Raw genomic sequence first — 55,969 nt, 5'->3', positions numbered from 1 at the left:
TCGTCTTCAACACCCTGACCAGGTACGACGACCAGCTCCGGCCGCAGCCCGAACTCGCCACCTCCTGGCAGGTCGCGCCGGACGGGCAGAGCGTCACGCTCAAGCTCCGCGAGGACGTGCTGTTCCACAGCGGCCGCCGGTTCACCGCCGACGACGTGGTCTTCGCGGTCAAGAACCTCCAGAACCCGGCCCGTTCGGCCCAGTTGCGCTCGACCGCCGCCACTGTCACCGACTTCCGCAAGAACGGCGACTTCGAGCTGACCCTGGTGCTCGCCCACCCGGTGAGCAACCTCTTCGACCTCTTCGAGTTCATGATCATCCCGGACTCCGGAACCGTCGAGGACGCCGTCGCCGGCACCAGGCTGATCGGCACCGGCCCGTTCACCCTCACCGACCGCAAGCCCGGCTCCTCGCTCACCCTCGCCCGCAACGAGACGTACTGGAACCCCGGCCGCCCCTACCTCGACGGCGTGGAGATCCGGATCGTCCCGCAGGCCGAGTCCCTGCTCTCCTCCCTCAAGACCTGCCAGACCCACCTGTCGTACAACGTCCGCGGCAAGGACGTGGCCGCCCTGCGCACCGACCCGCAGTTCCGGATCACGCAGTACGACACCGGCGCCGGCGCCCACTACATCGGCGTCAACGTCACCGCCGAGCACGTCGGCGACAAGCGCGTCCGCCAGGCCATCGCCTGGGCGGTCGACCGCGACCGCTTCGTCCAGCAGGCCCTCGGCGGCTACGGCAGCGTCTCCTCAATACCCTGGCCCAAGTCCTCCCCCGCCTACACCGAGGCCGGCGCGACCCACTACCGCCACGACCCGGACAAGGCCCGCGCCCTGCTCAAGGAGGCCGGACTGGAGAAGCTCACCCTGCCCTTCGCCCACTCCAGCGAGCCGGGCTCGACCGCGATCGCCCAGATCCTGCAGTACGACCTCCAGCAGGTCGGCATCGAGACGGTGCTCCAGCCCACCGACTCGCCGACCATGCAGAAGCAGCTCATCTCCCAGTCCATGCCCGCCCTGTGGACGCTCAGCCACGGCTTCGCGCAACTCCACCCGGCCACCCTCGCCGTGAGCGCCTACCCCTTCAACGAGGCCAAGAACAGCTCGCACTTCGCCTCCCCCGCCTACACCGACGTGGTGCAGCGGGCCTGGAACCGCAGCGACAGCGACAGCCCCGAGGCCAAGGCCCTCTACCAGCAGATCACCGACGTGCTGCTGGACGAGGAGTTCGTGATCGACCTCGCCATCGCCGGACTGGTCGAGGTCGCCGGCCGCAGGGCCCAGGGCGCCACGCTCAACAAGTTCGGCTACCTCAACCTCGACGACGCCCATCTGACGGCCTGAGCAGGACGGCCCGGAACCCGACCCATGCGCACCTTCCTCCTCAAACGCCTCCCCAGCGGACTGCTGGTCCTGGCCCTCGCCTCCTTCCTGGTCTTCCTCATCCTCCGCCTCATCCCCGGCGATCCGGCCACCTCCCTGGCCGGCCCGGACGCCTCCCCCGCCACCGTCGAGGCCATCCGCACCCAACTCGGCCTGGATCGGCCGCTGTTCGGTCAGTACCTCAGCTGGCTCGGCCACCTGCTCGGCGGCGACCTCGGCCCGAGCTACGCGATCGGCGGCCAGGTCGCCGACCTGATCGGCAACGGCCTCGGCGCCACCACCCAACTCGCCCTGGGAGCGCTGCTCCTGGTGGTACTGATCGCCCTGCCGCTGGCAGTGGCCGGAGCGACCGCCCAACGCCGACCGGCCGCCGCCGCGATCCAGGCATTCACCACCGCCGTCCTCGCGATCCCGCCCTTCGTCACCGGCGTCGTCCTGGTCCTGGTCTTCGCCGTCTCACTCCACCTGCTCCCGGCCGGCGGACAGCAGTCCCTGCTGGACGCCCCGGACCTCGCCGTCCAGTACCTGGCGATGCCCGCGCTCTGCCTGGCCCTGCCCAGCGCCGCCGTGCTCGCCCGCTACCTCAAGGACGGCATCGAACGCGCCCTCGCCGAGGACTACGTCCGCACCGCGACCGCGCTCGGCGTCTCCCGGCGGCGGATCGTCTGGCGGCACGCACTGCCCAACGCGCTGCCCTCCGCCGTCACCGTCCTCGGCCTGCAGATCGGCCAACTCATCGCCGGGGCCGTCCTGGTGGAGCGGATCTTCGCCTGGCCGGGCCTCGGCCAGCTGATCGAGCAGGGCGTCGCCCGCCGGGACTACCCGGTGGTGCAGGACCTGCTGCTGCTCGTGGTGGCAGTCTACGTCGCCGTCCAGCTGCTCACCGACCTCGCCTACGCCTGGCTCGACCCCCGGATCCGCTGGGAGTGACCCGATGACCACCGCCACCTTTCCCCTCAAGTCCCCCGCACGGCAGAGCCGTTACCTCTCCGGGCTGCGCACCTGGCGCGGTCTGACCGGCCTCGCCCTGGTCGGCCTCGTCGCCCTCGCCGGGCTGCTCGCCCCGCTGCTCACCTCCACCGACCCGAACGCCCAGAGCGCCCTCGCCCTGGCCGGTCCCGGCGCCGGACACCCCTTCGGCACCGACGACCTCGGCCGCGACCTCTACAGCCGGGTCCTGCACGGCATCGGCACCGACCTGGCCCTGATCGTCACCGCCGTCCCGATCGGCGCCCTGCTCGGCTGCTCGGCCGCACTGCTCGCGGCCACCTCCCGCTGGGCCGACCTCGCCGTCCAGCGGGCCTTCGACCTGCTGCTCGCCTTCCCCGGGCTGATCCTCGGCCTCGCCGTGACGGCCGTCCTCGGCCCGGGCCGCTGGCCGGTGGTGGTCGTCATCGCGCTGGCCGAAATCCCGGGCTTCGGGCGGCAGTTGCGGGCCGGGATCCTGGTCCAGCGGGAGCGCGAGTACGCCCTGGCGGCCCGCGTCGGCGGCGCCTCCCGGGCCCGGGTGCTGCTGCGGCACGTCGTGCCCAACGCCGTCGACCCGCTGATCGTGCAGACCGCCGTGGCGCTCTCGCTCGGCGTGTTCATCGAGGGCGCGTTGAGCTTCCTGGGCCTCGGGGTCCGCCCGCCGGAGCCCACCCTGGGCAGCATCCTCAGCCAGTCCGTCGCCTACCTCGCCACCGACCCGACCTTCGCGGCCGCCCCGCTGGCCGCCACCACCGCGCTGGTGCTCGGCTTCACGCTGATCGCCGAGGCCCTGAACCGGGGGATCCGCCGATGACCACCGCGCTCGACGTCACGGACCTCACCGTCCGGTTCGGAGGTACGACCTCCGCCGCCGCCACCACCGGCACCACCGCCGTCGACGGCGTCGGATTCACGCTGGGAGCCGGTGACACCCTGGGCATCGTCGGCGAGTCCGGGTCCGGCAAGTCCACCACCGCGCTCGCCCTGCTGCGGATGCTGCCGCCCGGCGGCCGGATCACCGCCGGCTCGGTCGAACTCGCCGGGCAGGACCTCGCCGCCCTCCCCGAGAAGGCGCTGCGCGCCCTGCGCGGCCGGCGGATCGCGATGGTCTTCCAGGACCCGATGTCCTCGCTCAACCCGGTCCTCACCATCGGCCGACAGCTCGACGAGGCGCTGCGCGCCCACGGAAGCCACCCGAAGAAGGCCGAACGCCTGGCCCGTGCCACCAAGTTGCTCGACCTGGTCGGCATCCCGGACGCTGCCGGCCGGCTGCGCGACCATCCGCACCAGTTCTCCGGCGGCCAGCGCCAACGCATCATGATCGCCCTCGCGCTGGCCCACGACGCCGAGGTGCTGGTCGCCGACGAGCCCACCACCGCCCTCGACCCGACCGTCCAGCAGCAGATCCTGCGGCTGCTCACCCGGATCAACCGGGAACAGGGCACCGCGCTGGTGGTGATCAGCCACGACCTCGGGGTGATCGCCCAGACCTGCCGCCGCCTGCTGGTGATGCGCCACGGCCGGGTGGTCGAGCAGGGCGTCACCGCCGAAGTCCTCGCCGACCCGCAACACCCGTACACCCGCGAGCTGTTGGCCGCCGTTCCCCGGCTGGACGAGCCCTCCCGGGCCGCCGCCAACAGCACCCCGGACCCCCGCCCCCTGCTCACCGTCCGCGGCCTGGCCAAGACCTACGGCTCCCGGCGGCGCTCCGTCACCGCGCTGCAGGGCGTCGACCTCGACCTGCACCCCGGCGAAACCCTCGGCCTGGTCGGTGAGTCCGGCTCCGGCAAGTCCACCCTCGCCCGGGCGCTCGTCCGGGCACACACGCCCTCGGCCGGTTCCATCCGCTTCCGCGGCGAGGAGCTGGGGCCTGCCCGGGGCCGCGGCAGCCGTCGCGGCGGGCCGCACCGCGAGGTCCAACTGGTCTTCCAGGACCCGTACTCCTCGCTCAACCCCCGGATGACCGCCGGGCAGATCATCGCCGAGCCGCTGATCGCCCACGGTCTCGGCGGCCGGGAACAGCGCGCCGCCCGGGTCGCCGAACTGCTGGAGCAGGTCGGCCTGGACCCGGCCACGGCCGACCGCCACCCGCGCGCCTTCTCCGGCGGTCAGCGCCAACGCATCGGCATCGCGCGGGCGTTGGCGCCCGAGCCGAGCGTGCTGATCTGCGACGAGCCGGTCTCCGCCCTGGACGTCTCGGTCCAGGCCCAGGTGATCGACCTGCTCGCCCGGCTGCAGCGCGAGCTCGGCCTGGCGATCCTGTTCATCGCCCACGACCTGGCCGTGGTCCGGCAGGTCAGCCACCGGATCGCGGTGATGCACCAGGGCCGGATCGTCGAGACCGGCCCGGCCGACCGCGTCGTCACCGCGCCCGAACACCCTTACACCGCCGAACTCCTGGCCGCCGTCCCGCGCCTGGAGACCGCACGAGCCACCACCCGGAGCAGCACATGACCACCACCCCCGGAGCGAACCCGCGCCGGCGCGACCCGTACGCCGGTTTCCCCGGCACCGTCGGCCGCACCTTCCGCGAGTCCACCCCCGCCTGGCCGCAGCCGGTCCGCCCGCGCGAGGGCGCCCCCAACATCGTGGTCGTCCTGATCGACGACATGGGCTACAGCGACATCGGCCCGTTCGGCGCCGAGATCCCCACCCCGACCCTGGACCGCCTCGCCGCCGGCGGCGTCAAGCTCGCCAACTACCACACCATGCCGCTCTGTTCGCCCGCCCGGGCGGCCCTGCTGACCGGCCTCAACCCGCACCGCGTCGGCTACTCCTTCGTCGCCAACGCCGACCCCGGCTTCCCCGGCTACGGCATGGAGGTCGCCGGGGACATCCCCACCCTCGCCGAGCTGCTGCACGACGCCGGGTACGCCACCTACGCCGTCGGCAAGTGGCACCTCACCCGCGACTCCGCCTCCAACGCCGCCGACGACCGCGCCAACTGGCCGCTGCAGAAGGGCTTCGACCAGTACTACGGCGTCCTGGAGGGCCTGACCAGCCTCTTCCACCCGCACCAACTCGTCCGCGACAACAGCCCCTTGGACATCGACGAGTTCCCCGACGACTACTACTACACGGACGACATCACCGACCAGGCCATCAAGATGGTCAAGTCGCTGCGCGCCCACGACGACGACAAGCCCTTCTTCCTCTACCTCGCCCACAACGCCGTGCACGGCCCGCTGCAGGCCAAGCCCGCCGACCTGGCCCGCCACCGGGGCCGCTACGACGGCGGCTGGGACGAGCTGCGCCGCACCCGCTTCGCCCGCCAGCTCGCCGCCGGCCACTTCCCGCCCGGCACCGAACTGCCCGAGCGCAACTCCGAGGCCGGGTACGAGGTCGGCCCCTGGGACGAACTCACCGACGTCCAGCAGAAGTTGTACGCCCGCTACATGGAGGTTTACGCGGCGATGGTCGACAACGTCGACCAGAACCTCGGCCGGCTCACCGACACCCTGGCCGCCCTCGGCGAACTCGACAACACCATCATCGTGTTCACCAGCGACAACGGCGGTACCGGCGAGGGCGGCGCCGAGGGCACCCGCAGCTACTTCAGCCGCTTCGTCCACCACCCCGGACTCCCGGACGACTGGAACCCGGACGTCCAACGCGAGATCGACCTCATCGGCGGCCCGCAGAGCCTGGTCCACTACCCGCGCGGCTGGGGCATGGCCTCCAACACCCCGTTCCGGCTGTACAAGGGCCAGACCTACGCGGGCGGCGTCCGCGTCCCCTTCGTGCTCTCCTGGCCGGCCGGCCTGCCGCGCGCCGAGGGCGACGACGGCGTCCGCGCCCAGTACCAGTACGTCACCGACGTCCTCCCCACCCTGCTCGAACTCGCGGGTGTGGCAAGGCCGTCGGAGCGCCGGGACCGACCCGTCCAGGAGCTCGACGGCACCAGCTTCGCCGCCGTCCTGCGCGACGGCGCCACCCCGAGCACCCACCACGAGCAGTACTGCGAGATGACAGGCAACCGCAGCTACTACCGCGACGGCTGGAAGCTGGTCACCCTGCACCGCCCCGGCACCCCCTACGACGACGGCGAGTGGGCGCTGTACGACCTGCGCACCGACCCCACCGAGATCCACGACGTCGCCGCCGACCACCCCGCCTTGGTCAAGGAGCTGTCCGCCGCCTGGGAGGCGGCCGCCTGGCGCAACGGCGTCTTCCCGCTGGCCGACGGCAGCGGCGCCCTCGCCCTGCGCGGCCCCGGGACGGACCGGCTGCGCCGCCCGCTCACCCTGCTGCCCGGCACCCCCGAGCTGGAGCGCTACCGCTCCTCCCGGCTGATCTCCTTCCGCTCCTTCACCGTCGAGGTCGCGCTGGACGGCTACCGCGACGGCGACCAGGGCGTCCTCGTCTCACACGGCGACCAGGGCGGCGGCTACAGCCTCTACGTCGAGGACGGCCGGCTGCGTCTCGCCTACAACCAGTACGGCGAGCTGCTGGAGGCCGACGGCGGCCCACTGGCGGCGGGCACCCGACGGGTCACCCTGGAGGCCACCGCCGTAGCCGACCTCAAGTGGGAGTTCCGGCTGCTCGTGGACGGCGCCGAGCCCCGGGGCGGGGTCGGCCGGCTCGGCCCGGTCCACCAGCTGATCGGCATGGCGCCGTTCCAGGGCATCAGCGTCGGCATCGACCGCAAGTCCCCGGTCTCCTGGCCGGTGCACGAGCGCCACCGCGCCTTCCGCTACACCGGCGCGCTGCACTCCGTCACCTACCTGCCCGGCGCACCGGCACCGTACGACCCGGAGACGGTCGCCCGGGCGCTGCGCGAGGCGGCAGCCGCCTTCGAGTAGCACCAGCCCTCGCCTAGGGCCTCACGCAGGCGACGGACCTCCGGGAACGGCCCCCCGGGATCCCCCCGCCCGGGTTACCCTCGTCCCGCGCGGCGACCGTCCCGCGCGGGAGAACGAGGGGGGAACGGGTGATCGGGGACCTGCTGCCGGAGGCCGTGGTGACCGTGGTGGCGTACGACGACCCGCCGGAGGCCCGGCTGGAACCCGAGGAGGAGGCCGTCCTGGCCCGGGCGGTCGACAAGCGGCGCCGCGAGTTCACCACCGTCCGCCACTGCGCCCGGGCCGCCCTGGCCCGGCTCGGCGTGCCCTACCGCCCGCTCGTCCCGGGTCTGCGCGGCGCGCCGAGCTGGCCGGACACCGTGGTCGGCAGCCTCACCCACTGCGACGGCTTCCGCGCGGCCGCCGTGGCCCGGGCCGGCACCCTGGCCTCCGTCGGCATCGACGCCGAGCCTGCGGCACCGCTGCCGGAGGGCGTGCTGGACGTCGTCGCCCTGCCGGTCGAGCAGAAGCGCCTCGCCGAGCTGGCCGGCGCGCACCCGGGCACCCCGTGGGACCGCATCCTGTTCAGCGCCAAGGAGTCGGTGTACAAGGCGTGGTTCCCGCTGACCGAGCTGTTCCTGGAGTTCAGCGAGGCCGAGCTGGACCTCTCCCCCGACGGCACCTTCACCGCCCGCCTGTTGGTCCCCGGCCCGGTGGTCGGCGGGCGCCGCGTCGACGGCTTCGACGGACGCTGGGCCGTCCGGGAAGGGCTGCTGGCCACCGCCATCGCCGTCGAGCCGTAGGGCCTGTCCGGCGGAGCCCCGCCGTGAAGCCCCGTTCCCGGCCCGGGCATATCCTCGACCCCGTGACGGTGACCTATGTGATCGACGGCAGGAAGATCGGCACCCTGGAGGACTTCTGGGACGTCGTCGGGCAGGAGATCGGCGACGACGGCTACTTCGGCCGCAACCTCGACGCCTTCGCCGACTGCCTGCGCGGCGGCTACGGCACGCCCGACGACGAGGACTGGGTCATCGAGTGGCGCGACCACGAGGTCTCCCGCCGCAACCTCGGATACCCGGAGACCGCGCGCCAACTGCAGCTGCGGCTGGCCCGCTGCCACCCCGCCAACCGCGAGTACGTCGCCGCCGAGCTGGCCGCCGCCCGGGCGGGGAAGGGGGCGACGGTCTTCGACTGGCTGGTCCGGATCATCGAGGAGGAGCACCCCGGGGGGCTGCGCCTCGCGTAGTCGCTCCCCGAGGACCGCCCCCGCCCGGGCCTACATCACGTCCGAGAGCCGGACGAAGCGCCGCCCGGCCGCGAGCATCCCCGGTACCGCCGCCGCCACCCCGGGGGCGGTGCCGCCGCCCGGGTGGTTCAGGTGGCCGATCACGATCGCGCCCGGCCCGGCCGACGCGACCTCCTGCCGCACCTGGGAGGCGCTGAGTGTCGCCCCGCCGTCCCCGTTCACGGTGAAGCCGGCGACGCGTTCGCCCAGGTCGGCGACGATCCGGGTGGCGACGTCGTCGTAGTGCGCGGTGCCGGAGCGGAAGAAGCGGGGCGGTTGCCCGAGCAGTGCGGCGAGTTTGCGCGCGTTTCCCGCCACCTCGTCGTACACCTCGCCGACGTCGCTGGTCCCGGCGATGCCGTAGGCGGAGCGGCCGGTGACGGAGAGCGGACGGTGGACGGTGCCGTGGTTGCCGATCTCGAACAGCGGGTCGGCGGCGAGCTGCTCGAACTCGTCCGGGTTGGCGTCGATCCAGCGGGCGTTCAGGAAGAGCGTGGCGGGGACGGCGTGCGCGCGCAGGAAGTCGATCAGGTCGGCGTCGTAGCCGTTGCCGCCGGGGCCGCCGCAGGCGTCGAAGGTGAGCGCCGTCGCGCTCTCGCCGTCGGGCAGCTCGGTGATCACCCCGGGGACGTCCAGTCCCCAGTCGGCCGGGCTCGCCTCGCCGTACCGCTCGACCACCTCGGCCCGGGTCGGCTCCTTCTTGGGGGCGGCGGTGGCCGGGGCGGCGGTGGCCGGGGCGGCGGTGGCCGGGGCCGGGGCGGTCGGGTCCGCGGGCGCCGGGGTGGCCGCAGCCGTCGGCGCAGCAGCGGTCTCCGCCGGTATGCCTGATTCCGTGCCGGACGCCGTCACCGGGGCGGAGACCGACGGTACGGGCGCCCCCGTCCCCGCCCCCGACACCGCCGTCCTGGCTCCGCACCCCGCCAGCGCGCCCCCGGCCACCACCATGAGCAGCGTCCGCCGACTCACCGCCACGTCCGCCTCCCGGCCCATAAATCGTCATATAAACCGCTTACACGACTATGAACCGACCATTCGTCACTCCCCGCAACTCGCCCCCACCCCCGGCCGGCCCCCTCTTCACCGACCCGCCCGGCCCCCGTGAGCCCCGACTCACCCCCGGTTCACCCACCGGGGTAAGCCCGCGAGCGACCCGCCCGCCGCGCCCCGGAGACCACGATGCCGACCGACCCCACCGATCCCACCGACCCCACACAGCCCTGCGACCCCACCGATCCCGCCGCCCCCACACAGCCCCCGAACCCCGCCCGCCGCGACCTGCTCCGCACCGGCCTCGCCACCGGCGCCGCCACCGCCCTGGGCCTGGCCGCCACCACCGCCACCCCTGCCGAAGCCGCCGCCGCACCGCGCCAGAACCCGAACCCCGGCGACCGCGTCCTCACCCTCACCGGCCATCTCCCCACCGGCGCACCCGACTTCGTCCACCTCCCGGTCGAAGTCCCGGAGGGCGTCCGCGAGATCGCCGTCTCCTACGGCTACGACAAGCCCCCGGTCCCGGCCGGCACCCCCGGCAACTCCTGCGACATCGGCATCTTCGACGAGCGCGGCACCGACCTCGGCGGCCCCGGCTTCCGCGGCTGGTCGGGCGGCTTCCGCACCGAGTTCAGCCTCGCCCGCGACGCCGCGACCCCCGGCTACCTCCCCGGCCCGATCAACCCCGGCACCTGGCACGTCGTGCTCGGCCCGTACCAGGTCGCCCCGCAGGGCCTGGACTACCGCGTCCAGGTCACCCTCCGGTTCGGCGCGCCCGGGCCGCACTTCACCCCGCACTACCCGGCGGAACGGGCCCGCGGCCGCGGCCGGGCCTGGTACCGGGGCGACTGCCACCTGCACACCGTGCACTCCGACGGACGGCGCCTGCCCGAGGAGGTCGCGGCCGGGGCCCGCGCCGCCGGACTGGACTTCATCGTCTCCACCGACCACAACACCAGCTCCTCGCACGCCGTCTGGGGCCCGCTGGCCGGCCCGGACCTGCTGATCCTCCCGGGCGAGGAGATCACCACCCGCAACGGCCACTGGCTGGCCCTCGGCCTGGAGGCCGGCCGGTTCGTCGACTGGCGCTACCGCTCGCGCGACGAGGAGTTCCCGCGCTTCGCCCGCCAGGTCCACCGCTCCGGCGGCCTGGTGGTGCCCGCGCATCCGTACTGCCCGTACGTCGCCTGCCAGTGGAAGTTCGGCTACGACCAGGCCGACGCGGTCGAGGTGTGGAACGGCCCCTGGACGTACGACGACGAGTCCGCGGTGGACACCTGGGACGGCCGGCTCGCCGTCGCCCTGCGCGAGGGCCGTTCTTGGCTCCCGGCCATGGGCAACAGCGACGCGCACAGCGAGCCGCAGGTCATCGGCTCCCCGCACAACGTGGTGCTGGCCGAGGACCTCACCCGGGACGCGATCCTGGACGGGCTGCGCGACGGGCGCAGCTGGCTCGCCGAATCCTCCGCCGTCCGACTGGAGTTCACCGTCACCGGGCACGGCCGCCAGGCCGGCATCGGCGAGGAGCTGACCGTCCCGGGAGACGCGCCGCTGGACGTCCGGCTCACCGTGGCGGGCGTGCCCGGCGGCACCGTCCGGCTGATCACCGACGAGGGGCAGATGCACCAGGAGCCGCTGCCCGCCGACGGCTCCGGCACGGTGGTGTGGCGCACGACGGCCTCGCTCGCCGCGTACGTCCGGGCCGAGGTGCGCCACCCCAAGGCGGACGGCACGCCGGGCAAGGGCAACGCGATGGGCCCGGACCTCCCCTGGGGCCCGATGGCGGCCCTCACCAACCCGATCGTCCTGCGCACCCAGGACCACTGACCGGCCACCGCCCCGGGCCGATCCCACGCCGAATCCCCCTGCCGCCCCACCCGCCGCCCCGGCCGTTCACCAGGCGGGGGACGACTCCGGCACCCGTTTGGACTAGGTTGATCCCCGAAACGCATCAGTCGTAGGGACGAGGCGGTCGGCTGTCCGGATCCGTGCCGACCAGCTCCTCCGCACTCCGACCGCCTCGCCCCGGCTACCCGCCCGTCCCCGGCCCGCGAAGGGATCAGCAGCTGTGAACCGTACGACCGAAGGTGGGCCGGAGCTCGGGGGCGGCCGGGGCGCCGGTGGCGTCGTCGTCCTTGTCGACCCGTCCGGGGCGGGGGACGGCCCGGTCGCGGCGCAGCTCGCACGGGAGCTGAACCCGGGCGTCCACCTGCGGACGGCCGACTTCCTGCGGGCCATCCGCGGCGACCAGCCGCCGCCCCACCTGCCGGAGGCCGGACGCCGGCACGCCGCCGCCCTGGCCGCCGCCGCCCAGGCCGCCTTCGCGTACGCCACCCGCGGCTACCAGGTCGTGGTCGAGTGCCGGACCGCCCCCGCCGCCCTCGACACCTTCCGCCGCGAGAGCCGCGCCACCGGCACCACCCTCCACTACGTCGTTCTCCACCCCGGCCCGGCCCCCGACGGCACCACCCACACCCTCGACACCACCGACCTCACCACCGAGACCACCACCAAGTCCGTCCTCGCCGCCCTCACCCACCGCACCCACCTCCTCGGCTGGTAGCGCGGGCCGGGCGCCGACGGCGCGCCCTACGCCCCCACGACGCCGTCGATGGCCTCGCGCAGGAAGTCGGCGTGCCCGTTGTGGCGGGCGTACTCGTGGATCAGGTGCAGCATCACCAGGCGCAGCGACACCTCGGCGTCCCATCGGGCCTGGTAGCCGGTGACGTCGAGGGAGTCGGCGGCGCGTTCGATGCGGCGGGCGTGTTCGACCTCGGTCTGCCAGGCGGCGAAGGCCTCGGCGCGGGTGGATCCGGTGGGGTCGTAGGCGGCCTGGTAGTCGCCGTCCGCGGACCAGACCAGCGGGAGGTCCTGGCCGTCGATCACCCGGCGGAACCAGGTGCGTTCCACCTCGGCCATGTGCCGGACCAGGCCGAGCAGGGTCAGTGTGGAGGGCGGGCTGGAGCGCTGCCGCAGCTGTTCGTCGGTCAGGCCCTCGCACTTCATGGCGAGGGTCGCCCGGTGGAAGTCCAGGAAGCCGCGCAGCATCTCGCGCTCACCGCCGGTCAGCGGCGGGGCGGGGCGTTCGTCGGGGACGTTCACGGGGACGTTCTCCTCAGGGTGTGGTCACGATCTCGGGAATCCCGCGGACTGTAGCGAACCGGCCGCCCGCCCGTCGGGGATTTTTCTCCCCCCGGTCCGATCCGCCGGTCCGATTCGGCGGCCCCATCCGCCTGTCACATCCGCCCGTCCTCCGGTGTCTTCATGCCGAACGACCCGAACGCACCACCACACGAGGAGGATTCCATGGCACTCCGTCTGCCGAAGGCCCAGCTGCCCACCGAGCTCGGCGAGAAGATGATCGAGGCGTTCGGCGCCGTCTTCGAGCCCACCGAGGTGATCTGGCACAACCCCGGGGTCGCCGCCGCGAACACGGAGTTCGCGGGCAGGCTCGCCACCTGGGACGCACTCGACGAAAGCCTCAAGTCCTTCGCCCACATGGCGGTGGCCTCGCTGGTCGGGTGCAGCTGGTGCCTGGACATCAACTACTTCCAGGCGCGGAACCAGGGCCTGGACCTGGCCAAGGCCAGCCAGGTGCCGAACTGGCGGGCCTCGGAGGCGTTCACGCCGCTGGAGCGGGACGTGATGGAGTACGCCGAGGCGATGTCCGTCACGCCCCCGACCGTCACCGACGAGCAGTACGGGGGTCTGCTCGACGCGCTCGGCCCCGCCGCGATGGTCGAACTCACCGCCTATGTCGCCTTCGCCAACATGGCGGCCAGGAACAACATCGCCAACGGGGTCTCCTCGCAGGGCTTCTCCGACTCCTGCGAGGTCCCGCTCGCCGGGCGCCCCGCCGCCGGAGGGCCGTCGGCATGACCGTGACCCCGGCCGCCGACCCCTTCGTCACCCACCGCAGCCTGCTGTTCACCGTCGCCTACGAACTGCTCGGCTCGGCCGCCGACGCGGAGGACGTGCTGCAGGAGTCCTGGTTGCGATGGGCCGGCGTGGACGAATCGCAGGTACAGGACGCGCGGGCGTACCTCGTCCGGATCGTCACCCGCCAGTCCCTCAACCGGCTGCGGACGCTGTCCCGACGGCGCGAGCAGTACGTCGGCGAGTGGCTGCCGGAGCCGCTGCTCACCAGCCCCGACGTCGCCGAGGACGTCGAACTCGCGGAGAGCGTCTCGTTCGCGATGCTCACCGTGCTGGAGACGCTGGGGCCGACCGAGCGGGCGGTGTTCGTGCTGCGCGAGGTCTTCGAGCTGCCGTACGAGGAGATCGCCGAGGCCGTCGGCAAGAGCTCGGCCGCCGTGCGGCAGGTCGCCCGGCGGGCCCGCGGCCACGTGGCGGCCAGGCGGCCGCGGGTGCGGGTGAGCCGCACCGAACAGGAGCGGGTGGTGGAGCGCTTCCTGGAGACGCTGCGCACCGGTCGGCTGCAGGACCTGATGGAGGTCCTGGCGCCGGACGTGGTCCTGATCGCCGACGGCGGCGGGATCGCGCCGGCCCTGCTCGCCCCGCTGCACGGCGCCGAGGCGGTGGCGGCCCTGCTCGCGCGCGCCCACCGGGCGCCGCTCGGGTTCGACACCGAGACGGTGTGGCTCAACGGCGCGCCGGCCGGCCGGATCGACCTCGGCGGCGAGCCCTCGGTGGTCAGCGTCGCCGTGGAGGACGGCCGGGTCACCCGGGTCTACATCGTGCGCAACCCCCGGAAACTGACCAGGATCGACGCCCCGGCCGACCTCTCCCGGTAGCCGCCCCCGGTCGCGTGGTGGTGTTCCGAGCCCCCTCGGAGCACCACCACGCCCCTTTTCCCACCAAGCACATCCGTCCATCACGTACCGTGTTCGGACCACCACCGGTTTGGGTACGTACCTCGGCGCGTCCGGCGCCCGGGCGCCCACCGAGCAGGAGACGCCCAGCGATCAGGAGACCCAGCGGCCCATGGACCACAACCGCATTCCCCCGACCGTACGCCAGACCTACGGCGCCGGTGACCTATCGAAGGCCGCCAGCTTCGCCGGCGGATTCATCAACTTCGGCGACTGGCACGGCATCGACCTCACCGCCCCCACCCCCGACGACCGCGTGCACAGCCAGGAGCAGCTGTACCGCCGCGTGCTGCGCACCTTCCCCGAGCCGCGCGAACAGCTGCGCCTCGCCGAGGTCGGCAGCGGACGCGGGCTCGGCGCCGCCCTCGCCCTGCGCGAGTTCCGCTTCGCCGCCGTCACCGGCGTCGACATCCACCCCGACCAGGTCGAACGCGCCCGCGCCGTCAACGCCAAGGCCCTGGCCACCTACCCCGACCGCCTCGCCTACGCCATCGGCGCCGCCGACGAACTCCCCTTCTCCGACGCCTCCCTGGACGGCGTCTACTCGGTCGAGGCCGCCCAGCACTTCCGCGAACTCACCGGCTTCGCGCACGAGGCCGCCCGCGTCCTGCGCCCCGGCGGCCGGCTCGCCGTCACCACCTTCTTCGCCGCCGGGGGCCCTGAGGTCGCCGAGCGCCTGAGCATCCTGCTCGCCAGCTTCGCGGACGGGCTCGACGTCCCGCACACCCTCGGCGGGTTCACCACCGACCTCGGCAAGGCCGACTTCACCGACGTCCACACCGAATCGGTCGGCTCCGACGTCTGGCCCGGCCTCGACCGCTACCTCGTCGACGTCGTCCCGCCCGGCCACTGGACCCGCAACTTCCTCCCCGCTTGGCGGGACGGACTCCTCGACTACCACGTCGTCACGGCCGTGCGCTCCTGAGCCGCTGCGTCCCGGACCCCCCGCCCGCCACCGTGAGCAGGGTGAGCGGGCGGGTCCCGGCGGGGGCAGAGCTCGGCACCGGCCTCAGGCCCGGAGGAACTGCAGCACCGCCAGCACCCGGCGGTGCGTCTCCTCGGCCGGCGGCAGGTCGAGCTTCATCAGGATGTTGCCGATGTGCTTGCCCACCGCCGCCTCCGACACCACCAACTCCCGGCAGATCGCCGCGTTCGACCGCCCCGCCGCCATCAGCGCCAGCACCTCACGCTCACGCGGGGTCAGCCGCTCCAGCGGGTCCCGGCGGCGGCGCAGCAGCTGCCGCACCACCTCCGGGTCCACCACCGTTCCCCCGGCGGCCACCGTGTGGACTGCCGCCACGAACTCCTCGATCTGCCCGATCCGGTCCTTCAGCAGGTAGCCGACGCCGCTGCCGTCCCCGGCGTCCAACAGCCGGGCCGCGTACGAGCGTTGCACGTACTGGCTGAGCACCAGGACGGGCAGCCCGGGGGTCCGTTCGCGCAGCAGCAGGGCCGCCCGCAGGCCCTCGTCGGTCTGGCCGGGCGGCATCCGGACATCGGTGACGACGAGGTCCGGCCGGTGCTGCTCGACCGCCACGCACAGCGACCCGGCGTCGCCGACCGCGGCCACCACCCGGTGCCCGAACCGGGCCAGCAGCCCGACCAGTCCCTCGCGCAGCAGGACGCCGTCCTCGGCGACCACCAACCGCAGGCCCTCCGCCGTCGGTTCACTCATCGTCGCCCCGCTCCTCCGTCGATCGGGGTGCAGGGGATCTCCACCCGCACCAGGGTCGGTCCGCCGACCGGACTGCTGACCGTCAGGATGCCGTCCACGACCGCGATCCGGTCGGCCAGCCCGGTCAGTCCGGTGCCGCATTCGGGGTTGGCGCCGCCGCGGCCGTCGTCCGCCACCTCGACCGTCAACCAGCCTTCCAGGTACCGTCCTTCGACGCTCGCGGTGCTCGCCCCGCTGTGCTTGGCGATGTTGGCGAGCGCCTCGGTGACGACGAAGTAGCCGGCCGACTCGACCGGCGCCGGCAGCCGGCCGGGCAGGTCGAAGCGGGTGGTGACGGGGATCGGCGAGCGGTCGGCGGCGTCCCCGCAGGCCTCCGGCAGGCCGTGGTCGGTGAGCACCTGCGGATGGATCCCGTTGATCAACTCCCGTAACTCGGCCAGGACTTCACCCGCCTCCCGCTGGGCGTCGGCGAGCCGGGCGACCAGCGGACCGTCCGCCGGCGCGTCCAGCCGGGCCAGCCCGAGCGCCATCGTCAGGGCCACCAGGCGCTGTTGGGCCCCGTCGTGCAGGTCGCGCTCGATCCGCCGCCGCTCCGCCTCGAAGGCGTCCACCAACCGGGCTCGGGAGCGTACCAGTTCACCGATCCGCTGCTCCCGCCCGCCGGGCGCCGCCAGCACCAGCCGGACCAGCGACGCCCGCGCGGCGGCCACCACCGCCACCGGATAGGCCAGCAGCGGAAGCAGCAGCAGCCCGGCCAGGCCGAGCAGCGCGGCGAGCACCGCCGAGTGCACCTCGACGACCTTGAGCACGTTCACCTGCTCGCCGTCGAGCACGAACAGCGGCAGCGCGGCGACGAGGTAGCCGGGCACGGCGAGCACGCAGCCGACCACTGCCAGGTCGATCGGCCAGAGCACGAACGCGGCGAGCAGCGCGAAGCCCAGCTCCCGCCAGGTCGCCTGTTCCCGGTAGCGCAGCCGTAACCAGGCTGCCAGGCCCGGCCGTTCGGGGACGCGGTGCGGGTCCGCAACGCGGCCGCCGTCCAGGTAGCGGACCAGGCGGCGCTCCCAGGCGGCGACCGGCAGCCCGGCCAGGCCCAGCGCCGCCGCCAGCGGCACCCCGATCAGCACCGCTGCCAGGGCCCCGGCGACCACCGCCGACAACAGCAGCCCGGCGCAGAGCAGCAGCCCGCTCACCCCGGTGACCAGCAGGTATCCGGCCGCCCGCCAGGGCGCCGAGGAGCGCAGGAAGCCCGCCCTGGCCACCGACGCCCAGGCGCTGCCCGTCCCCTGCCCGTCCTCCGCGACCGTCCCGGCCACCGCGCCCCCGCTCACCCTTGATCCCCTTGCCGCAGAAGTCCCGCCCGTACACCAACGCCCACCCTAGGCAGCGCAGCCCCGCCCGGCGGTAGGGTCTGGCCTACTTTCTCCGGCGTTACGACCTCTCGGCGGCCGCACACCGCCGGCACCGCACCCGGGCAGGGCCGGTAGGGCCACCCCTACCGTCCGGAGCGGCCCCTGACCCACCGTCGGACGTAGGCCCTGACGCACCGTCCGAAGTAGACCCTGCCCCGCCGACCGCCCCCGCCCCGGGGCGGTTCGCTGGAGGCCATGAGAATGCTGCGGATCGCCCTCGCCTCCCTGACCACCCGCTGGCCGTCCCTGCTCGGCGCCTTCCTCGCTCTCGTCCTCGGCGTCGCGATGACCGCCGTGATGCTGCTGGGCCTGGCCGCGGCGGTCGAGGCGCCGCCCGGCGGCGAGGAGTCGGTCTCGCTGGTCGCCGCCCTGGGAACGGCCGGCGGGGTGAGCGTGTTCGTCTCGGCGTTCGTGGTCGCCTCCACCTACTCCTACGCGGTCGTGCGGCGCCGCCGCGAGCTGGGTCTGCTGCGACTGGCCGGCGCGACCCGGGCGCAGGTGCGCCGTACGGTGCTCGCCGAGGCGCTGCTGCTGGCCGCGGCGGCGTCCGCCGTCGGCTGCGGGCTGGGCCGGTTCGGCGCGCCCCTGCTGATCCGGTGGCTGGCCGGGGTCGGCATGGCCCCGGCGGGTTTCGCGCCGAGCGGTTCCGTCTGGCCCTTGCACGCCGCGTTCTGGACCGGTCTGCTGGTCGCCCTGGGCGGGGTCGCGGTGGCCGCCCGCCGGGCGGGCCGGGTCGGCCCGCTGGACGCGCTGAGCGCGGCCGACGCCGACACCGGGGTGCTGACTCCCGGCCGGCTCGTGCTCGGTCTCGGCCTGCTCCTGGGCGCCGCCGTGCTCGCCGGTACCGCGCTGGCCACCGACCCGGCGGACCTGCTGCACCGCAAGACGTACACCACCCGGCCGATGTGGCTGATCTGCGCGTGCGGCCTGCTCTCCCCGCTGCTCGCGCCGCCGCTGGTGCGCGGGCTCGGCCGGCTGCTGCCCGCGCGGCTGTTCGGCCACGCGGGCCGGCTGGTGCGCGCGAACGCCGGCTCCGCGCTGCGCCGGACGGGGGCGGGGGCGGTGGCGGCGCCGGTGCTGGTGGCGGTGGCGCTGACCGGTTCGCTGGCGGGCGCGCTGGACACCGTGAGCGCCGCCCGTGGCGCCGAGGCCGCCGCCCGTACCTCCGCCGACCTCGTCGTCGTGCCCGGCTCGGCCCCGACGGCGCCGACGGCACGGCTGGTCGCGGCCCTGGGCACGGTCCCGGGCGTGGATGCCGTCTGCGCGACCGCGCCCACCCGGCTCGCCCTGGTCGAGCCGGACGGCGTCCCGGTGCGCGCCGAGGCCCGCGCCGCCGCCCCGGCCGGCCTGACCGCCCTCGCCCGGCTCCCGCTGCTGGCCGGCACCCCCGCCGCCCTGGACGACGACGCCCTGGTGCTGCCCGCCGAATGGGGCCGTACGGTCGGCGAACGGGTGCCGGTGATCCGGGCCGACGGCAGCCGGACGGCCCTGCGGGTCGCCGCCGTGCTGCGCGACGGCCTCGCTGCCGACGGGCTGTACGTCACCCCCGCCAACGCCCCGGGCGCCCGTGTCGACCGGATCGAACTCCGCCTCGCCCCCGGAGCCGACCGTACGGCCGCCCTCGCCGCGGCACGCGTCTCCGCCACGCCGTACGGAGCGACGGTGCTCACCCGGGCGGACTGGCTCGCCGTCGCCGCGCCTGCGACCGGCCGGATCGCCCGGCTCCGTACGGCCCTCGTGCTCGGCCTGGCCGTCGTCTACACCGGCATCACGCTCGCCGGCACCCTGCTCACCACCACGGCGGACCGCCGCCGCGAACTCGCCCTGCTCCGGCTGGCCGGCGCCACCCGGGCCCAGGTCGTGCGCCTGGTGACCGCCGAGTCGGTCCTGGTCGCGGCCGTCGGCGCAGCACTCGGCTGCGCCGTCACCGCCGCCCAACTCGCCACCATGCACGCCGCCTTGGCCGCCCTCGGCGTGCCCGCGCCCTGGGCCCTGCCCTGGCGTCCGGTCGGCCTGGTCACCGCGGGGGCAGTCGCCCTGGCAGCCCTGTGCACCGCCCCGGCCACCGTCTGGGTCCTGCGCGCCCGCCCGGTCATCGCCGCCGCCCGCTGACGGATCGCACCGCACCGCGACACACCGCAACGCCCCGCAACGCCCCGCGCCGAGGCTCAGCCGACCGCCACACCCGTCCGCCGCGCCGGCTCGGCCCCGGCGGCGGCCGGCCCGGCCAGGGCCGCCAGGCGGCGCAGGCTGGCCCGGCGCTGGAGCGCGCCGAGGCCGACGGTCGCCGCGCCGAGGGCCAGCCAGCCGGCCGGACCGGCCGCCATCACCGCACCGGTGAGCAGCAGCGGGCCCGCCGACTTCTGCACCGACTGGGACATCCCGGCCACCCCCAGGTAGGAGGCCTGGGCGCGCGGCGGCGCCAGGGAGACCGCGAGCTCCCAGGAGCTCACCGAGCGCAGCAGTTCCGCCAGGGTGATCAGCATCGCCGCGGCCAGCAGCGCGATCGAGGCCGTCCACGGCCCGCCGTCGGTGGCGAGCACGATCAGCAGGCAGCTGCCCAGCAGCGTCGCCCCGTACCAGCGCACCGCCGCGGCCGCCCCGCGCGGGCCCTCCGCCCAGGCGGAGATGCGCAGTTGGAGCACGACCACGAGCACGGTGTTGAGGACGAGGAAGACCGGGACGACGGCGTGCGGTGCGCCGGTGTGGTGGACGAGCCAGAGCGGCAGTCCGACGTTGAGGATCGAGTCGTCCAGGTTCAGTGGCATGTCGAGCAGGACGAACAGCAGGTAGCCCCGGTCCCGCCAGGGGCTCGGCACGGGCGTCGGGTCGCCGGCCGGCTGTTCCCCGGCGGCCGCCGCGGCCAGGCCGTGCCCACGGGGCTCCCGGGTGCGCCAGACCAGCACGGCGGCCAGCACGTAGGAGAGCCCGTTGGCGAGGATGAGCGCGCGGTAGGCGGTCGTGGTGCCGACGGCCAGTCCGATCGCCGAGACGCCCGCGCCGAGGGCGTACCCGGCGTTGGCCACGCTGCGGAACAGCGCCTGGTAGGTGCCGCGCCGCTCGCCCGCGACGCGGGTGGCGAACAGCATCTCCAGGGTCTTGGCGGCCCGTTCGGCCAGGCAGGTCAGGGCGACCACGGGCAGCAGCGCGGCGAAGTCGTCGACGACCAGCAGCAGGCCCATCGTGCCGAGCCGCAGCAGGTGGCAGCCGATCAGCAGCCATCGCACCGGCACCCGCTCGGCCGCCCGCCCGGCCAGCGGCGACCCGGCGATCCCGGCCGCCGCGCCGACTCCCAGCAGCAGGCCGAGCTGCCGGGCGTCCATCCCGCACACGTAGGTGAAGTACAGGACCGAGGCGGCCGCCCACACGCCGGTCCCGGTCCGGTCCACGCACTGTGCGAGCAGCATGATCCGCGCGTCCCGCCCGCCCGGCGGCTTCCGCAGCTGCGCCATCAGTCCGTTCCCCTGCATGGCAGGCCCCCGTTGCATGATCGACATCAATCTCGACATCAAGATACTTCATATCAAGACACCTGCGGAACCCCCATCTTCCCGAGCCCCCACCACCCGACCCCGAGCGCCCGGCCCCCTCGACGCGCCGCAGCAGGTGCGCCACACTCTCCCCAGCAGCACCCCGCGCTCCCAACGCACCGGCACGACGTCACGCCCACCGCACAACGGAGAGCCTCACCGTGACCACTCGCCACCCGCTGGAGATCGCCTTCTCGTCCGGACGCGCCGGTTCCGGCCCCGCCACCTGGGGCCAGCAGGCCATCTGGGACGCCGTCCGACGGCTGCCCCCGGCCGACGCGCCGCGCTACAACATCACCACCGCGGCGCCGCTGGACCCGGGGCTGCCGCTGCCCGTCCTGCTCGCCGCACTGGAGCGCCTGCTGCACCGGCACGACTCGCTGCACACCCGACTGCTCCCGCCCGACGACGACGGCGGCCCGCTGCGCCAAGTCGTGGACCCGGAAGGCACCTTGGGCATCGATGTCCGGACCGCCGGCGAGCGCGATGCCCCGGCGGAGCTCGGCGCCCGACTGCACGAGGAGCTGGCGGCGCAACCCTTCGACACCGCCGCGCAGTGGCCGATCCGGGTCGGCCTGGTGGTGGCGGACGACCTGGTCCGGCACATCAGCCTGGTGCTCTCCCACACGGCGGTCGACGGCTCCGGGATGAGCCGCCTGGTCGCGGACCTGACCGCGCTCTGCCTCGACAGCTCCCCGCAGGCGTCGGACGAGCTCCGCAGACCGTCCCAACAGCCGCTGGAGGAAGCCGGGTTCCAGACCTCCGAGCGCGGTGCACGCCGCGACGCGGCCGCCCGCCGGCAGGTCCTGCGCAAACTGCGCCAGGGCCCGCCCCGTCTGTTCCCGCCCGCCTCCGACCCATCCGCCCCGTTCCCCAACGCGGTGCTGCGCTCCCCCGCCCTGGCCCGCGCGGTCGAACGGGTGGCGGCCGCCCACCGGGTCAGCACCGGCTCCGTGCTGCTCGCCGCGACGGCCGCGATGACCGCCAGGCTCGCCGGGACGACCGAGGCCGTGCTGAACGTCGTGGTCAACAACCGCTTCCTGCCCGAGCTGGCCGACGCGGTGAGCGTGGTCGCCGGCGACGGCCTGTTCCATCTCCCGGACGCCACCGGCGAGTTCGGCGAGGTCGTGCGCCGCACCCACGCCGCCGCGATCGGCACCTACCGGCACGCCTACTTCGACCGGCTCGCCCTGGCCACCGAGATCGAGCGGCTGACCGCCGAGGGCGTCCCGCTCGCCGACCGGTCCTGCGTCTTCAACGACACCCGCGACCTGCTCCCGGCCGCCCCCGACCCGGGCAACGACCGGACGACCCTCAGCTGGCCGGTCGAGTTCGAGCCCCGCCCCGGCCTGACCTACGCCCTGGACGCCCTGCAGTCCCCCGAGGCGATCAGCCTGGCCATGACGGCGAACCCGGCCGTGCTCCCGCGCCCGGCGATGGAGCGTTTCCTGTACGGCATCGAGGAGTTGGTCCTCACCGAGGCCGACACCGGGGCGGGCAAGCCGGGCACCGAGGCGGGCGTCGCCCCACCCCGCTGACGCTTGAACCTGACACCGGTGTCAGGTTCTACCGTACCGGCATGACCACCACCACGGAATCCCTGCTCAGCCCGTACCGCCTCGGCTCGCTCGACCTCCCCAACCGCGTCGTCATGGCCCCGATGACGCGTTACCGGGCCGCCGAGGACGGTACGCCGCTGCCCGTCGTCGCCGAGTACTACGCCCAGCGGGCGAGCGCCGGCCTGATCGTCACCGAGGGCATCTGGCCCAGCAGCCGCGGCCAGTCCGGCTGGTTCCTGCCGGGCCTGGAGACGCCCGCGCACGTGGCCGGCTGGCGTGCGGTCACCGAGGCCGTGCACGCGGCCGGCGGGCGGATCGTCGCCCAGCTGATGCACGGCGGCCGCCAGGGCCACCCGCTCAACCGGCTGCTCGGCGACCTCCCGGCCGGCCCCTCCGCCGTGCCCGCACCCGGCCCGGTGCACGTCAAGGGCGGCGGCAAGGCCGAGGCCGTCACCCCGCGCGCGATGACACGCGAGGAGATCCGGCAGGCCGTCACCGACCACGTCGACGCCGCCCGCAACGCGCTCGCCGCCGGCTTCGACGCCGTGGAGCTGCACGGCGCCAACTCCTACCTCATCCACCAGTTCCTGGCCGACAACACCAACCTGCGCACCGACGAGTACGGCCCCCGCACCCTCGCCGACCGGCTGCGCTTCCCGATCGAGCTGGTCACCGCCGTCGCCGCCGCGATCGGCCCGGAGCGCCTGGGGCTGCGCCTGTCCCCCGGCAACCCGCAGTTCGGCATGCACGAGGCCGACCCGGCGCCGGTCTACCGGGCCCTGCTCGCCGAACTGGACGGCCTCGGCCTCGCCTACCTCCACCTCACCGACAACGACGACTACCCGGCCCTGGCCGACCTGCGTCCCCGCTGGTCCGGCCCGCTGATCGCCAACGTCGGCGAGAACCGCGCCGCCACCGACCGCGAGCGCGGCGAGGCGGTCCTGGCCTCCGGCGTGGCCGACCTGGTCTCCTACGGCCGCGCCTTCATCGCCAACCCCGACCTGCCGGAACGATTCGCCGCCCACGCCCCGCTCGCCCCCGTCGACCCGACCCACCTCTACGGCCAGGAGGCGACCGGCCTCACTGACTACCCGAGGTTCACCGACGCCGCGAAGTCGATCGACTGACGGCGGGCGCCCCCGTCCTGACCTGTCGTCAGTGCCGCCCGCCGAGGTCGGCCCCGAACGATGGTCCCGGTCCGCGACCTCATACCTCTCGCCGTCCGCCGCCTCACCGAACTGCCGGCGGCGGACGGCGCCGGAGCGGCCCGGCCGGCCGCTCCCGCGCGAGCGGCCGGCCGGGCCGCGCCCGTCACCCCGGCACACGTGCGGGCGTCAGTGCCCCGCGTCGTGCAGCGAGTTGGTCTCCTGGATCTTCTTCCAGGACTTGGGCTCCGCCGGCACCTGCGCAGCCTTGCCCGCAGCCGCACCCGCACCACCCGCATCCGCACCACCCGCATCCGCACCACCCGCATCCGCTCCCGCTCCCGGCGCGAGCGAGGCCGCCGCAGCGGTGCCGGCCGGCACCGGCCCGGTGGCCGGCTTCGCGGCGGTGAACAGCCAGGTGTCGAAGAGGTCGCCGAGCTTCTTGCCGGAGACCTTCTCGGCGTACGCCCGGAACTCCGGGATGGTGGCGTTGCCGTAACGGCGCTCGGTCGGCCAGCCCTTGAGGATCGCGAAGAACTTCTCGTCCCCGAGGGCGTTGCGCAGCGCCTGGATGGCGACCGCACCGCGGTCGTACACGGCGCCCGCGAACTGGTTGTCGGGGCCCGGGTCGCCCGGCTTGACGGTCCAGAACTTGTCGTCGGCCGGGTGCGAGGCGTAGACGTAGTCGGCCAGCTCCTGCGCGGTGCCCTCGTTCTCGTGCTCGGACCAGAGGAACTGCGCGTACCGGGCGAAGCCCTCGTTGAGCCAGATGTCGCTCCAGCGCGAGAGCGAGACGCTGTCGCCGTACCACTGGTGGGCCAGCTCGTGCACGACCACCGAGGTGTTGGAGCCCTTGGCGAACTGCCGGGGGCTGTAGAAGACCCGGGTCTGGGTCTCCAGCGCGAAGCCGGTCGGCACGTTGGGGACGTAGCCGCCGACCGAGCTGAACGGGTAGTCGCCGAAGTAGCCGCTCAGCCAGTCGACCAGTTCGCCGGTGCGCTCGACGCTCGCCTTGGCCGCGTCCGCGTTGTCGCCGAGGTCCTTGCTGTACGCGTTGTAGACCGGCAGCCCGCTCGGCGTGGTGTCGGTGGTGACGTCGAACTTGCCGACCGCGAGGGTGGCCAGGTACGTCGCCTGCGGCTTGTTCTCGCGCCAGCTGTAGCGGGTCCAGCCGGCCTGCGAGGAGGTGCCGGCCAGGATGCCGTTGCTGATGACCTGGTTGCCGTCCGGCACCAGCACCGAGATGTCGAAGGTGGCCTTGTCGCTCGGGTGGTCGTTGCTGGGGAACCACCACCACGCCGACTCGGGCTCGCCGGCGGCCACCGCGCCGTCCGGCGTGCGCAGCCAGGCGGTGAAGCCGTACTTCTTCACGGTGGACGGCACGCCCTTGTAGCGGACCACCACGGTGGCCTGGCTGCCCTTGGCGAGCGGCCGGGCGGGGGTGACCTCCAGCTCCTGCTCGCCGCTGGTCCGGAAGGTCGCGGGCCGTCCGTTGACCCGCACCTCGGAGACGTCCAGCCCGAAGTCGAGGTTGAACCGGGAGAGGTCCTGGGTCGCCGTGGCCAGGAGGGTGGTGGTGCCTTCGAGTTCATCGGTGGCGGGCTGATACTTCAGCCGGATGTCGTAGTGGGAGACGCGGTATCCGCCGTTGCCGTAGGTCGGGTAATAGGAGTCGCCGACCCCGGCCGCACCGGGTTGGAAGTCGGATGCCGAGGCGGGAACGGCCAGGAAAAGGCTCAGGGCACTGGCAGCAGAGACGATCAGCCTCTTGCGCACGTGGTCCTCCAGGGATCACCGGAACGATGGGTTGGATCGATCCTTGTCCCGGCGGTGCCCGCTCCACTCCCCAATCGTGAGATGTTCATGAAAAGAAACGCGCCGAAATGACGCCGTCGCGGCACGGCCGCAACGGCGTCACGATCCCCACCCGCACCCCCAACCCCTCAGGCCCCACCCGCCCCTCAGGCCCCGAGCACCACCGGCGCCCGCACCAGCGATCCGTACTCCGTCCACGAGCCGTCGTAGTTCTTCACGTGCGGGTACCCCAGCAGCTCGGTGAGGGTGAACCAGGTGTGCGCGGACCGCTCGCCGATCCGGCAGTAGGCGATCACCTCGCGCTCCGCCTCCACCCCCCGGCCCCCGTACAGCGCCCGCAGCTCCTCCGCCGAGCGGAACGACCCGTCGTCGTTGGCCGCCTGCGACCACGGGATGTTGACCGCCCCCGGGATGTGCCCCGGCACCTGCGCCTGCTCCTGCGGCAGGTGCGGCGGCGCGATCAGCTCGCCCCGGAACTCGGCCGGCGAGCGGACGTCCACCAGCACCGCGTCCGCGCCGGGTTTGGCGAACACCTCGGCCTTGGCCAGCACCTCGTCCCGCATCGCCCGCAGCTCCGGCCGCTCGGGCCCGGTCAGCCGGTAGCCGGTGTGCTGGTAGTCCATCACCTCCTGGACGAGGTCCCGGCCCTCCAGCTCCCACTTCTTGCGCCCGCCGTCCAGCAGCCGCACCGGCCCGAAGCCGCGCAGCCGCAGCAGCCAGTAGGCGTACGCGGCGAACCAGTTGTTATTGCCTCCGTACAGCACCACGGTGGTGTCGTCCTCCACCCCGGCCGCCCGCAGCAGGTGCTGGACGCCCTCGCGGTCGGCATAGTCCCGGCCGACCCGGCTGTGCAGGTCGGTGTTCCAGTTCCAGCCGACCGCGCCGGGGATGTGGTCCCGGTCGTACGCGGTGGTGTCCTCGTCAACCTCGACGATCCGGATCGTCCCGTCGTCGAGGTGGTGGGACAGCCACTCGGTGCCGACCAGCGCCTCGGGGTGTGCGTAGCCGTTGCCGGTCATCCCAGGCCCTCCTTCGCTCCGCCCAGGGCTGCGCCGACCGGGCCTCCGGGCGCGCACACACCGGCGCACCGCGAACGGGCCGGACACACTTCGAACGTACGTCGGAGCGCACCTCCCGGCCACCCCGGCCGGACGCCGACCGCTCCGGCCGGGCCGCGCAGCCCGTCAGCCCTTCGCCGCCCCGTCCGGCCGCGCCACGTAGTACAGGTTCAGGATGTCCCCCTCGACCCGCTTCACCCCGACCGATCCGAACCCGGCCTCGGCCAGCATCCGCCGCGCGGTCTGCTCGCCCCACACCGTCCCCAGGCCCTCCCCGCCCTCGCCGAGCGAGACCGTCATGCAGTAGAAGGTCGAGAAGGCGTAGAGGGCCGGCGCCAGCGGGTGTTCGACGTTCTCCTCCAGCTTGCTGCTGGCGGCGACGTCGCCCATCAGGAAGACCCCGTCGGGCCGCAGCGCGCCCGCGATGGCGGCCAGGGTGCGGGTCGGCCGGGCGAGGTCGTGGATCACGTCGAACGCGGTTACCAGGTCGTACGACCCCTCGATCGCGGCCGAGTCCGCCACCTCGAACCGGGCGTTGTCCAGCCCGAGTTCGGCCGCCGAGGCACGGGCGGCGGCGATCCCGTTCTCAGCGATGTCGATCCCGGTGACCCGGCTGGCCGGGAAGGCCTTGGCCAGCACCGTGACGGCGTGCCCCTCCCCGGTGCCGACGTCCAGGACGTCGATCCCGGCCCGCAGCCGCTCGGTCAACCCGGGCACCAGCGGCACGATCGCGTCCACCAGCGCCAGGTCGTACACCCGCGCGCTCTCCTCGGCCTGCAGCTGCTGGAAGCGCGGGTACGCCGAGTACGGCATCCCGCCGCCGGTACGGAAGTGGCCGAGCAGTTCCTGTTCGACCTCGCCCATCATCGCGAGGAAGGGCATCATGGCCGCCAGGTTGTCCGGCCCGGCCGCCCGGGTCAGTGATGCCGCGTGCTCGGGCGGCAGCACGTAGGTGTGCCGCTCGGGGTCGTACTCCACGAAGCCGGCCACGACCATGCCGCCCAGCCACTCGCGCACGTAGCGCTCGTTCAGTCCGGCGCCGCGCGCGATCTCCTCGCTGGTCGCCGGGGCCAGCCCGGCCATCAGGTCGAACAGCCCGGTCTGGTGGCCGAGGCTGGTCATCAGCCCCAGGCAGGCGTCGTTCAGGACCTCCACCACCCGCCCGGCGAAATCCTCCTGCTTCACCGCGTCCAATTCCCGTACGGACATCGTTCCTCCTCCGTCGGCGGGGCCGTCGAAAGGCTCCGAAACGCCCTCCTTCACGCTACGCCGCCGCCGAGACCCGCCCCAACGGACGGGCGGCCCGGTGACCGGTCACAACCGGTCACCGGGCCGCCCCCGGGTCGGTGGGGTGCTCGCCCTCAGGAGAAGACGACGGAACGCAGCTTCAGGCGGTCGCCGAGGATCTTGCCGGGGTTCATCACGTAGAAGGTGTCACCACTGCAGTCGAAGTCGAGGAAGACCGTCGCGGTGGAGGCGGTGAGGTTCTTCGGCGCGAAGGCCGGGTCCGTCTCGGTGGCGCCGAAGAGGTTGATGCACTTGCCGCTCTCGGGGTCGGCGATCCCGGCCGGGACCCCGGGGCCGACCTTGTAGAGGAAGTCGCCGATGGCGGCGTTGGCCGAGGTGGGGACGGCGAGGACGAGGGCGGCGGCGCTGACGGCGGCGAGAACGGCGTTGCGGAGTCGCATGGATGAGGGCCTTTCAGGTGGTACGCATCGGTACCCGGTTCATTGGTGCGAATCCACCCTAGAGGCCCAAAATCCGCAGAAACGCTTCTTCCAATCCACCCGTTCGAGTGGTTTAAGCGGGAAAGCCGCGACCTCACCGCCCGCAGGAGTTCCCTCAGTTGGGCGGAGCCGTGAAGAAGTACCCCGAGTCGATGAGCACCGGCAGGTACGCCTTCAGCGCCGCCACCGTCTGCGAGCGGTCCCCGCCGCCGTCGTGGTTGAGCACGATCGAGCCGGCCCGGACGTCCTTGAGGATGCAGTCGATGATCGCCGAGGCGCCCGGCCGGGACCAGTCCCTCGGGTCCACCGACCAGCCCATGTTCCGCATCCCGAGGTCCGCGGCCACCTTGAGCGAGACCGGGGACCAGTCCCCGCCCGGCGCCCGGAACCAGGTGGGCAGCCGGCCGGTGGTCCGGTGCAGCAGGTCGGAGGTGCGCTCCAGCTCCTCCCGCGCCTTGGCCTCGGAGAGGTTCCGCAGGTCGGGGTGGGTCCAGGTGTGGTTGGCGATGTGGTGGCCGCGGTCCGCGATCTCCCGCACCAGGGCCGGGTGCTCGACGGCGTTCTCGCCGATCAGGAAGAAGGTCGCCCGGATCCCGTACTGCTGGAGCAACGCCAGCACGGTCGGCGTGTACCGGGGGTCCGGCCCGTCGTCGATGGTGAGCGCCACCACCCGTCGCGCCGAGTCCAGTTCGTACACCGGCTTGCTCTCCGCCTCGGTGAGCACCTTGTGGACGGGCACCACGCCCTGGGCGGCACCCGGGGCAGCGGCACCCGGGGCAGCGGCTCCCGAGGCAGCGGCACCCGAGGCAGCGGCGGAGGCAGGCGCGGACGCCGCCCCCGCAGCGGCCGCCGAGGGCGCCCCCGACTGCGCGGCCGGTACCGCGCCCGGCGCCCCCTCGGGCCCGGCCGGCACCGCCGGAAGGACGGTTTCGTCAACTCCCGCCGCGGCCCCGCCCTCCCCGCCGCTCCAGGGGCTCCGGCAACCGGCGGCCGCCCCCAGCAGGGACATCCCGGCTGCGACCAGCAACAATCTTCGCGAAGTAATCTGACGATCTGACAGCATTCTTGATGCTTGCCCCGGCACTCACCGCCGCTCCCCGCCGGTGCTCCCGACGGCCCCGATCACCACTCCGACGGCCCAAGCGGGCCCGGGCCGTCAGGACCGCTACGCTGTGCCTTTCCCAGTGTGATGATCTGCCATCAGAGGACGTGGCCATGACGACAAGTCAGGACTTCCCCCAGCAGGCCCCGCAGGACGACACCGCCGAGCCGAGCCAGTGGGAACGTTTCGGCGTCGACACCACCACCCCGCACTCCGCGCGCGTGTACGACTACTGGCTGGGCGGCAAGACCAACTTCCCGCCGGACCGCGCCATGGGGCAGGCCATCGAACAGGCCGTGCCGAGCGTCAAGGAGATGGCCAAGGCCAACCGCGCCTTCCAAGGCCGGGCCGTCCGCCACCTGGCCCGGGAGCACGGCATCCGCCAGTTCCTCGACCTCGGCACCGGCATCCCCACCTCGCCCAACACCCACGAGATCGCCGAGGCCGTCAGCCCCGGCACGCGGGTCGTCTACGTCGACAACGACCCGATCGTGCTGGCCCACGCACGGGCACTGATGGTCTCCAGCCCGGCCAGCCGCACCACCTACATCCACGCCGACCTGCGCAATCCCGAGGAGCTGTTCGCCGACCCGGCGCTCACGTCCACCCTCGACCTGACCCAGCCGGTCGGCCTGCTGATGATCGCCGTGCTGATGCTGATCGCCGACGAGGACGACCCGTGGGGCCGGGTCGCCGCGCTGCGCGACGCCCTGCCCGCGGGCAGCTGCCTCGCGCTGACCACCCCCACCCCGGACTTCGACCCGGAGGCCGTCGGCAAGGTCGCCGAGGCCGCCCGGGCCGGCGGGATGACCCTGGTGCCGCGCGGCTACGACGACGTGCTCCGCTTCTTCGACGGCTGGGAGCTGGTCGAGCCGGGCGTCGCCCCGGTCCTGGCCTGGCGCCCGGACGGCGAGCCCCCGGCGGACCCGAAGGCCGCCTACTACTGGGGCGGCGTCGCCATCAAGCGCTGACCGGACCACCACCGGCCGAGGCGGGGCCGTCCGGGCCCCGCCTCACTTCAGCAGCCGCGACAGCCGCCGGTCCGCCAGCGGCTTGCCCCCGGTCTGGCAGGTCGGGCAGTACTGCAGCGAGGAGTCCGCGAAGGACACCTCCCGCACGGTGTCCCCGCACACCGGGCAGGGCTGCCCGGTCCGGCCGTGCACCCGCAGCCCGAGCTTCTTCTCCGCCTTCAGCTCCCCCGCCGCCAGCCCGCGCGATCGCTCCACCGCGTCGCGCAGCGTGCTGCCCAGCGCCTCGTACAGCCGCGCCGTCTCCTCCTCGGTGAGACTGGCCGCGATCTTGTACGGCGACATCCGGGCCGCGTGCAGCACCTCGTCCGAGTAGGCGTTGCCCACCCCCGCCAGCACGCTCTGGTCCCGCAGCACGCCCTTGATCCGGCGCCGGTCGCCGTGCAGCAGGGCGGCGAAGGCCTCCTGGGTGAAGTCCGGGTCCAGCGGGTCGGGGCCGAGCCTGGCCACGCCCGGCACCTCGGCCGGGTCCTTCACCACGTAGACCGCGAGGCCCTTCTTCGTCCCGGCCTCGGTGAGGTCGAAGCCGTCCCCGGCCTCGCCCTCCAGGCGCAGCCGCAGCGCCAGCGGGTTCTTCGGGCCGGGGTGCGGGGGCTCGGCGGGCAGGGTGTCCTTCCAGCGCAGCCAGCCGGCCCGGGCCAGGTGGACCACCAGGTGCAGCCCGCCGGCCTCGATGTCCAGGAACTTGCCGCGCCGGGTCACCGGGCCGACCGTGCGCCCCTCCAGGGCCGTCACGGGTGGGTCGTAGGTCTTCAGCGCACTGATCGCCACCGGCTGCACCCGGGCGATCACGCGCCCGGTCAGCCGCTCGGACAGGAAGGCGCTCAACGCCTCGACCTCGGGCAGCTCCGGCATGCGCCCAGTCTCCCGCACCCCGCCGCGCGCCGCCCGCCCGCGCGCTCTCCACTGATCCCGGGCCGCCGCCCATTGGTCCCGGGCGCCCCACGTGCGCCTCAGGCGCTCCCTTTGGCCCCGCCTGCCACGGAAGCGCAGGCTGGAACGGAGGGAGGTGCCCCGCCGCCATGAGCACCCTTGAGGAACAGATCGACATCGCCGCCCCGGTCCTGGCCGCCTGGGAGCAGCTGCACCGGGTGCACGAGTACCCGCGGTTCGTCGACGGCGTGCGCAGCGCCCACCCGCACGGGCGCAACCTCGCGCACCTCGGGGTGGCGGTCGGCGACGCCGAGCGCTCGGTCGACACCGAGATCACCGACCGCGGCCGGGGCCGGGTGATGGCCTGGCGGACGCTGGACTCCCTGCGGCTCAGCGGCGCCTTCGCCCTGCTGCCGCTCGACCCCCGGCACACCCGGCTGCAGATCCGGGTGGAGTACGACCCGGAGGCCGTGCACCGGGCGTTCGGCGGTCCGCGCGGCTTCGCCCAGGCCGGGGCGATCGAGCGGACGGTCCGCGCGGACCTGCGGCACTTCCGGGAGCTGGTGGAGGCCCGGGTGGGCGCCGCCGACGGCCCTCCGCAGGAGCCGTAAGGATCACATAAGCCCAGTTCAGAGCGGGTGGTGAGGCGCTTCACAGCGTTCCGCCGAGCCGACCGTTCCACGTTCGACCTGTGGCAGACTCGAATGCCATGGACATCGGCCCGGTCACCAGGACGCTCCGCGCGGCGGTCTTCGCCGCGCTGGTCGTGCTGCTCGCCGGGCTCGGCCAGGTACTGGTCACCGGCCGGGCGCTGCCGCTCGGCCCGATGGTGGCGGCCTCGGCCGCCGTGTTCACCGTCGCCTTCGCGCTGGCCGGTCGTGAGCGCGGCTACCCGGCGGTCGCCGCGGTGTTCCTGCCGCTGGAGCTGGGGGTCAGCGCACTCTTCGACCTCGCCCAGCGCAGCTGCCCGTCCCTGCCGCCCGGTGCCGGGCACGGCCTCCAGCCGCTGCTCTGCGGCGGCGGTTCGCTGGGCGGTTTCCTGCTCGGCCACGGAGTCTCCCAGCAGACCGGCGTGCTGCTGCTCCTGCTGCTGCACTCGGTGATCGCCCTGGCCGGGGCGTACTGGCTGCGCCGCGCGGACGCCGCGCTGGCCGGCCTCGCCCGGACCGTCCGGATGCTGGGCGAGTTCCTGCACCGGCACCTCCCGGCCGCCGCCCGCTGGCTGCTGCTGCTCGCCGCGCCCGTCCCGGCCCGTCCGGTGGCCCGGGTGCCGTTCCCCCGGGCCAGCCGCGCGCTGGTCCCCGCCGAGGACGTCCTCGTCCGTCCGGCCGTCCGGCGCGGTCCGCCGGTGTTCGCCCTGGCCGCCTGAGCAGTCCCTCCGCTCGGCCGCCCTCTCTCCCCGGCGCAGACGCCGTTCCGTCGCGCCCGCCCCCGTACGTCAGAGAGCACAGGACGACACCCCATGAGCAACACCCGTAAGACCGACAAGAAGACGTCCGCCACCGAGCGCATGCGCTCCGCCCGGGTCCGGGCCGAGCGTTCCGACCGGATCCGCCGCCGGGTCGTGGTCGGCGCAGCCTCGGCCGCCGTGCTCGCGCTCGCGGCGGGCGTGGCCTTCGCCGTCGGCGGCTCCTCCGGCTCCGGTTCGGACGCCGCCGCGAACGGCCCGCTGGTCGTCCCCGCCAACGCGACCGGCTCGAACGGCACCGTGATCACCTACGGCAAGGCGGACGCGCCGCACACCCTGGAGGTCTACGAGGACTTCCGCTGCCCGTTCTGCGAGCAGCTGGAGACCACCACCGGCCCGACCGTCCAGCAGCTCGCGGACGCCGGCACGTACAAGATCGAGTACCACCTGGCGACGTTCCTCGACAAGAACCTCGGCGGCAAGGGCTCGCGCACCGCGCTGGCCGCCGCCGGCGCCGCATTGAACGAGGGCGTGGACAAGTTCAAGCAGTTCCACGACGTGCTCTACGCCAACCAGCCCGACGAGCGCAGCGACGCCTTCGGCGACGTCAACCGCCTCCTGGACCTGGCCGGCCAGGTGCCCGGGCTGAAGACCGACTCCTTCGTCAAGGCCGTCCAGGACGGCACCTACGCGCCGTGGGCCGCCAAGGTCAACGAGGAGTTCGACAGGAGCGACGTGACCGGCACCCCGACCGTCAAGCTGGACGGCAAGAAGCTGGACGTCCTGACCAACGGCAAGGCCGTCTCGCCCGAGCAGTTCACCGCGCTGGTCAAGCAGGTGACCGGGTGACGCCCGCTGCTCCCGAGGCCGCCACCCCCGAAGCCACCGACCCCGCCGAGCGGACGCCGTACGGCGCGAGCCGCCCGTTCGCCTGGCTGCTGCTGGTCGGCGGTGCGGTCGGCCTGTTCGCATCGGCGGTCCTCACCCTGGACAAGATCCGGCTGCTGAAGGACCCGTCGTACGTCCCCAGCTGCAACATCAATCCGATCATCAGCTGCGGTTCGATCATGCGCAGCGCGCAGGCCGAGGCCTTCGGCTTCCCCAACTCGCTGATCGGGCTGGTCGCCTTCGGGGTGGTCGTCGCGGTCGGCGCCGGGCTGCTCGCGGGTGCGAGGTACCGGCGCTGGTTCTGGCTCGGCTTGCAGGCCGGGACGGTCTTCGGGATCGGCTTCGTGAGCTGGCTGATGTACCAGGCGCTCTACCGGATCGGCGCGCTCTGCCCGTACTGCATGGTGGTGTGGGCCGCGGTGATCCCGCTGTTCTGGTACACCACGCTGCACAACCTGCGCTCGGGCGTGATCCCGGTGGGCCCGCGCCTGCGGGTGGTCGTCCGGGAGGCGGCCCGCTACCACTGGGTCGTCCCGGCGCTGGGGTACGCGGTCGTCGCGCTGCTGGTCCTCAACCGGTTCTGGTACTACTGGAGCACCCTGATCTGATCCCCCGTCCGCCGCCCTCCCGCGCCACGCGGGGAGGGCGGCGGACCATTCCTCCCGGTGGGGTGCCATGCGCCGCAGGATCGTCCTCTTCGTCTCGCTCTCGGTCGACGGCTACTTCGAGGGCCCGGACCACGACCTCAGCTGGAACCTGGTCGACGACGAGGTCCACACCCACTTCAACCGGGAGCTCGCCCGGATGGGTGGTTTCGTCTCCGGCCGGGTGACGCACGAGCTGATGGCCTCCGTCTGGCCCACCGCCGACCAGGATCCGGCCGCCGACGGCCCGATGCGCGAGTTCGCCGGCATCTGGCGCGCCATGCCGAAGACGGTCTTCTCCCGCACCCTCGACCACGCCGACTGGAACACCACGATCGTCCGCGAGGTCACCCCCGAGTCGATCGCCGCCCTCACCGCCGGCCCCGGCGGCGACCTCTCCCTCAGCGGCGCGAACCTCGTCGAGTCCTTCCTCGCCCAGGACCTGGTCGACGAGTTCCGCCTCTACGTCCACCCCGTCGTCCTCGGCCGCGGCACCCTGTTCTTCCGCCCCACCGGCCGCCCCACCCCGCTCACCCTGCAGGACACCCACCGCTTCACCAACGGCGTCACCCTGAACCACTACGTGCGCAGCGGCCCGTCCCCCCTCGACGGGTGACGGGCCGCTGCGGCAGGCGCTTCCGGACCGGGGCCGGCTAGAAGACGAACTCCTCGACCTCGGCGAGGAGTTCGGCCCGGCGGCGGTCGCTGATGAACGAGGCGCGGAAGGAGTTGGCGGCCAGTCGGCGCAGGGTGTCCTGGTCGAGGCCGAGGGCGGCGTGGACGGCGCGGGAGTTGTCCTCGACGTAGCCGCCGAAGTACGCCGGGTCGTCGGAGTTGACGGTGACCAGCAGGCCGGCCTCCAGCATCTCCCGCAGCGGGTGGTCGGCCAGCGTGTCGATGCAGCGCAGGCGGACGTTGGAGAGCGGGCAGAGGGTCAGCGGGATCTGCTCGCGGACCAGCCGGGCGACCAGCTCGCCGTCCTCCAGGCAGCGCAGCCCGTGGTCGATGCGCTCCACGCCGAGGACGTCCAGCGCCTCGGTGATGTACGAGGCCGGGCCCTCCTCCCCCGCGTGGGCGACGCGCCGCAGCCCGGCCTCGGCGGCCCGGCGGTACACCTCGCGGAACTTCGCCGGCGGGTTGCCGACCTCGGCCGAGTCCAGGCCGATGCCCGCGATCCGGTCGAAGTACGGCCGGGCGGCCTCGAAGGTCTCCAGCGCGGAGTCGGCGGACTCGTCCCGCAGGAAGCACATGATCAGCTGGGTGCTGATCCCGTACTGCTCCTCGCTGCGCTCCAGTGCCCGGGTCAGGCCGTCCACCACCACGCCCAGCGGCACCCCGCGGGCGGTGTGCGCCTGCGGGTCGAAGAAGATCTCCGCGTGCCGCACGCCCTGCTCGGCGGCCCGCGCCAGGTAGGCGTCGGCGAGGTCGGCGAAGTCCTCCTCGGTGCGCAGCACGGCCATCAGCGCGTAGTACAGGTCCAGGAAGGACTGCAGGTCGCTGAAGGAGTACGCGGTGCGCAGCTCCTCGGTGTCGGCGAACGGCAGCCGGACCCCGTTGCGGGCGGCGAGCTCGAAGGCGAGCTCGGGCTCCAGGGTGCCTTCGATGTGCAGGTGGAGTTCGGCCTTGGGAAGCGGCATCAGCGATCTGTCCGAGCGGTAGCGGGGGGAACCCGAAGGTACGGATGAATTCATCCTACGATCCGGGCGATCATCGCACCGCCTCCGCGGCTCCGGTCGGCAGTTCCCGGACCGTGCGCAGCGGCGACAGCAGCGGCAGCGCCGCGCACAGCGCCAGCAGTCCGGTCATCACCCACATGGTGGCGCGCAAGCCGATCACCGCGCCCAGCGCGCCGCCGGCCAGGGCGCCGAGCGGGATGGTGGCGTGGTTGGCGCACATCGACGTGGCGGCGACCCGGCTGAGCAGCGCCGGCGGGAGGTAGGACTGCCGGAAGCTGTCGAGCACGACGTTGCAGAACACCACCGCCGCGACCACGACCAGCGCCCCCACCAGGTACAGCAGCATCCCGGGGCCCGGTCCGGCCAGGGCCATCAGCATGCCGAAGGGCGACAGCGCGACCAGCACGGTCCGGAGCGCGCGGGCCGTGCCGAGCCGTCGGCACAGCGGCCGGGCGGCCAGCGCGCCGAGCACTCCGCCGACCGCGCCGGCCGAGGCGAGCCCGCCGACCCAGCCCGGGGCGACTCCGGCCTCCCGGATCAGGAACAGCGCGGTGATCGACTGGTAGCCGGTGAGCGCGAAGTTGGCGGCCGCACCGTAGAGCGTGAAGGAGCGCAGGTAGGGGTCGCGCAGCAGGAAGACGAGACCCTCGCGGGCCTGGCGCAACGTCCCCTCGGCCGCGGTTCCGGCCGGGGCGGGGCGGGGCCTGGCCCTGATCCTCAGCAGGGTGACGGTCGCGACCAGGAAGCTCGCGGCGTCGGCGAGCAGCCCGGTCGTCGCGCCGAGCAGCTGGACGGTCAGGCCCGCCAGTCCGCGCCCGGCCACCGCGGCCGCCGAGGCGCTGCCCTGCAGCTTGGCGTTGCCCTCGATCAGGTCCTCGGGCGCCACCAGCTCGGGCAGGTAGGCCTCGAAGGCGGCGTCGAAGAACACCGAGGAGACCCCGGTCGACACGGCGACCACCAGCAGCTGCGCCAGGGTGAGCGCCCCGAACCAGCCGGCCACCGGCACGCTCGCGAACAGGACGGCGGAGGCGAGGTTGCAGGCGATCATCACGGTCCGTCGGGGCACCCGGCCGACCCAGACTCCGGCCGGCAGGCCGAACACCAGCCACGGCAGCCAGACCGCGGCGGTCAGCGCGCCCGTCGCGAGCGGTCCGGCGTCCAGTGCCAGCACTGCGACCAGCGGCAAGGCCACGGAGGTGATGTTGCTGCCCAGTTTGCTGACGGTCTCGCCCGCCCAGAGCAGCCGGAAGTCGCGCCGGGCGAACAGACCCCAGCGCGAGCGGGCCCTCCCGGACGCCCGCTCCGGGGCCAGGACCGCGCTCACGGCTTGGCCGGGACGCTGTGGGCGAAGGCGAGGACGGTCTCGCGCTCGCACCCGTCCTCGGGCACCGGCCGGTTCGCCCACTTCTGGATCACCTCGTGCAGGTCCGCCGCCAGGCTCCGGGCCTCCTCCGGGGTGAGCCGCAGCCAGGCCTGGGTGGCCACCGAGCAGCCGTCCCGCCAGTCGGGCCGGTACCCGGCGCGCCGCACGGCCCATTCGCGGACCAGCTCGACCTGGCGCTCCAGCAGGATCGATCCGGCTGCGTCGGCGACCGCCTCGGTGACCGGGTCGCCGTCGAAGTCGGCCCTGGTCCAGCTGAGTTCACGGTCCGCGCGGCGCCACCACCGCTCGCGCCTGGTCCGGGCGAGCTCGGGCGCCTCCTCGATCAGTCCGCTCTCGGCCAGCACCTTCAGGTGATGGCTGACGTTGCCCACCGCCTGCTCGGTGCGCTCGGCCAGCTTCCCGACCGTGGCGGGGCCGTCCACCTTGAGGAGGTCGAGCAGCCGGCGGCGCAGCGGGTGGGTGAGGGCGGCGAGCACCCGGGAGTCCTGGATCTCCCGGGCGCCGCGCGGCTCGTCCGTCGGATCGGTCGGATCGGCTGTGTCGGTCATGCCCGGAGACTACCAACAAGAGCTCTTGTACGATATTCCTTTTACAACTCTCCTTGTTGATACATCCGCACCACCCGCCCCGGGATCGAACGGGTGCACCGGCGGCGGTCGGCGGGCACCCTGTAGGAGGGGACTTCCGCCGAGGAGGCACCGAGATGCGGCACGCCGACGACCCGCACATCCGGCCCGCGGGCATCTCCCCGCACGCCCTGGGCAACGACACGCTCCTGCACGAGCTGGAGCAGTTGCACCGCACGCGCCACGAGACCTTCCTGTACGGCTCGGAGGACGCGCTGAAACGGCACACGCTGCGCACCGGGGAGCTGGAGGCCGAGTACCTGCACCGCTTCCCCAACCGGCAGGTCACCGCGGCCAGGACCAGGGCCGGTGCCCGGGCCAGGGAGGCGGCGGCCCGGGTGGAGTCACTGCCGGAGTGACCGGCCCCGTCCGCCGATGTGACCGGCGCCGCCCGCCGGAGTGACCGGCCCCGTCCGCGCACCCGGCGGGACACGCCGGGCGCGCCGTGGCGTGCCCGGAGCCGGGCCGTCGGGGAGGGTGTGAGGGCAGACGCACCGGACCCAGACCCCCTCGGGAGCCCCGCATGCCCATCGCCAGCGTCAACCCCGCGACCGGCGAGACCCTGCAGACCTTCGAACCGCTCGACGCGGCCGGGATCGAACAGCGGTTGGCCCGCGCCGAGGCCGCCTTCCACAGCTATCGCAGCACGCCGTTCCCGGTCCGCGCCGGACTGATGCTCGCCGCGGCCGACCTGCTGGACCAGGACCTGGAGGCGGTCGCCCGCACCATGACGGAGGAGATGGGCAAGCCGCTCGCCGCCTCCCGGGCCGAGGCCGCCAAGTGCGCGAAGGCGATGCGCTGGTACGCCGAGAACGCCGAGGCGCTGCTGGCCGACGAGCAGCCGGCCCCGGCCGACGTCGCCGACTCCGGGGCCGCCCGGGCTTACGTCCGCTACCGCCCGATCGGGCCGGTGCTGGCCGTGATGCCGTGGAACTTCCCGTTCTGGCAGGTGATCCGGTTCGCCGCACCGGCCCTGATGGCGGGCAACGTCGGCCTGCTCAAGCACGCGTCCAACGTGCCGCGCACGGCGGTGGCGATCGAGGAGCTGTTCCGGCGGGCCGGCTTCCCGGAGGGCTGCTTCCAGACCCTGCTGATCGGCTCGGGCGCGGTCGAGGGCGTGATCCGGGACCGCCGGGTCGCCGCCGTCACCCTCACCGGCAGCGAGCCGGCCGGGCGGGCGGTCGCGGCCACCGCGGCGGACGAGGTCAAGAAGGCCGTGCTGGAGCTGGGCGGCAGCGACCCGTTCGTCGTCCTGCCGAGCGCCGACCTGGACGCGGCGGTGCGCACGGCCGTCCGGGCCCGGGTGCAGAACAACGGCCAGTCCTGCATCGCCGCCAAGCGCTTCATCGTGCACACCGACGTCTACGACCGCTTCACCGCCGGCTTCACCGCGGCGATGCAGGCGCTGCGCGTCGGCGACCCGATGGACGAGGCCACCGACGTGGGCCCGCTGGCGAGCCGCCAGGGCCGGGACGACCTGGAGGAGCTGGTCGAGGACGCCCGGACGCACGGCGCCCGGGTGGAGTGCGGCGGCGGGCGCCCGGAGGGCTGGGACAGCGGCTGGTTCTACGAGCCGACGGTGCTGACCGGCATCACCCCGGCGATGCGGATCCACCAGGAGGAGACCTTCGGCCCGGTCGCCACCGTCTACCGGGTCGCCGACCTGGACGAGGCCGTCGCGGTCGCCAACGACACCCCGTTCGGCCTCAGCGCCAACGTCTGGACGACCGACGGGGCCGAGCAGGAGCGCTTCGTGCGCGACATCCAGGCCGGCGGGGTGTTCTTCAACGGGATGACCGCCTCCCACCCGGCGCTGCCGTTCGGCGGCGTCAAGCGCTCCGGCTTCGGGCGGGAGCTGTCCGGGCACGGGATCCGGGAGTTCTGCAACGTCACCACGGTGTGGATTGGCTGAGTCGTCCCGGACCCCGCCCTCCGGCCGCTTCGGGAACGCCCGGCCGGGTCAGGCCGCCATCCGGTGCCTGCCCTGGCCGGGCGTCATCCAGCGGGCGAGCACGCCGCCCATGGCGACGACCGTCAGCCCCCAGAAGATCGCCAGCACGACCAGCACCCACAGCTGGCTCACCTGGACGGCGACCATGCCCAGACCGACCGAGAGCGCGACCATGATCGTCACCACGGTCGGGCTGAGGGTGAGCAGCCAGACCCAGGCCCGGTGCCCGAAGCTCTGGTTGCGCTGGGCTTCGGGGCGGGATTCGACTTCCTTGTAGGTCAGCAGGTCCATCGGGATCGCCTCCAATGCTGGACGGGAGGGAAGGCCTGGCCCAGGGACGGGTCAGGAGGCCTTGCGGGGAGCCGCGGACTTCCGGCTCGTGGTCTTCTTCGCCGCGGAGGCCGTCTTGGTCGCCGACCCCTTCGCCGGCGTCTTCGCCTCCGACGTCTTCTTCGCGGCGGTCTTCTTCGCGGGGGCGCGCTTGCGCGGCGCGGGCTCCTCCTCCGGTTCCGCCTCGGGTTCCGCCTCCGCCGCCCCGGCCGGACCGCGCCCGCCCTTGGGCCCGCCCTTGGCCTGCTTGAGGCTGCTGCGCAGCGCCTCCATCAGGTCGATGACGTTGTCCGGGGCCTCGCCCGCCTCCTCCTCGTGCGGGATCTCCACGCCCTCCAGCCGCGCGGTGATCACCTGTTGCAGCGCCTGCTGGTAGTCGTCGTGCAGCTGGGACAGGTCGAAGTCCTCGGAGAGGGTGTCCATCAGCGACCGCGCCATCTTGAGCTCCTGCGGCCGGACGGTGACACCCTCCTCGGGTGCGATCCCGGCCGCCGGGCGGACCTCGTCGGGCCAGATGCAGGTCTGCAGCACCAGCGTGTTGTCGTGCACCCGCAGCACCGCGGGGGACTCCCGGGTGCGCAGCGCGATCTTGGTGACGGCGATCTGCCCGGAGTCGGTGAGCGCGTCGCGCAGCAGGGCGTACGGCTTGGCGGCGGCCTTGTCGGCGACGCCCACGTAGTAGGCCTTGGAGAACATCAGCGGATCGATCTCGCCCTCGTCCACGAAGGCCAGCACGTCGATGACCTTCTTGCTCGGCAGCGGCAGGTCGGCCAGGTCCTCGTCGCTGAGCGTGACGGTCCGCCCGTCGGGGGACTCGTAACCTTTGGCGATCTCCGCGTACGGGACCTCCTTCTCCTCCCGCTCGCAGTACCGCTTCATCCGCACCCGGCCGCCGTCCTTGGCGTGCACCTGGTGCAGCGGGACGTCGTGCTCCTGCGTCGCGGAGTAGAGGTGGACGGGGATGCTGACCAGCCCGAAGCTGATCGTCCCCTTCCAGGTGGTCTGCATGGGGTCGCTCCTGACCGGCGCCGGGAACCGACCGCGCCGAGAACGCTCGGGGAATGCCCTCGGGGGGTGCTCCGACGAGTGCCCCGAGAGTCCCACTCTGCTCTGGTTTGCCCCGATCGGCCACACCGCGCCGACAATGGGCCGAGGAGGTCGATGCGGATGTCCGCCACACCCCGGCCCGGCCACGCTCCGCCACCGGACCGTACGACGTACCGGGTGACCTACACCGCGTTCGGCGACGGCCGGGTGCGCGAGGACGAGGTCACGCTGGTGCCCGGCTACTCGCGGGAGGACGACATCCCGCGGATCCTCGCCGCCCGGCTCGCCGGCCGACTCGCCGCCCGCCCGAGTGGACTCCGCCCGGCGCGGCGCCCGGAGGTCGTCGTCCTCGATGTGAGCGAGATCTGACCTCCTACATCTTCCCGTGACCTGACGATGTGTCAGATCTGAGCTTTTCCGACCCCCATTACACCGGCCCTGACCTGGGCTTTTATGTCCGGTGAGCGAACAGTTATCAAAGGATTGTTCCGATACTCGGGCGTAGAAGTTAGGTTGCACCGCAATGCGCGGGTCTGTCCCCCCACCCTGTGGCGCGACGAGCCGAGGGTCGCCGCGCTGGAAAGGCACAGGGCACCCCTAGATGAGTGCGAACACCACGAAGCCGGCGGCAACCGCCCAGGTCCCCCACCAGGCGGGGCCGCACGGGCACGGTGGCGACGGCCACCTGAAGGCCGGGCTCAAGAACCGCCACCTGTCGATGATCGCCATCGGCGGCGTGATCGGCGCCGGCCTCTTCGTCGGCTCCGGCGCGGGCATCGCGTCCACCGGCCCCGGCATCCTGCTGTCCTACGCACTGGCCGGCGCGCTGGTCGTGCTGGTGATGCGGATGCTCGGCGAGATGGCCGCGGCCGACCCGCAGAGCGGCTCGTTCTCGGCGTACGCGGACCGCGCGCTGGGCCGCTGGGCCGGGTTCACCATCGGCTGGCTGTACTGGTTCTTCTGGGTCGTGGTGCTCGCGGTCGAGGCGACGGCCGGCGCGAAGATCCTCAACCAGTGGGTGCCCGGCGTACCGCAGTGGGGCTGGGCACTGATCGTGATGGCGGTGCTGACCTCCACCAACCTGTTCTCGGTGGCCTCCTACGGCGAGTTCGAGTTCTGGTTCGCCGGGATCAAGGTGGTCGCGATCGCCGCGTTCCTGGTGATCGGCACGCTGGCCGCCTTCGGCCTGCTGCCCGGCACCCACGCGGTCGGCGCCAGCAACCTGACCGGCCACGGCGGCTTCCTGCCGCACGGCGTGGGCGCGGTGTTCACCGGCATGCTGACCGTGGTCTTCGCCTTCATGGGCAGCGAGATCGTCACCCTGGCGGCCGGCGAGTCGGAGGACCCGCAGAAGGCGGTCACCAAGGCGACCAACAGCGTGATCTGGCGCATCGGAATCTTCTACCTGGGCTCGATCCTGCTCGTGGTCACCCTGCTGCCGTGGGACTCGGCCGAGGTCAAGGCCAGCCCGTACGTGGCGGTGCTGGACCACATCGGCATCCCGGGCGCCGGCCAGGTGATGGACGTCATCGTGCTGACGGCCGTCCTGTCCTGCCTCAACTCCGGGATGTACACGGCCTCCCGGATGGCCTTCTCGCTCGGCCAGCGCGGCGACGCCCCGAAGGCCTTCGCCAAGGTGACCGAGCGCGGCGTGCCGCGGGTGGCCATCCTCTCCTCGGTGGTCTTCGGCTTCGTCGCGGTCTTCTTCAACTACACCTCGCCGGACACCGTCTTCGCCTTCCTGCTCAACTCCTCCGGCGCGGTCGCACTGTTCGTCTGGCTGGTGATCTGCGCCACCCAGCTGCGGATGCGCAAGATCATCGAGCGGGAGATGCCCGAGCGGCACACCGTCAAGATGTGGCTGTACCCGTACCTGACCTGGACCGCGATGGGCATGATCGGGTTCGTCATGGCGTACATGTTCACGGACGCCGACGGGCGCAAGCAGATGTACCTGTCGCTGGTCGCCGCGGCGATCGTGCTCGCGGCCTCGGCCGTGGTGGGCCGCCGGCGGCGGGCCGCGGTGGCGGCGGGCTCCTGACCCGTCCGATCCGCTCGGAGACGCCGGGCCCGGGAGCCGTTGCGGAGGCTCCCGGGCCCGGTGCCGTTCTCCGGGGCCGTGCCAACGCCCGCGCCCACCGCCCGGCCGAGCGGCGCACCGGCAACAGGGCACCGGCAGGAGGTCGGCGCACCCTCGTTTGACCAAGGCACGTCAAGGGGGATACCTGGGCATGGCGCTCCCCCACGAGCGTCCCCCAGCCCTTCGGGAGATCCCGTGCCGCCCCTGCCCGCCCCCACACCGCACCAGCCCGCAGCCACCCCGCCCCGGCCCCGCACCGAACCCGAGTCCGCGCGACTGCGCTTCGGGCGCCGGCTGCGCCACTGGCGCGAGGCCCGCGGCCTCAGCCAGACCGAGTTCGGCCGCCTGCTCGGCTACCACAACTCGCTGATCAGCCGGGTGGAGAACGCCCGCCGCTGGCCACCGCCCGGCTTACCCGCCCGAGCGGACGAACTCCTCCTGGCCGGAGGGGAGCTGGCCGCACTGTGGCAGACCGTCCGGCAGGAGCGCGAACGCCTCGACGAACTCGCCGCCGCCACCCGGCCGCCGCTCGCCGCCGACGCCGCCCCACCGGACGCGGCCACCGTCGAGGTGCTCGCCCACCTGCTCACCGGCTACCGCGCCGCCGCCTGCCGGATCGGCGGCGAGGAGCTGACCGCCGTCCTGGAGCACCACGCCCGCACGCTGGCCGGCTGGCAGCACACCGCGCCGCGCACCAGCCTCGCCGCCGTCCGCTCGCTCGCCGCCCAGTACGCCGAACTCGCCGGCTGGGCCCACTTCGAGGGCGACCGCTGCGCCCGCGCCCTCAGCTGGTACGCCACCGGACTGGAGTGGGCGCACGCGACCGGCGACCGGGCCACCACGGCCGCACTGCTCGCCCGGCAGAGCACCCTGCACTGGTGGAGCGGCGACCCGGCCACCGCACTCGCCCTCGCCGAGGCCGCCCGGGCGGCCGCCCCTCCGCGGCCCGAACTCCGGGCCTGGGCCGCCGTCGCCAAGGCCCACGCCCACGCGCTGGTCGGCGAAGCACCGCAGGTGCGCCAGGCGCTCGCGGACGCCCACCGGCTGACCGAGGCCGCCCGGCACTCCGACGGACCCACGCCCTGGTCGGCGCGCGCCGACCTGGTCCTGGCCGTCGCCCACGGTACCTGCCACCGGGACCTCGCCGTCCACACCGGCCGCCCCGCCCACGCCCGCACCGCCGCGGCCCGGCTGGAGGCCGCCCTGGCCCTGCTCGACCCGGCCGCCCACCCGCGCGACCACACCCTGGTCACCGCCCGTCTCGCCGGCGCCCACGCCCACGCCGGGCACCCCGACGCCGCGGCCGCCCTGCTCGCCCGCCTGCCCCCGGGCACCACCGGCCGGATCGCCCGCGAACAGCGCCGCGCCCGGGAGTGGCTGCGCAGCTGAAGGCCCGGGCGGGGCGGGGCCCTGCTCGGGCGCTGGGCGAGGCTGCCCAGGCGCAGGGTGGTTCTCTCACGGTGCGCGCATCCTGACGGCGCGCTCCCGGCCAACCGCCGGGGCCGTGGCGCACGCCACTCGGAGTGGGCCGCTCGACGCCCCGCCCACCACACGCGGCAGGGCCGACCACCACCTGCGGGTGTGGTGACCGGCCCTGCCGTATCAGGGTCAGGCGCTCAGAGGCCGGCGGCCGCGGCGGCGATGTCCGCCGCGTAGGTGCTCACCTGGGTGTACACGCCCGGGTAGCCGGCACGGGCGCAGCCGTTGCCCCAGCTGACGATGCCGACCTGGACCCACCGGCCGGCCGTGTCCTGGCGGACCATCGGGCCGCCGGAGTCGCCCTGACAGGTGTCCACGCCGCCCTGAGCGACGTAGCCCGCACAGAGCGAGCCGGCGGTGTTCAGGCCCGGGTACGCGCCGGCGCAAGTGGCGTCGTCGACGAACGGGACGGCGGCCTTGAGCAGGTACCGCTGCTGGGCACCGCCCTCGCGCGCCGCGCCCCAGCCCATGATGGTGAAGGTGCCCTTGTCGTAGGCCGTGGTGGTGGCGATCGGCAGGGTGCTGACCTGGCTGCTGGTCACCGGCGAGGCCAGCTTGATCAGCGCCCAGTCGTCTCCGTTCTCGGCACCGGTGAAGGCGGGCGACTGGTAGACGTACGAGGACTGCACCTTGATCGCGCTGCCGCTGCGCAGGTCGACCACGCCGAAGGTGGCGGTGATGCTGCTGTCGGCGCCGGTGCCGTCGACGCAGTGGGCGGCGGTGAGCACGATCTGCGGGGTGTAGAGCGCGCCGCCGCACCCCATCGAGAGCCGCACCATGAACGGGAACTCACCCTGCGCCGCCCGCGTGCCGCCGACGACGGTCGGCGAGGGCGCGGGCGAGGCGGCGGCGGGCAGCACCAGCGCGCCGGCGCCGAGCACCAGGCCGGCCAACAGGCTGAAGAATCTGCCGAGTTGACGCTTCATCACGATCCTCCTTGCAGGTGGGGGAAGACCGAGAGTGGCCCGGCGAGCCGCGCGACAGGAGGGGGTCGGCCTTGCCGGTCGAATCTGGCAGGAACACGGCAATGCACGGTTCCGGCTGCGGAGGCTCTAGGCTCATCGCCCATGCGGGATCTTGTGGCGGGGATGAAGTACCTGGTCGAAGGCCAGAAGTGGGTGGGCCGGCACGGCCGCTGGTGGGGCTTCGGGATGCTGCCTGCCCTGCTTGCCCTGATCGGCTACGTCGCCGCGCTCGCCTTCCTCGCCGCCCGCGCCGGGGACCTCGCCGCCTGGGCGACCCCGTTCGCCGACCACTGGGGCTCACCCTGGCGGGCACTGCTGCGCGACACGCTCGCGGCGGTCGCCTTCGGCGGCGGCCTGCTGCTCTCCGTGCTCACCTTCACCGCCGTCGCACTGCTGGTCGGGCAGCCCTTCTACGAGGCGCTCTGCGCCAAGGTCGACGAGACCGAGGGCGGTGCACCCACCCCGCCGGACACCGCGCTCTGGCGCGAGCTGCTGGTCGCGCTGCGCGACAGCGCGTCCGTGCTGGTGCGGGTGGCCGGGTTCGGTGTGCTGCTGTTCGCCTGCGGGTTCATCCCGGTGGTCGGGCAGACGGTGGTCCCGGCGCTCGGCTTCCTGGTCTCCGGCTTCTTCCTGACCGTCGAGCTGACGGCCGTCGCCCTCCAGCGGCGCGGGGTGCCGCAGCGCGAGCGGATCCGGCTGCTGCGCGCCCGGCTCGGGCTGGCGCTGGGCTTCGGGACGCCGCTGGTGCTGGCCTTCCTGGTGCCGCTGGTGACGGTGCTCGCCATGCCGGGGGCCGTCGCCGGCGCCACCCTGCTGGCCCGCGATCTCGTCCCGGCCGGGGCGGGAGAGGAAGAGGAGGAGAAGGAGGAGGAGCAGCCGACCGCACCCTTCCCCACCCCCGCCGCACGGCCCGCTCCCGGGAACCCGTACGAGACCCCGTGAATCCGTGACCGCCCGGTCACACTGCGCCGAACTCGCGCGGTCAACGATGTGAGGCCGCCCACAGAGGGTCCGGCGTCTACGATCCTCGCTAGTGGACGGTCGCCGGGCCGCCCCCGCCGGAGCACCGCCGCCGTGTGCCGTCCAGGCAGCGACCCCGTACCGGCTACCTGAAGAACGCAGGCCACCATGCCTGTCACTCTTACGTTCCTCCGATGTCACCCGGTCGCCACCCCCGAGTGCGCAATGTGGACAAATCCCGCCAAATCCCCCGGCTGGCCCCGCCGCGGCCGCCCCGCGGCCACTACCCGGCGTAGTAGCGACTGCCTTTGCCACCCGTCCCGGGCCCTGCCAAGAATGGCCCGTCGCCAGGCAGCGCGGCCCGACCCCGACCAGGTCCCGCCGCGCAGCCCGCCCGCCCCGCCGCTTCCGCCGGGGCGCCACGGCCGTCCCGGACGGCCGCGCGGGCCCCGCTCACCCGGAGCCCGTGCGATGCGCCGTGCCCGGCACCACCGGCACGGTCCCCGACGGAGAAGGAACGCCCGCTTCATGCAGCTCAGCCATGCCCGCCGTAACTCCCTGATCACCGGCATCGCCACCCTCGTGGTCGCGAGCGCCGCCACCGCCGCTCTCGCCATCCCGCAGGCCGGGAACACCATCGAGGCCGCCGCCCCCGCGGCCGCCGTCTCGGTGGACGGCAAGCCGGCCGCCGACCAGGCCCGGGCTGACACCGCTGCCGCCGACCAGCAGGCCGCCCAGGACGCCCAGGCCAAGGCCGACGCGGACGCCGCCACCCAGGCCGCGGCGCAGGCGGCCGCCCAGGCGCAGGCCGAGGCCGAGGCGAAGGTCCAGGCGGACGCCAAGGCCAAGGCCGACGCGGACGCCGCCGCCTCCCGCTCCCAGCAGCGCCAGAACCTCGCGACCACCTACTCCGGCACCCCGCAGCAGATCGCCGCGCAGATCGTCCCGGCCGGCCAGCTGCAGTGCTTCAGCAACATCGTGTTCCACGAGAGCAGCTGGAACCCGCTGGCCGTCAACGCGTCCTCCGGCGCCTACGGCCTGGTCCAGGCCCTGCCGGGCTCCAAGATGGCCTCCGCGGGCGCCGACTGGCGCACCAACCCGGCCACCCAGATCAAGTGGGGCCTCGACTACATGAACAGCCGCTACGGCAGCCCCTGCGCCGCCTGGTCGTTCTGGCAGGCGCACCACTGGTACTGAGCCGACCCGCTCACCCGGCACCCCCGGAGGCCCGCGACGCACCGACGCGTCGCGGGCCTCCGCCGTTCGCGCGCGTCCTTCCTGCCGCCGGGCGGTCCGGCCCGAGGCGTCCGGCGCCGGGCGTCCGACCCGACGTCCGGCCTGACGTGGACGCGTCCGGAAGGTGACGTGAAGATATGGCGCACGGTCGTACGATTTGCCGCCAATTGCTGGGAATTACGCACCGTCAGGGCTTTGCCACGGTCCGCGGGCCCTCTTACGCTCCGGCGTCATGGCCTCACCCCTGATCAGCGTCGTGCTCCCCGCCTACGACCAGCACGAACAACTCGCCGACTGCCTGGACTCGCTGCTCGCGCAGTCCCTGGCCGACGTCGAGGTGATCGTGGTCGCCGACCGCTCCCCCGAGACCGCGGCCGGACTCGCCGACTCGTACGCGGCGCGGTATCCGCGGGTGTCCGTGCTGCACCTGAACGCGGCGGTCGGCGTCGGGGTGGCCCGGAACGCGGGGGCCGCCCGGGCCTCCGGCGAGTACCTGCTGTTCCTCGACGCGGACCACCTGCTCCCCCGGGATGCGCTCCAGGCGCTCGCCGACCGGCTGAAGCAGACCGGCCCGGTGGACGTGCTGCTGTTCGGCCACTCCCGCCGGCACCAGGGCCGGGACTGGCCCGGCGGGGCCGAGGCGCTGCTCGCCGAGGCAGGCCCCGAGGTGTTCGCCCCCTTCGACCGGCCCGAGCTGTTCGGCGCACCGCCGCTGGTCTGGGACCGGCTGATCCGCCGCGGCCACTGGGCGGGGCTGGAGCTCGCGTTCCCGCCCGGCCGCTACGAGGAGGTCCCGGTGGTGCACGCGGCGCTGCTCGGCGCGCAGAAGGCCGCCGTGCTGGCGCGCGAGTGCGTCCAGCTGCGCCGCCGGGAGACCGTCCACCCGGCGGGCGGGCCGGGCAGCAGCGTCTTCGACCTGTTCGAGCAGTACGAGCGCAGCTTCGCCCTGCTGGAGGACCAGCCGCACCTGTACGCGGTGCGGGACGCGCTGTTCGTCCGGATGATCCGGCACTACCTGTTCGTCTTCGACCTCGCGGGCTGCGTCAGCCGCGCCGAGCGGCCGCAGTTCTTCCACCGGGCCGCCGAGCACCACCGCCGCTTCCTGCCGCCGGGCCACCGCCGGCCGGGCGGCCGCGAGGGGATCAAGTTCTCGCTGCTCGCGGGCGGCGCCTACCCGGCGTTCGAGGTCGCCAAGCTCTCCCACATCGCGCGCGGCACGCTCACCGGGCGGAAGTAGGCCCGCCCGGGCCCGGGACACCCCGACGGTGGTACCCCCGTCGCGCCCGGTACCCCTTCGGCGCCCCGGCTGCGATCATCGGGCCCTGCCCTGTCGCGCCCGGGAGGTCCCTGGTGAGCCGTCCGTCCGCCGTCCCCGGCGCCGAGCTGGCCCGTGAGCTGGCCGCCGTCCTGCGCGGCGAGGTCCGCTTCGGCGCCGCCGAACGGACCGTCTACAGCCACGACGCGTCCAACTACCGGCAGCTGCCGCTCGGCGTGGTCAAGCCCGCCGACCCGGACGACGTCCGCACCGCGCTGGCGCTCTGCCGCCGCTACCGGGTGCCGGTCGTGGCACGCGGCGCCGGGACCAGCATCGGCGGCCAGGCGATCGGCCCGGGCGCGGTGGTGCTGGACTTCCGCCGCCATCTCGGCGAGGTGCTGGCGATCGACCCCGAGGCGCGCACCGCGCGCGTGCGCCCCGGCACCGTCCTGGACGACCTCCAGCGCGCCGCCAGGCCGTACGGGCTGCGCTTCGGCCCGGACCCGTCCACGCACAGCCGCTGCACCATCGGCGGCATGATCGGCAACGACTCCTGCGGCTCGCACTCGCTCGTCTGGGGGCGCACCGCCGACAACGTCGAGCGACTGGAGCTGCTGCTCGCGGACGGCACCGAGCTGACGGTCGGCGGCCGGCTCACCGCCGCCGAGCGCGCCGGGCTGGCCGGGCAGCCCGGGCGGGCCGGTGAACTCCACCGGCAGCTCCAGGAGTTCACCGACCGCAACCTCGCCGCCATCCGTCAGGGCATGCCCCGGCTTCCGCGCCGCACCTCCGGCTACCCGCTGGACGCGCTGCTGCCCGAGCAGGGCCACGACCTCGCCCGGGCGCTCACCGGCACCGAGGGCACCTGCGCGCTGCTGCTGGCCGCGACCGTCCGCCTGGTCGCGGACCCGCCCGCGCGCGCCCTGGTGGTGGCCGGCTACCCCGACGAGGGCGCCGCAGCCGACGCCGTCCCTGCGCTGCTGCCGTACGGACCGCTGACCGCCGAGGGCATGGCCGCCGACCTGATCGCCGCCCTGCTCGCCGCCGGCCCCCGCCCGCCCGCACTGGACCGGCTGCCCGCCGGCGCGTGCTGGCTGTTCCTGGAGATCGGCGGCGACACCCCGTTGGCCGCCTACCAGGCCGCCCGCCGGCTCGCCGACGCGGTGCGCCGCGAGCGCTCCGCCTCCGTCGCCCTGGTCACCGACCCGGCCCAGCAGCGCCAGCTGTGGGCCGTCCGGGAGGCCGGCGCCGGAATCGTCACGCGGCTGCCCGGGGGCGGGGAGGCCTGGCCCGGCTGGGAGGACTCCGCCGTCCCGCCCGAGCGGCTCGGCGACTACCTGCGCGCCCTGCGGGCCCTGCTGCGCCGGCACAGCCTGCACGGTGTCCCGTACGGGCACTTCGGCGACGGCTGCGTGCACCTGCGGATCGACTTCCCGCTGGACGAGCCCCAAGGGGTGCTGGTCTTCCGGGAGTTCCTGGAGCAGGCGGCCGATCTGGCGGTCTCGTACGGCGGTTCGCTCTCCGGCGAGCACGGCGACGGCCAGGCCCGGGCCGAGCTGCTGCCGCGCATGTACCCGCCCGAGATCATCGGCCTGTTCGGCGAGTTCAAGCGGATCTGGGATCCGGAGAACCTGCTCAACCCGGGCGCCCTGGTCGACCCGCGGCCGCTCGACGCCGACCTGCGCTTCGTCACCGCCCCGCGCCGCCCGCTGCCGCTGGCCCTGCCGTACGAGCAGGACGCCGGCAGCCTGGCCAAGGCGGTGCACCGCTGTGTGGGCGTCGCCAAGTGCGTGGACCCGACCACCGGGGTGATGTGCCCGAGCTACATGGCCACCGGCGAGGAACGGCACTCCACCCGGGGGCGGGCGCGACTGCTCGCCGAGATGCTGCGGGGCGACGCGATCCCCGACGGCTGGCGGTCCGCGGAGGTCCGGGAGGCGCTCGACCTCTGCCTGAGCTGCAAGGGCTGCGCGAGCGACTGCCCGGTGCACGTCGACATGGCGACGTACAAGTCCGAGTTCCTGTACCAGCACTACCGGCACCGGCCTCGCCCGCTCGCGCACTACTCGATGGGCCGGCTGCCGCTCTGGCTGCGGGCCGTGGCACTCGCGCCCGGGGCCGCCAACACGCTGCTCCGCTCACCGCTCGGCGGGCTGCTCAAGCGGCTCGGCGGGATCGACCCGCGGCGGGTGCTGCCGGTCTTCCCGCCGGAGACCTTCACCGCCTGGTACCGCCGGCACCGCGCCGCGCACCCGGCACCGCCCGGCGCACGACCGGTGCTACTGTGGCCGGACACCTTCTCCGACCACCTCCAGCCGAACGTGCTGCGCTCGGCCGTCGAGGTGCTGGAGCACCTGGGCTTCGAGGTCCGGCTGCCCGCGGGCCCGGTCTGCTGCGGCCTCACCTGGTACTCCACCGGCCAACTCGACGGCGCCCGCCGGGTGTTGCGGCGGAGCCTGCGGGCCATCGGGGCAACCGGAGTCCCGGCCGACACCCCCGTGGTCGGCCTGGACCCCAGCTGCACCGCGACCCTGCGCGAGGACCTGCCCCGGCTGCTCGGCACGGACGGCCGCCCGCTCGCCCAACGCACCCGCACCTTCGCCGAGTTCATCGACGAGTACGCCCCGGACGCCCCGCTGCCGCGCGTGCCGCTGGAGGCCGTCACCCAGACCCACTGCCACCAGCACGCCGTGCTCGGCTCCGCCGCCGACCGCCGGGTGGAGGCCCGACTCGGCCTGGACAACCGGGTTTTGGACTCCGGCTGCTGCGGTCTGGCGGGCAACTTCGGCTTCGAGCGGGGCCACTTCGAGGTGTCCGAGGCGATCGCGGAGCGCGTCCTGCTGCCCGAGCTCCGGGCGGTCGGCCCGGACACCGTGGTGCTCGCCGACGGCTTCAGCTGCCGTACCCAGATCACCCAACTCGCCGACGGGAGGCAGGCCCTGCACCTGGCGGAGCTGATCGCCCGGGCCCTGCGCACCGCGGGGTGACCGCGTCGACGCTACCGCTCGAAGGGCCGCCGCTCCGGTGCGAACGGCACGCCGGAGGCGAGCGCGCGGCAGCCGACCACCAGCGCCTCCCCCAGGAAGCCGACACCGATGGACAGTTGGACCGGCCGGGCGTCCGCCGCCAGGCCGTTGCGGGCGGCGAGCGCGGCGAAGCCCGCCATCGCGGCGAGCGAGAGCCCGGCCACCAGGAAGGTCCGGCCGGTGTAGCGCTGCCGCAGCATCCCGTCCCGCTCGTAGACCCGGATGGTGGCTCCGCGAAGCGCCCCGAAGGCGACGCCGAGCACGGCACCCGCCCCCACCCAGACGTAGTCCCCGACGCCCAGGCCGTGGTGCTGCGAGAGCGCCCACAGGCCGAGGCCGGTGAGGACCACCGGCGGCGCGAGGAGGTCCCGCGCGTTGAGCGGTTCGCCGCGCAGCCGCCGGACCACCACCACGACCACCACGGCGGCGATCAGCGCCGTGTGCACCCAGTTGTTCATCCCTGCTCCCCGAATTTTTATAGCTCGATCGTGCTAAATCAGCAATTTAGCTCGCCCGTGCTATAACGGCAACATGCCGAAGATCGTCGATCCCGCCGAACGCCGCCAGGCCGTCGCCGACGCCGTCCTGCGCGTCGCCGCCCGGGAGGGCCTGGAGCACGCCTCGCTGCGCAACGTGGCCGACGAGGCCGGGCTGGCGATCGGCTCGGTGCGGCACTACTTCGCGGGCAGCTCCGAGCTGATGATCTTCGCGATGCAGGAGCTGGCCCGCCGGATCGACGCCCGCATCCGCACCCACGCCCGCGCCCTGCTCGACCCGGCACACGCCCCCGGCACCGACCGGCGTGAACAGACCGCACGGCTGCTCGCCGAAACCCTCCCGCTGGACGCCGAGCGCCGGGAGGAGTCCGCGCTCTGGCTCTCCTTCGTCACCGCCGCCCGCACCCGGCCCGAACTCCGGCCCCGCGCCGCCGAGCTGCAGGCCGGCCTGGACGAGCTGGTCCGGCGCGTCCTGGTCGAGATCGCCCGGGCCGGTGCCCTGGCCCCCGGCCTGGACCTCGCCGTGGAGACCCGCCGACTCTCCGCCCTCCTCGACGGCCTCACCCTGCAGGCCGTCCAGCACCCCGACCTGGTCGGCCCGGAGGACCTGCGCGCGGTGCTCCGCCGCCACCTGGACACCCTCGCGACGTCCTGACACCCCGCCAACGCTCTTGGCACAATGGCGCGATGACCCTCACCCCCGCCGAGGCGGACAAGATCCTGGCCGAGAACTTCGCCCCCTGGGTGCAGGCCCTCGGCCTGACCACCGCCGAGACCGGCGAGCAGCACGCCGTCCTGCGCCTGCCCTGGTCCGACCAGCTCGCCCGCGAGGGCGGCGCACTCTCCGGCCAGGCCCTGATGGCCGCCGCCGACACGGCCTGCGTGATCGCGGTCTCCGCGGCCCGCGGCGGCTTCGGCCCGATGACCACCGTCCAGCAGTCCACCAGCTTCCAGCGCGCCGTCCTCGACCGCGACGTCCTGGTGCACGCCCGGATCACCAAACTCGGCCGCCGGATCGCCTTCCTCGACGTCACCCTCACGCCCGAGGGCGCCGAGGACCCCGCCGCCCACGCCACCACCGTCTACGCCCTGGGCTAGGGCGTCCGGCCCCACCTCCTGAAGGCCCTCCCCACCCCGCCCCGGCCTGGCGGCGCCGTTCACCGCGGCCGGGGCCGGTCCGATCTCCGTGCGCCGGGTCAGCCCTGCAACGCCTCCTTCTTGGGCGGCTCCTCGGCGCAGACCGCCGACACGAACTCCGCGAGCCGCGCCTGCGGCAGGCCGCGCGCGATGTCCGCCTCGCTGATCATGCCGACCAGCTTGTGCTCCGGATGGTTGATCACCGGCAGCCTGCGGACCTGGTACTGCTCCATCACCCGCAGCACCTGCTCGCAGTCCTCGTCCGCCTCCACCGTCATCGGCCGCCCCTGGGCCAGTTCGCCCGCCGTCACCTGCGCCGGGTCACGCCCCTCCGCGACGCACCGCAGCACGATGTCGCGGTCGGTCACGATGCCGAGCAACCTGTCGTTCTCCCCGCAGATGGGCAGTGCGCCCACGTGTCGTTCCCGCATGATCCGGGCGGCGGCCGCGAGCGTCTCGTGCTCGCGGATGCACTCCGCGCCCGGGTGCATGATGTCGCCGGCACTGGTCATGGTCCGCCTCCTGACCTGGCTTGCTCCCCCTCGTCCATCCTGGTCCGACCGGGTGACGGACGCCACCGGGCACCGTCAGGACGCCTCCTTCGGCTCCGTACGGTCCTGCGCCACCGCCTCCGCCACGGCCTGACCGTCCGCCTCCGCCCGCCCGCCCTCCAGGTCCGCGCCTTCCAGCGGCGAGTGGGACAACAGCTCCTCCAGCGGCGGGACTTCACGCGTGGGCTGCTCGCGGCCGAGCTCCTCCTCCGAGACCTCACCGCTCTCCACCGCCTGCTTCGCGGACTTCGCCGCCGCGGCGACCGCGGCCGCCGCCAGCAGGTCCCGCTGCTGGGACTCCGTCGCGCTGTCCAGGAAGCGCAGCAGCTCCACCGGGAAGGGCAGCACCAGCGTCGAGTTCTTCTCCGCCGCCACCTCCACCACGGTCTGCAGCAGGCGCAGTTGCAGCGCCGACGGGGTCGCGCTCATCACCGCGGCCGCCTCCGACAGCCGGGACGAGGCCTGGTACTCACCGTCCGCCGTGATGATCCGCGCGCGGCGCTCCCGCTCGGCCTCCGCCTGGCGGGCGATCGAGCGCTTCATCGACTCCGGCAGGGCGACGTCCTTGATCTCCACCCGGTCGATCTCGATGCCCCAGCCCAGCGCCGGGCTGTCGATCATCAACTCCAGGCCCTGGTTGATGGGTTCGCGGTTGGCCAGCAGGTCGTCCAGCTCGCTCTTGCCGATGATCGAGCGCAGCGAGGTCTGCGCGACCTGGGAGATCGCGAAGTTGTAGTCCTGCACGTTGACCGTCGCCTTCACCGCGTCCACCACCCGGTAGTAGACCACCGCGTCCACCCGCACGGTCACGTTGTCCCGGGTGATGCCCTCCTGCGCCGGGATCGGCATCGTCACGATCTGCACGTTCACCCGGCGCAGCCGGTCCGCGATCGGCACCAGCGCCACCAGCCCGGGCTCGCGCACCTCGTCGCGCACCCGCCCGAACCGGAACACCACGCCCTTCTGGAACTGCTGGACCACCCTGATGCTCAGGCTCGCCCAGATCGCCCCCAGCCCGGCCAACCCCCCGAGAACTCCCAACACCGCATCGACGATCATCGCGGCCTCCTCGCGGCCTGCGCGCACACCGGAGCGTCCGACCACCCGGGGACCCGACCGGGCCGGGGGCCGCCGGAACAACTGATTCCACGCTACGCCTGCCCGGAAGCCACCGGACGGCGGTGCAGCCCGCCGGGGGAGAGCCCTGGGCGCCGTGGAAGAGCCCTAGGATCGGGGCCATGCCGAGCGTGGCCACTCCCCACTCCCCCGCCGACGACCCCGGCGACCCCCGCCACCCCGCCGACGCCGCCGCCCGGGCCCCCGGACTGGCCGCGCTGGACCGGGTGGTCACCGACTGCCGGGCCTGCCCCCGGCTGGTCCGGTGGCGCGAGGAGACCGCCCGTACCAAGCGCCGCGCCTACCAGGACTGGGAGTACTGGGCCCGCCCCATCCCCGGCTTCGGCCCGCCCGACGCCCCGCTCGTCCTGGTCGGCCTCGCCCCCGCCGCCCACGGCGCCAACCGCACCGGCCGGATCTTCACCGGCGACCCCTCGGGCGACCTGCTCTACGCCGCCCTGTACGACCTCGGGCTCGCCAACCGCCCCACCTCCGTGCGCCACGGCGACGGCCTGGAACTGCACGGCGTACGGATCACCGACCC

General features: G+C 73.8%; 53 protein-coding genes (2 of these 53 cut by a window edge). 33 read left to right on the top strand and 20 right to left on the bottom strand.

Translation table 11 applies throughout. The features are described from left to right. From BX285_RS18675 to BX285_RS18645, 7 genes are all read left to right on the top strand, one after another. Nucleotides 1-1,346, top strand: the 3' portion of a protein-coding gene (locus BX285_RS18675; RefSeq protein WP_121175788.1) for an ABC transporter substrate-binding protein. The gene continues 244 nt to the left of window position 1, outside the view; only the last 1,346 of its 1,590 coding nucleotides appear in the window; its start codon lies beyond the left edge, outside the window; its stop codon occupies nucleotides 1,344-1,346. A 24-nt stretch (nucleotides 1,347-1,370) separates the two neighbouring features. Further along, nucleotides 1,371-2,315 carry an ABC transporter permease gene (locus BX285_RS18670; RefSeq protein WP_097239021.1) on the top strand — a complete coding sequence of 315 codons (945 nt, stop codon included), beginning with the start codon at nucleotides 1,371-1,373 and terminating at the stop codon, nucleotides 2,313-2,315. 4 nt (nucleotides 2,316-2,319) lie between these two features. Then, nucleotides 2,320-3,168 carry an ABC transporter permease gene (locus tag BX285_RS18665; RefSeq protein WP_121175786.1) on the top strand — a complete coding sequence of 283 codons (849 nt, stop codon included), beginning with the start codon at nucleotides 2,320-2,322 and terminating at the stop codon, nucleotides 3,166-3,168. Further along, nucleotides 3,165-4,808: an ABC transporter ATP-binding protein gene (locus BX285_RS18660; protein WP_121175784.1), complete on the top strand. Its 1,644-nt coding sequence runs from the start codon at nucleotides 3,165-3,167 to the stop codon at nucleotides 4,806-4,808. The genes BX285_RS18665 and BX285_RS18660 overlap by 4 nt, the downstream gene beginning before the upstream one ends. Next, nucleotides 4,805-7,156: an arylsulfatase gene (locus BX285_RS18655; RefSeq protein ID WP_121175782.1), complete on the top strand. Its 2,352-nt coding sequence runs from the start codon at nucleotides 4,805-4,807 to the stop codon at nucleotides 7,154-7,156. Before BX285_RS18660 ends, BX285_RS18655 begins: the two co-directional genes overlap by 4 nt. A gap of 128 nt (nucleotides 7,157-7,284) precedes the next feature. Then, a complete protein-coding gene (locus tag BX285_RS18650) occupies nucleotides 7,285-7,938 on the top strand; it encodes a 4'-phosphopantetheinyl transferase (protein WP_121175780.1) in 654 nt (217 codons plus the stop codon). 62 nt (nucleotides 7,939-8,000) lie between these two features. Then, nucleotides 8,001-8,384, top strand: coding sequence for a barstar family protein (locus BX285_RS18645; RefSeq protein WP_097239016.1), 384 nt, complete (start codon nucleotides 8,001-8,003; stop codon nucleotides 8,382-8,384). A 30-nt stretch (nucleotides 8,385-8,414) separates the two neighbouring features. Here the strand turns inward: BX285_RS18645 and BX285_RS18640 are convergent, their stop codons facing one another. Further along, nucleotides 8,415-9,395: a polysaccharide deacetylase family protein gene (locus tag BX285_RS18640; RefSeq protein ID WP_259470575.1), complete on the bottom strand. Its 981-nt coding sequence runs from the start codon at nucleotides 9,393-9,395 to the stop codon at nucleotides 8,415-8,417. A gap of 204 nt (nucleotides 9,396-9,599) precedes the next feature. On the opposite strand from BX285_RS18640, the gene BX285_RS18635 reads away from it, so the two are divergent. Both BX285_RS18635 and BX285_RS18630 read left to right on the top strand, forming a co-directional pair. Then, the gene (locus BX285_RS18635) at nucleotides 9,600-11,240 is read left to right on the top strand and encodes a CehA/McbA family metallohydrolase (RefSeq protein WP_183107101.1); all 1,641 of its coding nucleotides are present in this window, start codon (nucleotides 9,600-9,602) and stop codon (nucleotides 11,238-11,240) included. Between the two features lie 241 nt (nucleotides 11,241-11,481). Then, a complete protein-coding gene (locus tag BX285_RS18630; RefSeq protein ID WP_121175777.1) occupies nucleotides 11,482-11,976 on the top strand; it encodes a hypothetical protein in 495 nt (164 codons plus the stop codon). Nucleotides 11,977-12,002: 26 nt separating this feature from the next. Here BX285_RS18630 and BX285_RS18625 read toward each other — a convergent pair whose 3' ends face one another. Beyond that, complete coding sequence (locus BX285_RS18625; protein ID WP_097240402.1) at nucleotides 12,003-12,461, bottom strand: DinB family protein; 459 nt, start codon at nucleotides 12,459-12,461, stop codon at nucleotides 12,003-12,005. Nucleotides 12,462-12,719: 258 nt separating this feature from the next. On the opposite strand from BX285_RS18625, the gene BX285_RS18620 reads away from it, so the two are divergent. The 3 genes from BX285_RS18620 (at nucleotide 12,720) to BX285_RS18610 (ending at nucleotide 15,170) form a co-directional block, all read left to right on the top strand. Next, on the top strand, nucleotides 12,720-13,292 hold the full coding sequence (locus tag BX285_RS18620; RefSeq protein WP_121175775.1) for a carboxymuconolactone decarboxylase family protein: 573 nt from the start codon (nucleotides 12,720-12,722) through the stop codon (nucleotides 13,290-13,292). Then, complete coding sequence (locus tag BX285_RS18615; RefSeq protein ID WP_097239011.1) at nucleotides 13,289-14,167, top strand: RNA polymerase sigma-70 factor; 879 nt, start codon at nucleotides 13,289-13,291, stop codon at nucleotides 14,165-14,167. The genes BX285_RS18620 and BX285_RS18615 overlap by 4 nt, the downstream gene beginning before the upstream one ends. Before the next feature lie 109 nt (nucleotides 14,168-14,276). Next, on the top strand, nucleotides 14,277-15,170 hold the full coding sequence (locus BX285_RS18610; RefSeq protein WP_259470574.1) for a class I SAM-dependent methyltransferase: 894 nt from the start codon (nucleotides 14,277-14,279) through the stop codon (nucleotides 15,168-15,170). Between the two features lie 84 nt (nucleotides 15,171-15,254). Here BX285_RS18610 and BX285_RS18605 read toward each other — a convergent pair whose 3' ends face one another. Together BX285_RS18605 and BX285_RS18600 are read right to left on the bottom strand one after the other, a co-directional pair. After that, a complete protein-coding gene (locus BX285_RS18605) occupies nucleotides 15,255-15,887 on the bottom strand; it encodes a response regulator transcription factor (protein ID WP_097240401.1) in 633 nt (210 codons plus the stop codon). A 29-nt stretch (nucleotides 15,888-15,916) separates the two neighbouring features. After that, on the bottom strand, nucleotides 15,917-17,251 hold the full coding sequence (locus tag BX285_RS18600) for a sensor domain-containing protein (RefSeq protein ID WP_257032893.1): 1,335 nt from the start codon (nucleotides 17,249-17,251) through the stop codon (nucleotides 15,917-15,919). A gap of 276 nt (nucleotides 17,252-17,527) precedes the next feature. On the opposite strand from BX285_RS18600, the gene BX285_RS18595 reads away from it, so the two are divergent. Then, nucleotides 17,528-19,444 (top strand): FtsX-like permease family protein, encoded by a 1,917-nt coding sequence (locus BX285_RS18595; RefSeq protein ID WP_121175771.1) that lies wholly within the window; start codon nucleotides 17,528-17,530, stop codon nucleotides 19,442-19,444. Nucleotides 19,445-19,500: 56 nt separating this feature from the next. Here BX285_RS18595 and BX285_RS18590 read toward each other — a convergent pair whose 3' ends face one another. Continuing rightward, nucleotides 19,501-20,784 (bottom strand): MFS transporter, encoded by a 1,284-nt coding sequence (locus BX285_RS18590; RefSeq protein ID WP_259470573.1) that lies wholly within the window; start codon nucleotides 20,782-20,784, stop codon nucleotides 19,501-19,503. 239 nt (nucleotides 20,785-21,023) lie between these two features. On the opposite strand from BX285_RS18590, the gene BX285_RS18585 reads away from it, so the two are divergent. Next, a complete protein-coding gene (locus BX285_RS18585; RefSeq protein WP_183107100.1) occupies nucleotides 21,024-22,400 on the top strand; it encodes a condensation domain-containing protein in 1,377 nt (458 codons plus the stop codon). A gap of 41 nt (nucleotides 22,401-22,441) precedes the next feature. Continuing rightward, the gene (locus tag BX285_RS18580; protein ID WP_097239007.1) at nucleotides 22,442-23,548 is read left to right on the top strand and encodes an alkene reductase; all 1,107 of its coding nucleotides are present in this window, start codon (nucleotides 22,442-22,444) and stop codon (nucleotides 23,546-23,548) included. A 207-nt stretch (nucleotides 23,549-23,755) separates the two neighbouring features. Here the strand turns inward: BX285_RS18580 and BX285_RS18575 are convergent, their stop codons facing one another. The 5 genes from BX285_RS18575 to BX285_RS18555 form a co-directional block, all read right to left on the bottom strand. Continuing rightward, nucleotides 23,756-25,342, bottom strand: a complete 1,587-nt coding sequence (locus BX285_RS18575) for a M1 family metallopeptidase (RefSeq protein WP_121175767.1) — start codon at nucleotides 25,340-25,342, stop codon at nucleotides 23,756-23,758. A gap of 185 nt (nucleotides 25,343-25,527) precedes the next feature. Beyond that, entirely contained in the window at nucleotides 25,528-26,400 is an 873-nt protein-coding gene (locus tag BX285_RS18570; protein WP_121175765.1) for a sulfurtransferase, read from the bottom strand. Nucleotides 26,401-26,565: 165 nt separating this feature from the next. Then, a complete protein-coding gene (locus tag BX285_RS18565) occupies nucleotides 26,566-27,648 on the bottom strand; it encodes a class I SAM-dependent methyltransferase (RefSeq protein WP_121175763.1) in 1,083 nt (360 codons plus the stop codon). Nucleotides 27,649-27,800: 152 nt separating this feature from the next. Then, a complete protein-coding gene (locus BX285_RS18560) occupies nucleotides 27,801-28,127 on the bottom strand; it encodes a hypothetical protein (RefSeq protein WP_121175761.1) in 327 nt (108 codons plus the stop codon). Nucleotides 28,128-28,281: 154 nt separating this feature from the next. Continuing rightward, nucleotides 28,282-28,908 (bottom strand): polysaccharide deacetylase family protein, encoded by a 627-nt coding sequence (locus tag BX285_RS18555; RefSeq protein ID WP_183107099.1) that lies wholly within the window; start codon nucleotides 28,906-28,908, stop codon nucleotides 28,282-28,284. A gap of 473 nt (nucleotides 28,909-29,381) precedes the next feature. Between BX285_RS18555 and BX285_RS18550 the strand changes: the two genes are divergently transcribed. After that, nucleotides 29,382-30,239, top strand: coding sequence for an SAM-dependent methyltransferase (locus BX285_RS18550; protein WP_097239001.1), 858 nt, complete (start codon nucleotides 29,382-29,384; stop codon nucleotides 30,237-30,239). Between the two features lie 42 nt (nucleotides 30,240-30,281). Here BX285_RS18550 and BX285_RS18545 read toward each other — a convergent pair whose 3' ends face one another. Further along, nucleotides 30,282-31,151 carry an Fpg/Nei family DNA glycosylase gene (locus tag BX285_RS18545; RefSeq protein ID WP_097239000.1) on the bottom strand — a complete coding sequence of 290 codons (870 nt, stop codon included), beginning with the start codon at nucleotides 31,149-31,151 and terminating at the stop codon, nucleotides 30,282-30,284. Nucleotides 31,152-31,318: 167 nt separating this feature from the next. On the opposite strand from BX285_RS18545, the gene BX285_RS18540 reads away from it, so the two are divergent. From BX285_RS18540 to BX285_RS18520, 5 genes are all read left to right on the top strand, one after another. After that, nucleotides 31,319-31,780, top strand: coding sequence for an SRPBCC family protein (locus BX285_RS18540; protein ID WP_097238999.1), 462 nt, complete (start codon nucleotides 31,319-31,321; stop codon nucleotides 31,778-31,780). A gap of 80 nt (nucleotides 31,781-31,860) precedes the next feature. Further along, on the top strand, nucleotides 31,861-32,538 hold the full coding sequence (locus BX285_RS18535; RefSeq protein ID WP_147465190.1) for a hypothetical protein: 678 nt from the start codon (nucleotides 31,861-31,863) through the stop codon (nucleotides 32,536-32,538). A 93-nt stretch (nucleotides 32,539-32,631) separates the two neighbouring features. Further along, entirely contained in the window at nucleotides 32,632-33,426 is a 795-nt protein-coding gene (locus tag BX285_RS18530) for a thioredoxin domain-containing protein (RefSeq protein WP_121175754.1), read from the top strand. Then, the gene (locus BX285_RS18525) at nucleotides 33,423-34,073 is read left to right on the top strand and encodes a vitamin K epoxide reductase family protein (protein WP_121175753.1); all 651 of its coding nucleotides are present in this window, start codon (nucleotides 33,423-33,425) and stop codon (nucleotides 34,071-34,073) included. The genes BX285_RS18530 and BX285_RS18525 overlap by 4 nt, the downstream gene beginning before the upstream one ends. 67 nt (nucleotides 34,074-34,140) lie before the next feature. Beyond that, entirely contained in the window at nucleotides 34,141-34,725 is a 585-nt protein-coding gene (locus tag BX285_RS18520) for a dihydrofolate reductase family protein (RefSeq protein WP_097238995.1), read from the top strand. A 37-nt stretch (nucleotides 34,726-34,762) separates the two neighbouring features. Here BX285_RS18520 and BX285_RS18515 read toward each other — a convergent pair whose 3' ends face one another. The 3 genes from BX285_RS18515 to BX285_RS18505 all read right to left on the bottom strand — a co-directional run bounded on the left by BX285_RS18515 (nucleotide 34,763) and on the right by BX285_RS18505 (nucleotide 37,717). After that, complete coding sequence (locus BX285_RS18515; RefSeq protein ID WP_121175751.1) at nucleotides 34,763-35,746, bottom strand: adenosine deaminase; 984 nt, start codon at nucleotides 35,744-35,746, stop codon at nucleotides 34,763-34,765. 70 nt (nucleotides 35,747-35,816) lie between these two features. Then, nucleotides 35,817-37,109, bottom strand: a complete 1,293-nt coding sequence (locus tag BX285_RS18510; RefSeq protein WP_218893207.1) for an MFS transporter — start codon at nucleotides 37,107-37,109, stop codon at nucleotides 35,817-35,819. Next, entirely contained in the window at nucleotides 37,106-37,717 is a 612-nt protein-coding gene (locus tag BX285_RS18505; protein WP_121175749.1) for a helix-turn-helix transcriptional regulator, read from the bottom strand. Before BX285_RS18505 ends, BX285_RS18510 begins: the two co-directional genes overlap by 4 nt. A gap of 155 nt (nucleotides 37,718-37,872) precedes the next feature. Here BX285_RS18505 and BX285_RS18500 point away from each other — a divergent pair, with 155 nt between their 5' ends. Together BX285_RS18500 and BX285_RS18495 are read left to right on the top strand one after the other, a co-directional pair. After that, nucleotides 37,873-38,154 carry a DUF6158 family protein gene (locus BX285_RS18500; RefSeq protein WP_051829638.1) on the top strand — a complete coding sequence of 94 codons (282 nt, stop codon included), beginning with the start codon at nucleotides 37,873-37,875 and terminating at the stop codon, nucleotides 38,152-38,154. Between the two features lie 164 nt (nucleotides 38,155-38,318). Next, a complete protein-coding gene (locus tag BX285_RS18495; RefSeq protein WP_097238992.1) occupies nucleotides 38,319-39,707 on the top strand; it encodes an NADP-dependent succinic semialdehyde dehydrogenase in 1,389 nt (462 codons plus the stop codon). A gap of 48 nt (nucleotides 39,708-39,755) precedes the next feature. Here BX285_RS18495 and BX285_RS18490 read toward each other — a convergent pair whose 3' ends face one another. Beyond that, on the bottom strand, nucleotides 39,756-40,037 hold the full coding sequence (locus tag BX285_RS18490; RefSeq protein WP_097238991.1) for a hypothetical protein: 282 nt from the start codon (nucleotides 40,035-40,037) through the stop codon (nucleotides 39,756-39,758). A gap of 51 nt (nucleotides 40,038-40,088) precedes the next feature. Further along, on the bottom strand, nucleotides 40,089-41,084 hold the full coding sequence (locus tag BX285_RS18485) for a Ku protein (protein WP_121175747.1): 996 nt from the start codon (nucleotides 41,082-41,084) through the stop codon (nucleotides 40,089-40,091). 159 nt (nucleotides 41,085-41,243) lie between these two features. Here BX285_RS18485 and BX285_RS18480 point away from each other — a divergent pair, with 159 nt between their 5' ends. The 3 genes from BX285_RS18480 to BX285_RS18470 all read left to right on the top strand — a co-directional run bounded on the left by BX285_RS18480 (nucleotide 41,244) and on the right by BX285_RS18470 (nucleotide 44,592). Further along, nucleotides 41,244-41,492, top strand: a complete 249-nt coding sequence (locus tag BX285_RS18480) for a hypothetical protein (protein ID WP_143685843.1) — start codon at nucleotides 41,244-41,246, stop codon at nucleotides 41,490-41,492. Between the two features lie 232 nt (nucleotides 41,493-41,724). Continuing rightward, entirely contained in the window at nucleotides 41,725-43,164 is a 1,440-nt protein-coding gene (locus tag BX285_RS18475) for an amino acid permease (protein ID WP_121175745.1), read from the top strand. Between the two features lie 234 nt (nucleotides 43,165-43,398). Beyond that, entirely contained in the window at nucleotides 43,399-44,592 is a 1,194-nt protein-coding gene (locus tag BX285_RS18470) for a helix-turn-helix transcriptional regulator (protein ID WP_183107098.1), read from the top strand. A gap of 227 nt (nucleotides 44,593-44,819) precedes the next feature. Here the strand turns inward: BX285_RS18470 and BX285_RS18465 are convergent, their stop codons facing one another. Then, nucleotides 44,820-45,608 carry a trypsin-like serine protease gene (locus BX285_RS18465; protein WP_121175741.1) on the bottom strand — a complete coding sequence of 263 codons (789 nt, stop codon included), beginning with the start codon at nucleotides 45,606-45,608 and terminating at the stop codon, nucleotides 44,820-44,822. Between the two features lie 141 nt (nucleotides 45,609-45,749). On the opposite strand from BX285_RS18465, the gene BX285_RS18460 reads away from it, so the two are divergent. From BX285_RS18460 to BX285_RS18445, 4 genes are all read left to right on the top strand, one after another. Further along, entirely contained in the window at nucleotides 45,750-46,589 is an 840-nt protein-coding gene (locus BX285_RS18460) for an EI24 domain-containing protein (RefSeq protein WP_121175739.1), read from the top strand. A gap of 546 nt (nucleotides 46,590-47,135) precedes the next feature. Next, complete coding sequence (locus BX285_RS18455) at nucleotides 47,136-47,804, top strand: transglycosylase SLT domain-containing protein (protein ID WP_121175737.1); 669 nt, start codon at nucleotides 47,136-47,138, stop codon at nucleotides 47,802-47,804. A 271-nt stretch (nucleotides 47,805-48,075) separates the two neighbouring features. Beyond that, on the top strand, nucleotides 48,076-49,080 hold the full coding sequence (locus tag BX285_RS18450) for a glycosyltransferase (RefSeq protein ID WP_121175735.1): 1,005 nt from the start codon (nucleotides 48,076-48,078) through the stop codon (nucleotides 49,078-49,080). Nucleotides 49,081-49,193: 113 nt separating this feature from the next. Further along, complete coding sequence (locus tag BX285_RS18445) at nucleotides 49,194-52,085, top strand: FAD-binding and (Fe-S)-binding domain-containing protein (RefSeq protein WP_183107097.1); 2,892 nt, start codon at nucleotides 49,194-49,196, stop codon at nucleotides 52,083-52,085. Between the two features lie 11 nt (nucleotides 52,086-52,096). Here BX285_RS18445 and BX285_RS18440 read toward each other — a convergent pair whose 3' ends face one another. Beyond that, on the bottom strand, nucleotides 52,097-52,582 hold the full coding sequence (locus tag BX285_RS18440; protein ID WP_121175733.1) for a DUF1453 family protein: 486 nt from the start codon (nucleotides 52,580-52,582) through the stop codon (nucleotides 52,097-52,099). 73 nt (nucleotides 52,583-52,655) lie between these two features. Between BX285_RS18440 and BX285_RS18435 the strand changes: the two genes are divergently transcribed. Further along, a complete protein-coding gene (locus BX285_RS18435) occupies nucleotides 52,656-53,276 on the top strand; it encodes a TetR/AcrR family transcriptional regulator (RefSeq protein ID WP_097238981.1) in 621 nt (206 codons plus the stop codon). Nucleotides 53,277-53,308: 32 nt separating this feature from the next. Next, the gene (locus BX285_RS18430) at nucleotides 53,309-53,719 is read left to right on the top strand and encodes a PaaI family thioesterase (RefSeq protein WP_121175731.1); all 411 of its coding nucleotides are present in this window, start codon (nucleotides 53,309-53,311) and stop codon (nucleotides 53,717-53,719) included. 98 nt (nucleotides 53,720-53,817) lie between these two features. Here BX285_RS18430 and BX285_RS18425 read toward each other — a convergent pair whose 3' ends face one another. Together BX285_RS18425 and BX285_RS18420 are read right to left on the bottom strand one after the other, a co-directional pair. Further along, nucleotides 53,818-54,270 carry a CBS domain-containing protein gene (locus BX285_RS18425; RefSeq protein WP_097238979.1) on the bottom strand — a complete coding sequence of 151 codons (453 nt, stop codon included), beginning with the start codon at nucleotides 54,268-54,270 and terminating at the stop codon, nucleotides 53,818-53,820. Between the two features lie 75 nt (nucleotides 54,271-54,345). Next, a complete protein-coding gene (locus BX285_RS18420; RefSeq protein WP_097238978.1) occupies nucleotides 54,346-55,368 on the bottom strand; it encodes an SPFH domain-containing protein in 1,023 nt (340 codons plus the stop codon). Nucleotides 55,369-55,547: 179 nt separating this feature from the next. Here BX285_RS18420 and BX285_RS18415 point away from each other — a divergent pair, with 179 nt between their 5' ends. Continuing rightward, nucleotides 55,548-55,969, top strand: the 5' portion of a protein-coding gene (locus BX285_RS18415; RefSeq protein WP_121175729.1) for a uracil-DNA glycosylase. 367 nt of this gene lie beyond the right edge of the window; the window shows 422 of its 789 coding nt (coding positions 1-422); it begins with the start codon at nucleotides 55,548-55,550; its stop codon lies off the right edge, out of view.

The sequence above is a fragment of the Streptomyces sp. 1114.5 genome, from assembly GCF_003635085.1.
Lineage (GTDB): Bacteria > Actinomycetota > Actinomycetes > Streptomycetales > Streptomycetaceae > Kitasatospora.
The sequence above is the reverse complement of the archived record's forward strand: the minus strand, read 5'-3'. Positions and strand labels throughout refer to the sequence as shown.

Coding starts and splice junctions, on each gene's coding strand:
- BX285_RS18670 (WP_097239021.1), top strand. CDS start 1,371: ATGCGCACCTTCCTCCTCAAACGCCTCCCCAGCGGACTGCTGGTCCTG.
- BX285_RS18665 (WP_121175786.1), top strand. CDS start 2,320: ATGACCACCGCCACCTTTCCCCTCAAGTCCCCCGCACGGCAGAGCCGT.
- BX285_RS18660 (WP_121175784.1), top strand. CDS start 3,165: ATGACCACCGCGCTCGACGTCACGGACCTCACCGTCCGGTTCGGAGGT.
- BX285_RS18655 (WP_121175782.1), top strand. CDS start 4,805: ATGACCACCACCCCCGGAGCGAACCCGCGCCGGCGCGACCCGTACGCC.
- BX285_RS18635 (WP_183107101.1), top strand. CDS start 9,600: ATGCCGACCGACCCCACCGATCCCACCGACCCCACACAGCCCTGCGAC.
- BX285_RS18625 (WP_097240402.1), bottom strand. CDS start 12,461: ATGCTGCGCGGCTTCCTGGACTTCCACCGGGCGACCCTCGCCATGAAG.
- BX285_RS18620 (WP_121175775.1), top strand. CDS start 12,720: ATGGCACTCCGTCTGCCGAAGGCCCAGCTGCCCACCGAGCTCGGCGAG.
- BX285_RS18615 (WP_097239011.1), top strand. CDS start 13,289: ATGACCGTGACCCCGGCCGCCGACCCCTTCGTCACCCACCGCAGCCTG.
- BX285_RS18595 (WP_121175771.1), top strand. CDS start 17,528: ATGAGAATGCTGCGGATCGCCCTCGCCTCCCTGACCACCCGCTGGCCG.
- BX285_RS18590 (WP_259470573.1), bottom strand. CDS start 20,784: ATGGCGCAGCTGCGGAAGCCGCCGGGCGGGCGGGACGCGCGGATCATG.
- BX285_RS18580 (WP_097239007.1), top strand. CDS start 22,442: ATGACCACCACCACGGAATCCCTGCTCAGCCCGTACCGCCTCGGCTCG.
- BX285_RS18570 (WP_121175765.1), bottom strand. CDS start 26,400: ATGACCGGCAACGGCTACGCACACCCCGAGGCGCTGGTCGGCACCGAG.
- BX285_RS18565 (WP_121175763.1), bottom strand. CDS start 27,648: ATGTCCGTACGGGAATTGGACGCGGTGAAGCAGGAGGATTTCGCCGGG.
- BX285_RS18560 (WP_121175761.1), bottom strand. CDS start 28,127: ATGCGACTCCGCAACGCCGTTCTCGCCGCCGTCAGCGCCGCCGCCCTC.
- BX285_RS18550 (WP_097239001.1), top strand. CDS start 29,382: ATGACGACAAGTCAGGACTTCCCCCAGCAGGCCCCGCAGGACGACACC.
- BX285_RS18545 (WP_097239000.1), bottom strand. CDS start 31,151: ATGCCGGAGCTGCCCGAGGTCGAGGCGTTGAGCGCCTTCCTGTCCGAG.
- BX285_RS18540 (WP_097238999.1), top strand. CDS start 31,319: ATGAGCACCCTTGAGGAACAGATCGACATCGCCGCCCCGGTCCTGGCC.
- BX285_RS18530 (WP_121175754.1), top strand. CDS start 32,632: ATGAGCAACACCCGTAAGACCGACAAGAAGACGTCCGCCACCGAGCGC.
- BX285_RS18520 (WP_097238995.1), top strand. CDS start 34,141: ATGCGCCGCAGGATCGTCCTCTTCGTCTCGCTCTCGGTCGACGGCTAC.
- BX285_RS18515 (WP_121175751.1), bottom strand. CDS start 35,746: ATGCCGCTTCCCAAGGCCGAACTCCACCTGCACATCGAAGGCACCCTG.
- BX285_RS18505 (WP_121175749.1), bottom strand. CDS start 37,717: ATGACCGACACAGCCGATCCGACCGATCCGACGGACGAGCCGCGCGGC.
- BX285_RS18500 (WP_051829638.1), top strand. CDS start 37,873: ATGCGGCACGCCGACGACCCGCACATCCGGCCCGCGGGCATCTCCCCG.
- BX285_RS18495 (WP_097238992.1), top strand. CDS start 38,319: ATGCCCATCGCCAGCGTCAACCCCGCGACCGGCGAGACCCTGCAGACC.
- BX285_RS18490 (WP_097238991.1), bottom strand. CDS start 40,037: ATGGACCTGCTGACCTACAAGGAAGTCGAATCCCGCCCCGAAGCCCAG.
- BX285_RS18485 (WP_121175747.1), bottom strand. CDS start 41,084: ATGCAGACCACCTGGAAGGGGACGATCAGCTTCGGGCTGGTCAGCATC.
- BX285_RS18480 (WP_143685843.1), top strand. CDS start 41,244: ATGTCCGCCACACCCCGGCCCGGCCACGCTCCGCCACCGGACCGTACG.
- BX285_RS18475 (WP_121175745.1), top strand. CDS start 41,725: ATGAGTGCGAACACCACGAAGCCGGCGGCAACCGCCCAGGTCCCCCAC.
- BX285_RS18465 (WP_121175741.1), bottom strand. CDS start 45,608: ATGAAGCGTCAACTCGGCAGATTCTTCAGCCTGTTGGCCGGCCTGGTG.
- BX285_RS18460 (WP_121175739.1), top strand. CDS start 45,750: ATGCGGGATCTTGTGGCGGGGATGAAGTACCTGGTCGAAGGCCAGAAG.
- BX285_RS18455 (WP_121175737.1), top strand. CDS start 47,136: ATGCAGCTCAGCCATGCCCGCCGTAACTCCCTGATCACCGGCATCGCC.
- BX285_RS18450 (WP_121175735.1), top strand. CDS start 48,076: ATGGCCTCACCCCTGATCAGCGTCGTGCTCCCCGCCTACGACCAGCAC.
- BX285_RS18440 (WP_121175733.1), bottom strand. CDS start 52,582: ATGAACAACTGGGTGCACACGGCGCTGATCGCCGCCGTGGTGGTCGTG.
- BX285_RS18435 (WP_097238981.1), top strand. CDS start 52,656: ATGCCGAAGATCGTCGATCCCGCCGAACGCCGCCAGGCCGTCGCCGAC.
- BX285_RS18430 (WP_121175731.1), top strand. CDS start 53,309: ATGACCCTCACCCCCGCCGAGGCGGACAAGATCCTGGCCGAGAACTTC.
- BX285_RS18425 (WP_097238979.1), bottom strand. CDS start 54,270: ATGACCAGTGCCGGCGACATCATGCACCCGGGCGCGGAGTGCATCCGC.
- BX285_RS18420 (WP_097238978.1), bottom strand. CDS start 55,368: ATGATCGTCGATGCGGTGTTGGGAGTTCTCGGGGGGTTGGCCGGGCTG.